Source organism: Pseudomonas sp. UFMG81, assembly GCF_015354575.1.
In the GTDB taxonomy this organism is placed as follows: Bacteria; Pseudomonadota; Gammaproteobacteria; order Pseudomonadales; family Pseudomonadaceae; genus Aquipseudomonas.
Genome location: NZ_JACAFQ010000009.1, coordinates 56,675 through 111,748, shown reverse-complemented (window position 1 = coordinate 111,748; position 55,074 = coordinate 56,675). Strand labels below are relative to the sequence as shown.

Here is a 55,074-nt window from a genome sequence, read left to right as displayed (position 1 = left end):
AACTGTGGGTCGCGCCACAACGCTGCGTCGACGTGGCCACCGGTGCCATCCGCCACCTCAAAGCCGAGCTGCGCATCGATGGCAAGACCCTGCAGGGCTGCGCCTACTACGGCGGTGCCCGCGACCTCTGATCGCCGGGTGTTTTTATCCTGCCAGTCGGGGCGGCGAACAGCTTATACTTGGCGGTTTGTGTAAAGCCGCCGGCCGCCCATGGCCGGGATACTGGACCCTGCCATGCTACGAATCACCGAACTCAAGCTGCCCCTGGACCACTCCGACGAAGAGCTGCGCGCGGCCATCGTCCAGCGCCTGGGCATCGCGGATGAGCAACTGCTCGGTTTCACCCTGTTCAAGCGCAGCTATGACGCGCGCAAAAAGAACAGCGAACTGCTGTTCATCTACACCATCGATCTGGAAGCGAGCAACGAAGACGAACTGCTGCGCGTGTTCGCCGACGATCCGAAGATCAGCGTAGCGCCGGATGTCAGCTACAAGTTCGTCGGCCACGCCAAAACCGCCCCGCAGGCGCGCCCGATCGTGGTCGGTTTCGGCCCTTGTGGCATCTTCGCCGGCCTGCTGCTGGCGCAGATGGGCTTCAAGCCGATCGTGCTCGAGCGCGGCAAGGAAGTGCGCCAGCGCACCAAGGATACCTGGGGCCTGTGGCGCAAGAGTGTGCTCAACCCTGAATCCAACGTGCAGTTCGGCGAAGGCGGCGCCGGGACCTTCTCCGACGGCAAGCTGTACAGCCAGATCAAGGACCCGCAGCACCATGGCCGCAAGGTGCTGGAAGAGTTCGTCAAGGCCGGCGCGCCGGAAGAGATCCTCTACATCAACAAGCCGCACATCGGCACCTTCCGCCTGACCAGCATGGTCGAGAAGATGCGCGAAGAGATCATCTCGCTTGGCGGTGAAGTGCGCTTCGAACAGAAGGTCACCGACCTGCTGGTCGACGGTGAGCAACTGACCGGCGTGGTGCTGCAAAGCGGCGAACAGCTGCTCTCGCGCCATGTGGTGCTCGCCCTTGGCCACAGCGCCCGTGACACCTTCCGCATGCTGCATGCCAAGGGCGTGTTCATGGAAGCCAAGCCGTTCTCGGTCGGTTTCCGTATCGAGCACCCGCAGTCGCTGATCGACAAGGCGCGCCTGGGCAAGTATGCCGGCCACCCGAAACTCGGCGCCGCCGACTACAAACTGGTGCACCACGCCAAGAACGGCCGTTCGGTGTACAGCTTCTGCATGTGCCCAGGCGGTACCGTGGTCGCCGCCACCAGCGAGCCAGGCCGCGTGGTCACCAACGGCATGAGCCAGTATTCGCGTAACGAGCGCAACGCCAACTCGGGTATCGTCGTCGGCATCGACCCGGAACGCGACTACCCGGGCAGCCCGCTGGCCGGCATCGAACTGCAGGAGCGCCTGGAAGCCCACGCCTATGTCATGGGCGGCAGCAACTACCAGGCACCGGCGCAGCTGGTTGGTGACTTCGTGGCCGGGCGCCCGTCCACGGCGCTGGGCAGCGTCGAGCCTTCGTACAAGCCGGGCGTCACTCTCTGCGACCTGGCGCCAAGCCTGCCGGACTTCGCCATCGAGGCAATCCGCGAGGCATTGCCGGCCTTCGACCGCCAGATCAAGGGCTACAACCTGCACGACGCGGTATTGACCGGGATCGAGACGCGCACCTCCTCACCGCTGCGCATCACCCGTGACGCCAGTTACCAGAGCCTGAACCTCAAGGGCCTGTTCCCGGCGGGTGAAGGTGCTGGCTATGCCGGTGGTATCTTGTCCGCCGGTGTCGACGGCATCCGCATCGCCGAAGCTGTAGCGCGGGACATGCTCGGTTTGAACTGAGCGCCCCTCCCCCTGTAGGAGCCAGCCTTGCTGGCGAACAAGGGCCAGCCCGCTATTGGCGGTGGCACCGTTCGCCAACAAGGCTGGCTCCTACGGGCTGGGAGCGACCCGGCAACAACATATAACAAAAAAGAATATAGTTTTTGTTTTAAAGCATATCTTCACGCGCTAGGGTGTACGCCCGTTTCAACCCAGCTACTGGAGAGCCCTCACCCGTGCGTAGCCTCTTCGCTCGTTTCTTCCAATTGGAAGCTGCCAGCGGCCTGCTGCTGATCGCCGCCGCCGTGCTGGCCCTGATCATCAACAATTCGCCGCTTTCCTACCTGTACAACGGCCTGCTCGAAGTGCCGGTCGCCGTGCAGGTCGGTGCCCTGCAAATCGCCAAGCCCCTGCTGCTGTGGATCAACGACGGCCTGATGGCGCTGTTCTTCCTGCTCATCGGCCTGGAGGTCAAGCGCGAGGTGGTCGACGGCCACCTGTCCAAGCCCTCACAGGTGATCCTGCCCGCCACCGCAGCCATCGGCGGCATGGTGGTGCCGGCGCTGATCTACTGGTTCATCAACCGCGACAACCCGGCCGCCGTGGCCGGCTGGGCGATCCCCACCGCCACCGACATCGCCTTCGCCCTGGGCGTGCTGGCGTTGCTGGGCAAGCGTGTACCCGTGTCGCTGAAGCTGTTCCTGATGACCCTGGCGATCATCGACGACCTGGGTGCGATCATCGTCATCGCCCTGTTCTACTCCGGCACGCTTTCCAGTCTGTCACTGATGCTGGCCGGTGCCTGCCTGGTGGCGCTGCTGGCCATGAATCGCCTGGGTGTGGTCAAGCTGGGCCCCTACCTGGTGATCGGCCTGATCCTCTGGGTGTGCGTGCTCAAGAGTGGCGTGCACGCCACGCTGGCCGGCGTGGCCCTGGCGTTGTGCATTCCGCTGCGCACCAAGCACGCCGAAACCTCGCCCTTGCTGAGCCTGGAACACGCGCTGCACCCTTGGGTCGCCTACGCCATCCTGCCGCTGTTCGCCTTCGCCAACGCCGGGGTTTCGTTGGCCGGGGTGACGCTAGAGAGCTTCACTCACCCCGTGCCCATGGGCATTACCCTTGGCCTGCTGGCCGGCAAGACGGTCGGCGTGTTCGGTCTCACCTGGCTCGCCGTCAAGCTGCGCCTGGCGGCACTACCAGCCGGCGCCAACTGGGGCCAGGTGCTCGGGGTGGCGATCCTCTGTGGCATCGGCTTCACCATGAGCCTGTTCGTCGGTTCCCTGGCCTTCGTACCCGGTAGCAGCGACTACGCAGGCATGGACCGCATGGGTATTCTCACCGGCTCGTTCTTCGCCGCAGTGGTCGGTTACCTGATCACGGCCATGGCCAGCCGCAAGCCCGCCCTCAGCTAAAGCGAGCAGGCAAAAAGAAACCCCGACCGGCCATGCCGTGTCGGGGTTCTTTTTGCCTGGCGATCAGTGGGTGACGCGGCTGGTGCCATCGACGGTCATGATGCGCACGCGCTCACCAACGCGGAAGATCTCGTTCTGCTGCACTTGCTGCACATAGGCACGCGTGCTGCCGTCATCTTCACGCACGGTGATCTCGACGCCCTGGGTGCGGGTCAGGCCTTCTTCGGCGGCGGAACCTGCCAGGCCGCCGGCTACTGCGCCGATCACGGCGGCAACGATGCTGCCACGGCCACCGCCGATGGCGCTACCGGCGACGCCGCCGACAATGGCGCCAGCGCCACCGCCGATCGGCGTTTTGGTGCCTTCGATCTTGACCGGACGCAGCGATTCGATGGTACCCATGCGCACGGTCTGCACGCGACGGGCCTCGTCACGGGAGTAGCTGTCGCCGGTCAGCGACGACTGGCAGCCGCCCAGCAGCAGCGACACGGTGGTGAAGCTGGCCAGCAGCAAAGCGGATTTACGCATGGGTATATCTCCAAAAGTTTCAGGTGCTCATTAGACGCCTCGCCTTGACAGGTGTCACGGCGCAAACGTTATAAAATTGTTTTCATTCAGCTCAGGTACAGCCGCCACTGGCTGTGTTGCGGGCGTACAGGTGAGACCAAGAATAGCCATGGATTACTTCATCGTTGTCGTTGCGACAGCCGCAGGCTTGTATTTTCACGGGTGGCTGTATGTACGCATGCGCCGCTGGATGGACCGGGACCTGGCGCTGTCGCTGGCGGGGGACGATCCGGCGAAGCAAGCATTCATGCTCCAGTTGCTGGAGCGGGCGCGGACAGAAAAGGTCAAACGCAAGGCGCTGGCGGCGTGGTTGGAGCGGGAAGCGGCGCAGTATCGATAAGCTGTTTGCCAGCAAGCAAAAGGGCCGCATTGCGGCCCTTCTTCGTTACGGTGCCAGGCGCTCGCGCTGCCACTGGCCGTCGACCAACCGATAATTCAGGCGATCATGCAGACGGCTGGCCCGTCCCTGCCAGAACTCGATTCGCTCGGGCAGCAAACGATAGCCGCCCCAGTGCTCGGGGCAATGGGGTTGGCTATCGGAGAAACGCGCCTCGGTGGCCTTGACCAGCCCCTCCAGCTCTTCGCGTCCAGCAATCACTCGGCTCTGCGGCGATGCCCAGGCCCCCAGTCGGCTACCCAGCGGGCGCACCTGGAAGTAATCGTCCGACTCCTTGGCCGTGACCTTCTCCACCCGCCCTTCGATCCGTACCTGGCGCTCCAGCGCCGGCCAGAAGAAGGTCATGGCGCCGAACGGGTTTGCCGCGATGTGCTGGCCCTTGGCGCTGTCGTAGTTGGTAAAGAAGGTGAAGCCACGCGCATCGAGGGCCTTGAGCAACAGCACCCGGCAATGCGGGCGACCGTCGGCGTCGACCGTCGCCAGGGTCATGGCGTTGGCTTCCACCGGCAACTGCTCGGTCTTCACCGCGTCGGCGAACCATTGGTGGAACAGCGCGAACGGCTCACCCGGGGCCTGGGCTTCGGCCAGGCCATCACGGGTGTAGTCGCGGCGCATATCGGCCAGGGATTGGGTCATGGCTGCGTTTCCTTGACGATCAGTTGGTCTTCGCAGGGCTGTTGGCGGCGACTTTCTTGTCGGTGGCCGGCTTTTTCGCGGCCGGTTTGGCCGGCGCGGTCTTTTTCTTGGCGGCGGTGGTCTTGGCCGGTGCCTTGGCTTTCGCCGCGGGCTTCTTCGCGGCTGGCTTGGCAGTAGCCTTGGCAGCCGGCTTGGCTTCTACAGGCTTGGCGTCCTGGGTAGCGACCATGGCTGCCGGAGCGGGTGCCGGAGCTGCCTGCTGGTACTTGGCCAGCAGCGCGACCATGGTGTTCTGTGGCGTCAGCAGCAGTTCGACACGGCGGTTCAGCGCACGGCCTGGAGCACTGTCGTTGGCGGCGCGTGGCATCAACGAGCCCATGCCCTTGAGCATCAGGCGGTCACGCTGCAGGCCACTGAGGCGGAAGATCGCCGACACCGAGGCGGCACGCTCGAGGCTGAGCTTCTGGGTGGCGGCGGTCGCACCGCTGCTGTCGCCATGGCCGAGGATCAGGATGGCAGTCTTGCTGTCGGCTTCGATGGCCTTGGCGACCTGGGTGATCGGGCTCAGGGTGACCGGCAACAGCATGTTGGGACGGTCCGGGTTGTAGGAGCCGTCGACCGGGATGGTCACCGCCAGCACGTCTTCACGGCGCTCCAGCTCGAACTTGCTGCCCTTGATGGCTTCACGCACCTTCGGCTCGTACTGGTCGAGCCAGGCCTGGGTGGCCTTCTGGTCGATCTTCGGTACCGCTGCGGCCTGGGCTTTCTTGTCGTCGCTACCGAACGGCCACCACCAGCGGCTGTCGCTCTCGGACTTGGCGTCGGCCTTGGCGACGTTCTCGGTGACGGCCGCTTTCACTTCCTTGTCGGCGACTTTATCCGAACCGAACGGCCACCAGTTCAGGCCACCCTCTTTGGCACTGTCCTGGGAGTGGCTGGCGCAGCCAGTCATGGTCAGGCACAGGGCAAGTGCTAAGGTTTTATGTGAAGACATCAGCGATACACCATGAAATTGAAAGAAATTCTACCCACACCTTTCAGCGTTAGGCACTGAGAATAGTCAAAGGCTTCGGGCAATACCCGCGCCAGCCGATCAAAGGCAGCTGGCAAGTACTCGCACCAGGTGCTGCGCGCGCGGATCCATCAGCACGTAGGGGCCAAGGGTGTTGGTGACGAAGCCGAAGGCGACGTCATGTTCGGGGTCGGCGAAACCGACCGATCCGCCGGCGCCCGGGTGACCAAAGGCGTGTTTGCCGAGGCCGAAGGTGGCATTGGCCACATCGGGTTGGTCTAGCATGCAGCCTAGCCCAAAGCGGGTTTGGGTCAGCAAGGTGCGGTCCTGGCCGATACTGTGTTCGCGGGTCAGCTCATCGAGCAGCTCGGATTCGAGCAGGCTGCCGTCGAGCAGGCCAGCATAGAAGCCCGCCAGGCTGCGCGCATTGCCATGGCCATTGGCTGCCGGCTGCTGCATACGCCGCCACTCGGGCTTGTTGGTGCTGGTCAGTATGGCCGGCGGGTTGGTGAAGGCACGGGTCGACAGCGCCTCGGGCTCGCGCATGGTCACCTGCAGCAGGCGCTGGGCCGCGGCATCGCCGGGGTTGCCCTTGCCACGAGCGATGTGCGCCACGCGGTGGAATTCTTCGTCGGCCAGGCCGACATGGAAGTCCAGGCCCAACGGCCTTGCGGTACGCGCGACGATCGAATCACCCGGGCCGCGCCCATCGACGCGGCGGATCAGCTCACCAATCAACCAGCCATAGGTGATGGCGGCATAACCGTGTTCGCTACCGGGCGTCCACCAGGGCGCCTCGGCAGCCAGCGCGTCAACCATCGCCTGCCAGTCGTACAGCGCCTCGGCCGGCAGCAGCTCGCGGATGGCCGGCAAGCCGGCGCGGTGGCTGAGCAACTGGCGCAGGGTGACCTGCTCCTTGCCGGCCTGGGCGAACTCAGGCCAGTAGCGCGCAACCGGTGCATCGAGGTCGAGCTTGCCCTCGCCCACCAGTTGCAGGGCGGTGACGGCAGTGAAGGTCTTGGTGCAGGAGAACAGGTTGGCGATGGTGTCGCTGTGCCAGGCCTCGCGGCCGTCTTTGTCGGCGCTGCCGGCCCACAGGTCGACCACGGTGTCGCCGCCGACCTGGATGCACAGCGCCGCGCCACGCTCCTGGGGATCTTCGAACAACGCGGCGAATGCCTCGCGCACCGCCTCGAACTTCAGCTCATAGTGACCCTGGATCTGCACCCGCCTGCTCTCCGTACGACCTTGCTGGAAAAGGCGTGCATTGTTTCAGTAGTTGGCGCGTTTGCCTACTGAATGTGGCTCGGTGGTCGCTACCAAATATCTCTGTCCCGAGCCAGCAGCCCAGTCATGGCGCAGGTTTGTCCAGCGCCTTGCGCAACTGACCAACGGCTTGCAGGTTGCTGCGCCGCACCGCTTCGACAAAGCCCTGATAGGCGACGTCCGTGATGGCCACCAGCCCGAGGTGGCCGTTCTCGCCATCGAGCAGGCGCCCGCTGGCCGGTTGATCGAGGTACTGGAACCAGTGCGCGCCAACGATCATCGACTGGGCCAGGGCCGCCTTGAGGAAGTTGCCATAGGCCGGCCCGCGGTCTTCTTCGCGCGCCACTTCCAGTGGGCCAGGCCAGAACGGGCCGCGATCGCGGGAACCGAACTGGAATTCGGAGACCAGCACCGGCTTGTCCAGCTCGGCCAGGCGGGCGAAGTCGTAGCCATCCTCGGGCTTGAGGGTATAGAAGTTGAAGCTCAGCACGTCGCAGAACTCGGCGCAGGCTTTCACCGCCTCCGGCGTACTTACGGCATAGCGGCCACCCAGCAGCAGATGGTTGGGCGCATGCCACTTCAGCGCATCGGCGATGGTCTTGAAATAGGTTTCGGCGAACACCTGCTGGAAGTACTGGTAGTCACGCTCGATCTCCGGGTGCTCGGGGTCGGGTAGCGGGGCCTCGAAGCCCGGGTCTTCCATCAGCTCCCAGGCGCTCAGCTCGATGCCCCAGGCCTTCGACAGGCCGTCCTGGTTGCGGTACTTGTCGCGCAGCTGCTTGAGAAACGCGCGCTTGGCCGGCACGTCGGTGGTCAGGCGCAAGGTGCCGTAGGCCAGGCCGTAGCGGGCCTTGGGGTCATCGCCCGGCGCCGCCCAGGCCAGCTCATTGTCGGCGAAATAACCGATCAGCCAAGGGTCGTCGCGGTGATCGCGAGCGGCAATGGCCACGGCGCGCTCGGTGGCCATGGCGAAGCGTGGGTCGAACGGGTCGGGCATGCGCCCCCACCAGTCCATGCCGGTGCTGATGCTGGCATAGTCGCCGACAATCGACAGCGGCAGGGTGTACGGCATGCGTTTGGCCTGGCCGAGTGCGGGCTCGCTCCAGTTACCCAGGGTATTGAAGCCCCAGGCTTGCAGGCGATCGAGAGTGTGGGCTTGCCAGCGCTGGGTATCCAAGGCCGGTGGCGGGCATTCAGCCGCCTCCTGTGCACACGGCTTGCCATAGGTGCGCTGGAGGTTGGCGGCATAAAAGTCGAACCAACGCCCCTGCTTGAAGTTGCGCCCTTGGGACGAGGCATTGCCATCGTCGTTGTTGCCTTCGCCATAGAACGCGGCCAGTGCCTCGCTGCTCGCCGGCAGGCCAGTGAACATGTCCTCGCGGCCTGCGACGTAGGTGCGCCCACCATCGGGCGCTACGGCGTTGACCCCCAGCGAGTAGAACGGATGGCCGTCCGGCGTCACCAGGTACCAGCGCCCATCGCGCTTTTCGGTGCGGAAAAAACCCTTGGCCTCGAAGGCCGGCCCGGCCAGCAGGCCGCCATAGGCATCCAGGCCGAGCTTGTCGCGCTCGGCCAGCCAGGCCTTGAGTTGCCCCTGTTCGCGGCTGTCGCCGGCCTTGAGCTGGTCGTCACTGGCGATCTTTTCCGGCCAGCGTCCACGGGTGGATTGTCCATAGGTATCGATCAAGCCGCTGTAGGCGGCCTTGAACGCCAGGTCGTCATCCTGCAGGCCAACCCTTTCGATCAACAGGCTCTGGGCCACCTTGGGGCTGGGGATGCTCAAGCTGATCGAGGTGACCTGGTCGAGGCCAACCGCCCCAGCGCTACTGGTCAGCAACAGCCGTTGCCCTTCGTGAACCCAGGGCATGGGCGGCCCGGCGCGCATGCCCTGGCTCAGCGGCGAGCTGGCCTTGAGTGGGATCATCACCGTCTGCGCCGGCCCCGCCGGCAAGTCGATGCGACTGGTCAGGGTGCGCCCGTCGCTGCTCTGTATCGTCACGTCGACGGTCAGTGCCCAGTCCATGCCACTCTGCAGGCGTAACGCCAGCGCCTGGCCGGCGGACCAGTCCCAGGCACCGCTTTGCGGGGCAAGGCGCAACGTCGGCTGCGCCACCGGGTTGAACACCACCCGCCGCAATACCTCGCCCTCGGCTGTCTGTTCCGCGTTGTACTGCGGCAACGTGGCGTCCTGGGTGGTCACGTTCACCACCGAGGCTGGGCGCACGAAACTGAACAGCGTCTGTTGCCCGGCCAGCAATGGCGCGCTGAACAACAGGGAGAACATCACAGGCAGGGTACGGCGGATCATAGGGCGGTGGCTCTCCTTCAGAGCCCGTCATGGGCTCACGATCGAGTATGGACAACGGGGAAGGCGTCTTGCTCCGGCGCTCAGCCGATTTCCCGGCGGAATGGCGGCAGCGCATTGAGGATAGCCTTGCCATAGCGCTGGGTGACCAGGCGCCGGTCGAGCAAGGTGATGACGCCACGGTCCTGCTCGGTGCGCAGCAAGCGGCCGCAGGCCTGGATCAGGCGCAACGAAGCGTCGGGGACGGCGATTTCCATGAACGGGTTGCCGCCGCGGGCCTCGATCCATTCGGCCAGCGCGGCCTCGACCGGGTCATCGGGTACGGCGAAGGGGATCTTGGCGATCACCACGTGCTCGCAGTAGGCACCCGGCAGGTCGACACCCTCGGCGAAGCTGGCCAGGCCGAACAGCACGCTGTGCTGGCCGTCGTCGACCCGCGCCTTGTGCTTGTTGAGCGTCTCCTGCTTGGACAGGTTGCCCTGGATCAGCACCAGCTTGCGCCAGTCGCGGTCCAGGCCGTCGAACACGTCCTGCATCTGCTTGCGCGAGGAGAACAACACCAGCGCGCCGCGCGCACCTTCGACGATGTTCGGCAGCTCACGGATGATGGATGCGGTGTGCGCCGTGGCATCCCGCGGGTCTGCCCCCAGGTCGGGTACCCGCAGCAGGCCGGCATCGCCGTGCACGAACGGGCTGGGCACCACGCACTGCACCGCATCGCGCGGCAGCCCCGAGCGCATGCGGAAGCGGTCGAACTTGCCCAGCGCGGTAAGGGTCGCCGAGGTCACCAGGGCGCCGTAGGCGACGTTCCACAGGCTCTTGCGCAGCATCTCCGCGGCGAGGATGGGGCTGGCGTTGACTTCGATATCGAACAACGCGCCGGTCTCGGCCAGGGTCAGCCAGCGAGCCATGGGCGGGTTGTCTTCGGGGTCTTCGGCGGTGAACGCGGTCCACAGCTCCCAGTTGCCCTGGGCACGGGTGACCAGGCTGCCGAACAGCGGGTACCACTCCTCGGCCTGGTGGCTGGCGATACCGATGTTGTTCTCGCCGTCCATGCCTTCCTTGAGCAGGTCGGCCAGGCGGGTGAACAGGTCATTGAGGCGGGCGAAGCCCTTCTTCAGTTCGATGCCGACTTCGCGGATCTGCTCGGGCACCACGCCACCTTCGAAGCGGTAGCGTGGGCGGTCGCGGCCCTCCATGTCTTCACCGGCACGGAAGTCGGCGACCTGCTCACAGAGGGTGAACATGAACTGCTGTTGGGTGCGTACCTCGCGGGCCAGCTCCGGTACCTGCTCGATGTAGCGCCCCAAGTCGCCTGGCAGCGGGTGCTGGGCCAGCAGCTTGGTGAGGTTCTTGGCGGTCTGCTCCAGCCAGTCGGCGGTGGAGCGCAAGCGCGAATAGTGGGCGAAGTGGCCGATGGCCTTGTCCGGCAAGTGGTGGCCTTCGTCGAACACGTACATGGTGTCGCGCGGGTCGGGCAGCACGGCGCCGCCGCCCAGCGCCAGGTCGGCCAGGACCATGTCGTGGTTGGTGACGATCACATCGACCTTGCCCATGCCTTCGCGGGCTTTGTAGAACACGCACTGCTGGAAGTTCGGGCAGTGACGGCCGGTGCACTGGCTGTGGTCGGTGGTCAGGCGCGCCCAGTCCTGGTCTTCGACGGCTTCGGACCAGCTGTCGCGATCGCCGTCCCAGCGGTTGCCGGCAAGCTTCTCGATCATGCTGTTGAACAGCTTCTGGCTGCGCTCATCGACTTCGATATGGAAGCCTTCTTCCTCGAACAACTGGGCGGTGGCCGACTGGGCGTGGCCTTCCTGCAGCAGGATGTCGAGCTTGGACAGGCACAGGTAGCGGCCACGGCCCTTGGCCAGGGCGAAGCTGAAGTTCAGCCCGCTGTTGCGCATCAGGTCGGGCAAGTCCTTGAGCACAATCTGTTCCTGCAGCGCCACGGTAGCGGTGGCGATCACCAGACGCTTGCCGGCGGCCTTGGCGGCCGGAATAGCGGCGAGGGCGTAGGCGACGGTCTTGCCGGTACCGGTACCGGCCTCCACCGCCACCACGGCGGGTTCGCCGCTGCGTCGGCCTTCATCGTCGCAGGCGATGTCACCGAGCACCTTGGCCACTTCGGCAATCATCAGGCGCTGGCCATAGCGTGGCTTGAGGCTTTTGGCTTCGAGGAAACGCGAGTAGGCGCCCTGGATGGTGGCTTTGAGTTCGTTGCTGATCATGGTCTGCGGGCGCCCGGAAGGCTGGATATATTTTCAGTGTTTCGCATGGGCCGGCTATCATACCCCGCTATTGCCCTTTGTGCCGCATGGAGATCCGGATGCTCGCCTTTGCCCTGCCCTACACCCTGCATGTACTTGCCGCCCTGGTCTGGGTAGGCGGCATGTTCTTCGCCTGGCTGGTACTGCGCCCGGCCACGGTTGCCGCCCTCGAAGGGCCGGCGCGGCTGCGGCTGTGGGTGGAGGTTTTCCAGCGGTTCTTCAGATGGGTCTGGCTGGCGGTGGCGGTGTTGGCTGTCAGCGGGATGGGGATGATCCACCTGCGCTTTGCCGGGTTCGAGACGGCGCCTCGCTATGTGCAGGTGATGATCGGCGGCGGGATCGTGATGTTCGCGTTGTTCATGCGGATCCAGGCGTTGCTGCTGCCTGAGTTGCGTGCGGCGGTGCAGGCTGAGGATTGGGCGGCGGGGGCTGGGGTGCTCGGGCGCATTCGGCGGATGGTGGGGGTCAATCTGGCGATTGGGCTGGCGGTGGTGGCGGTGGCGAGCTCGCGGATTTTGATCTGATTTCGGCTTCGGCTTCGGCTGCGGCTGCGGCTGCGGCTGCGGCTGCGGCTGCGGCTGCGGCTGCGGCTGCGGCTGCGGCTGCGGCTGCGGCTGCGGCTTTCATAGTGTTGGTTTTGATAGATATATGCGTATTCGGCGGCGATGGCGACATTTAGTCACCTTTCCGCCCTTACGGCGGGTTACTTTGGTCTTGGCCAAAGTAACCAAAGCCGCCCGCTCCCATCATACGGCCCCTGCGCTGCGCTCCGGGGTCCCCTCGCTCCGGCGCCTTCCGGGCCCGCGCGGCCTCCGACTTGCTGCGCAAGTCTACATCTCGCGCCTTCGGCTAACGCCGAAGGGTGCTGCGCACCAGGGCCCTCCAGTCACCTCCACTCGGCCTCCTGAAGTCGCAATTTGTGTTGCCTGGACTATTGCGCGCTTAGAAGCAAGAGCAAGAGCAAGAGCAAGAGCAAGAGCAAGAGCAAGAGCAAGAGCAGTAATACGGACATCTAAGTTTGGCTGTAACTTGTTTAATGTTTGTTCGGGCCCTATCGCCGGCAAGCCGGCTCCCACAGGTACAGCGCAAGTTTGAAAGCGCGTTAATTACCTGTGGGAGCTGGCTTGCCAGCGATTTCAATCCAGAGTTCCCAACTAATCCAACTAGCGACAGCTTACGCCAGCACAGGCGCCACCCCTAACTTCGCGACTTCAGGAGGCTGAGCGCAGGCGTCTGGAGGGCCCTGGTGCGCAGCACCCTTCGGCATTAGCCGAAGGCGCGAGATGTAGACTTGCGCAGCAAGTCGGAGGCCGCGCGGGCCCGGAGGACGCCGGAGCGAAGGGACCCCGGAGCGCAGCGCAGGGGCCGTATGATGGGAGCGAGCGGCTTTGCTTACTTTGGCCAAGACCAAAGTAAGCCGCCGTAAGGGCGGAAAGGTGAATAAGCGTCACCCAAGAAAATGGATATACCTACATCTTCCAAAGCCAACATCCACAATATCAACAAATCAACAAATCAACAAATCAACAAATCAACAAATCAACAAATCAACAAATCAACAAATCAACACAACATCACAACATCCGGCACAACACCCAATCACCCCTTCAACGCCTTCTTGGGATAAATATCGTACCGACTCGATTTCCCCTCAAGGCTATGACTCGGCTTCGGCCCATCGATAATGGGCGCCTTGCGCGGCCGCTTGACCACCACCCGGTGCGAAGCCAGCGCCAACGCCGCCTCGAGCAACGCCGGCGCATCCAGGTCATCCCCCACCAACGGCCTGAACACCCGCATCTCCTTCTTCACCAGCGCACTCTTGTCCCGATGCGGGAACATCGGGTCAAGGTAGATGACCTGCGGCGCCTCCCCCTCCCAACCCCGCATCCGGTCGATAGCGTTGCCCGTCAGCAGGCGCATGCGCTCGACAATGGCCCCCACCTCAAGGTCCCCGCGCGCCCGCGCCAACCCATCCTCGAGCAGCGCCGCGATCAACGGCTGGCGCTCGATCAAGGTCATCTGGCACCCCAGGCTGGCCAGCACGAACGCATCCTTGCCCAGCCCCGCCGTGGCATCGAGCACCTGCGGTCGCACGCCCTGGGCGATGCCCACGGCCTTGGCGATCATCTGCCCGTTGCCACCACCGAACAACCGCCGATGCGCTGCCTGCCCCTCGACGAAATCCACCCGCACGGGGCCCGGTGCCTGTGGGCCCAGCTGCTGGATCTGCAGGCCATCGCCCCCCACCTGCACGGCAAATCCGGCCGCCTCGTCCAGCAACGGCAACCCAAGTCGCTCAGCCCAGGCCACCGCCTGTGCCTGGAATTCTGGGGCCAGCGCCTCGACCCTGATACCTGTGCCCAGCTCTTGCTCTACCATCGGTCCCGCACTCGAAATAAATTAATGAAACCCCGGCCACGGCCGATACACGCAGTATTCGCTATTCTGCCAGAGCACAACGCGCGCGACTGCCATGTCAGATACTCTTCCCATCGGCTTGACCTACCTGTCGCCCGTCGGCAACTACGGTCGGCAGAATACCCAGGCACTGGGTGGCGTCAGCCACCTGTGGCAGGATTTCTTCGCCCGCGCCATGGCCGAGCAGCAGGAAGGGGAAACCGACAGCGTCAGCCAGGCCTTGGCGCAGTACGACAAGGACAGCGGCGAACCCATCGGCGGCGCCAGGGCGCTGGCCCTGATCGATGCGCAACGCGCCCTGCCGGTCCAGGATACCGAGGTCGCTCCACCCGAGCCGCTGTTCCTGCCCAAGGCGGAGCTTGAGGCCAACCTGCTGGAGCCCGCGCCAGAACCTTTCAGCGCGGCTGAACTGATCGAGCAGCAGCGCCAGCTCGACCTCAACAGCAGCTGGCTGCGCCCGGTGGTCATGAGCCAGGGTCATCCGCTCGCCGAACCCGGCCCAGGCCCCTCCCCTCGCCCACTGTTCCTGCCCATTGCCGAACTCGAAAAGAACCTGCTCGACCCGGCACCCGAGCCTTTCGACGAGGCCACCCTGGCCAAGCAGCAGAACGACCTGGAGTTCGACACCCACTGGGCACGCCCGGTGGTGCTGAACAACGTGCGCGTGCACGCCTGATTTCAGCGACACACCTGCCACAGCCCTGTTTCCAGGTGAAAGTGATCACGGTGTGCGGTGTTGTAATCCGGCCCCAGTACCGTGCTGAAACTGTCGCAGGCCGCATCGCGTACCAGACGTAGAAACTCGGCCTTGCGCCCCGCCCCCTGCCAGTCCCGCGCCAGCGCGATGCGCTGCCCATCCTGCAGGCGAAAACCGCTGATATCCAAGGCATCCGCCGTGGCGTGCTGGCTGAGCCGTCCTTGCTGGCGGTTGTAGATATTGCGGCAGGCATAGCTGCCCAGGTGATCGACCTGCGCCACCGGCTGGCCGAACACCCGTTGCGCCGCAGGTTGCAGGCCGTGTCGTTCGAACAGTGCATAGGCCACCGCCAGCGGGCAACTGGCGAGGAAGCTGCTGCTCAGCCGCGCCTGGCCTCCTTCGATACGCCATACATTGCGCAGCGGGCAATCGGTGCCCGCTGCGCTGTCTGCCTGTGGCTTAAGCCGCAGGGCCGAGGTGCCCAGCACTTCGCGGCACAGTTCGGGATCGTCGCGCAAACGCGCCAGCTTGTAGGGGGTCAGCAGGTTCGGCGGCTGGCGCACATCCAGCGCCGCCCAGGGGTTCCAGGCTTGCGGCAGGCGCCAGCCCAGCTGCCAGGCCAGCCCCGCTACCAGCGACAGGCCGACTAGTAGCAATGCCAGGCGCATAGTGGCTCAGCGGCGGAACAGGTCGTTGAGTTCGGCGAATGGCAAGGCCTGCTCGCCGTAGCTGAAGGTGCCCTGCTCGCGAATTTCCAGGGCTGCGCGCTGGAAGGCTCCCAAGGCGGCGCGGGCCAGCGACGAGCCGACGCTGATCCGTCGTACACCAAGGTCCTGAAGCTGGTTCACGCTCAGCGGCACCCCCGGCATGCCCATCAACACGTTCACCGGCTTTGGCGCCACCGCCTGCACCACCGCGCGGATCTCGTCCACGCTGCGCAGCCCCGGCGCGTACAACACATCGGCGCCCGCCTCGGCGTAGGCTTGCAGGCGCTTGATGGTGTCGTCCAGGTCCATGCGCCCATGCAGCAGGTTTTCAGCGCGGGCGCAGAGCATGAAGGGAAAGGCCAGGCCCCGAGCAGCCTCCACAGCAGCGTGCACACGGGCCACCGACAGCTCGAAGTCGTAGATCGGCGCATCGCTGCGACCGCTGGCATCCTCGATCGAACCGCCCACCAGGCCAGCCTCGGCGGCCTGCAGGATCGTTCGCGCGCAGTCCTCCGGCAGATCGCCGAAGCCATTCTCCAGGTCTGCTGCCACCGGCAATGCCGTTGCATCGACGATCGACCTGGCGTTATCCAGGGTCTCGTCGAGCGTCAGCGCGCCTTCGGCGTCGGGCCGCCCCAGGCTGAATGCCAGCCCCGCACTGGTGGTCGCCAGTGCCTCGAAGCCCAGGCTGGCCAGCATCCTGGCGGAACCTGCATCCCAGGGGTTGGGAATGACGAAGGCCCCATCGCGCTCATGCAGCGCCTTGAAGGCTTCGGCTCGCAGGGTTTGCACATCCATGGTTCAACCTCCGGCAGGTGAAAGGTGTCGTCAGAGTAGCCCCAGTTGTTCGACCTCGGGGGCGCGCGGCAATTCCGGTAACGCGGGCAACCCAGGCAAGCGGGCCATCAGGCGCTGGTGGAAACGCTGGGCCAGCGCCGCCGCCAGGCGGTTGTCGGCGGTGTGCAGGAACACATAGGGGCTGCGCCCCTCCTCGATCCAGGCCGCCACCTTGTCGACCCAGGGGTCGAGAAAAGGTTCGTTGGCCGCAAGCTCGGGATGGCCGATGAAGCGCACCTGCGGGTGCTGGCTGAACGCGCAGGGACGAGGCGGCACCTTGGGCTTCTTGGACTGGGCGTGGAGCACGCCGGGATCGCGCGAGGTGCAACTGAACAACGCGCGCGGGTCGAGGCAGATGCGCTCGACTTCGCGCTCATGCAACAGACGGTTGAGCTGGCGTTCCTGCGCGCCACGGGCGAAGAACGCCTCGTTGCGCACCTCCACCGCCACCGGCACGCCAATCTCGTCGAGAAAGTGCGCCAATTCCCCCAGCCGCGCGGGGCCGAATTGCGCCGGCAGTTGCAGCCAGTAAGGCGCGACCCGCGCCCCCAGAGGCGCCATCAGGCGGGTGAAGTCGAGCGCCGAATCGAGCTGACCGCGCAGGTCCCCACCATGGCTGACATCGCCGGGGAACTTGGCGGTGAAGCGAAAGCCAGGCGGCATGACTTGCGCCCAGCGCTCCACGGTCGCAGGTGCGGGACGGGCATAGAAGGTGGTATTGCCTTCGACGGCGTTGAACACCTGGCTGTACAGGCCAAGCATTTCGGTGGGGCGTGCATCGGCGGGATAGAGGTACTCACGCCAGGCGTTTTCGCTCCAGGAGGGGCAGCCAAGAAAGTACGGGAGGGGGGACGGAATCATCCGTCAAATGTACAGGTCCAGCCCCAGCACTTCCATCTCCCAGTCACTGGTGAAGCCAGCAGTGGCGAGGTAGCTGGCCAGTGCCGTGGCGGTGCGCCGGTCGCGGGCGCGAGGGAAGATCAGGTCCTGCTGGCGGGCCGGCAGGTTGCCGCCACGGCGGCTGGTGCGGCTGGCCTGGACTTCCGGCTCTTCGATGATCTCGGCGTCGTCGATGCTCTCGTCACGCACCGGCGCTTTGCGCGGCGGGCGCTTGATGGGGTAGCTCTGTGAGGAGAAGCCGTCGATACGCATGGAGTGGGCACTCAGGATCAATGATGGCAATTTAGCAGCATCAGAGATCCATCGCTAATGCCCGAACTGATAACTGGACCACAGTTCGCGCAAAAGGTTTTATCTCGAACGGCGATAGCCGACGAAATGCCCCTCAGCGCGCCTTGGGCGTAGCAACATTATCGCGCAGATACACCGGTTGCGCCTGCTCGGCGGCCACCGCCTCGCCACGCGCCCAGGCGAAGGTCGCCAGGGTGAGGATATCCAGGGCGTTGGGCAGCGCGCTGGCATCGCTGGCCGTGGCCTGCACCGCCAGGCGCTCGGCCAGGCCCCAGCCAGTACCGGCACCGAACCAGTCGCTGCCCAGGCCTTCTGGCAGGCTCACGCGCTCTGGCGCAATCACGGCTTCCTGGCCGACCAGACGCATCTCGCCCTGCTCCGCCCGGTAGCAGCCCCAGTACACCTCGTCCATGCGCGCATCGATGGCCGCGGCCACCTGCTGCACACCGCGCTCACGCAGTGCGCCCTGGGCCAGGGCGGCAAGGTTCGAGACCGGCAGCACCGGGCGCTCGAGGGCGAACGCCAGGCCCTGGACCACACCGATGGCGATACGCACGCCGGTGAAAGCGCCCGGGCCACGACCGAAAGCGATGGCATCCACCGCACTCAGCGCCACGCCAGCATCCGCCAGCAACTGCTTGATCATCGGCAGCAGCTTTTGCGCATGCATGCGTGGGATCACCTCGTAGTGGCTGGTCACCTTGCCGTCATGCAGCAGGGCGACGGAACAGGCTTCGGTGGCGGTATCCAGGGCCAGCAAGGTGGTCATCGAACGCGGTATCCAGGCTTGAAGGGAAAAAGAGCGGCAGTATAAACGACAACGGCCCGCAAGCGGGCCGTCGTGACGCACGGTGGCGGATCAGCTCAGGGCTGCCAGCACCTTGGCGGTGATCGACTCGACCGAGCCGACGCCTTCGATGTGGCTGTACTTCGGCTTGCCGGCGTTGGCGGCCGACAGCTTCTGGTAGAAGTCCACCAGCGGCTTGGTCTGGCTGTGGTAGACCGACAGGCGATGACGCACGGTCTCTTCCTTGTCGTCGTCGCGCTGGATCAGCTCTTCACCAGTGACATCATCCTTGCCTTCCACTTTCGGTGGGTTGTACTGGATGTGGTAGGTGCGGCCCGAAGCCAGGTGCACGCGGCGGCCGGCCATGCGGCCAACGATCTCTTCGTCGTCCACGGCGATCTCGACCACGGCGTCGATATCGACACCAGCGGCGACCATGGCTTCAGCCTGCGGGATGGTGCGTGGGAAACCGTCGAACAGGCAGCCGTTGGCGCAGTCCGGCTGAGCGATGCGCTCCTTGACCAGGCTGATGATCAGCTCGTCGGAGACCAGCTGGCCGGCATCCATGACTTTCTTGAGTTCCAGGCCCAGCGGGGTGCCGGCCTTGACGGCGGCACGCAGCATGTCACCGGTGGAGATCTGTGGAATACCGAACTTCTCGGTGATGAACTTTGCCTGAGTACCTTTACCGGCCCCGGGAGCTCCCAGCAGAATTACGCGCATCTTGTGCTCCTCATATTTTTCTATGCAAATCAACGGATTCGGCGCACAAGGCCAACTCCGGAAAATCGGACGAGACCGCAAAATCGGTCAAAAGGCTGCTCAAGATACACAGCGCCCGCCCCCCCGACAAGCATCCCCAAGGGGCGGCAAAGCGTCCGGCGCAGCCTGCAAAGCCCTCGGTTGCGCCCGGCGCAACCAACCCTGGTGTTCCCGGTCGGCGATGGATGGCTCACCGGCCGGGAACGCAAGCCGACAACCTCAACCGGTATTGCGCAGGCCCGCCGCAATACCCGCCACCGTGACCAGCAGGGCCTGCTCCAACGGGCTGTCCAGAGCGGCTTCGCGGCTGCGCGAACGGGCCAGCAGCTCGGCCTGCAGGCGGTGCAACGGGTCCAGGTAGGTGTTGCGCAAGCGGATGAATTCCAGCGTTTCGGGGCTGTGCGCGAGTAGCACCGACTGCCCGGTCAGGCCCAGCACCACCTGGCACGACTGCGACAATAGGTCGCGCAGGTGCGCACCCAATGGCAGCAGCGGCGGTTGCACCAGACGTTGGTCGTAGGCCTCGGCGATTTGCGCGTCGGCCTTGGCCAGCACCATCTCCAGCATGTCGATGCGGGTACGGAAGAACGGCCACTGCGCGCGCATCTGCGCCAGCAACTCGCCCTGCCCTCGGGCCAGGGCGTTGTTCAGCGCTGTCTCCCAGCCCAGCCAGGCCGGAAGCATCAGGCGGGTCTGGGTCCAGCCGAAGATCCACGGGATCGCCCGCAGGCTCTCGATGCCGCCGGCTCGCCGCTTGGCCGGGCGGCTGCCCAGGGGCAGGCGGCCAAGCTCTTGCTCCGGGGTGGACTGGCGGAAGTACTCGACGAAATCGGCGTTATCCCGCACCACACCGCGGTAGGCCTTGACCCCATCGGCGGCCAGCTGGTCCATCACTGCGCGCCAGGCAGGCTCTGGCGGCGGTGGTGGCAACAGGGTCGCCTCGAGCACGGCGGCCAGGTACAGGTTGAGATTCTGCTCGGCAATCCCCGGCAAACCGAACTTGAAGCGGATCATCTCACCCTGCTCGGTAGTGCGGAATCGCCCGCCCACGGAGCCTGGCGGCTGCGACAGGATCGCCGCGTGGGCCGGGCCGCCACCGCGGCCGACCGTACCGCCACGGCCATGGAACAGCAGCAGTTCGACCTGATGCTCGCGGCAGATACGCACCAGGTTTTCCTGGGCCCGGTACTGCGCCCAGGCCGCCGCCGTGGTGCCGGCGTCCTTGGCCGAGTCGGAGTAACCGATCATCACTTCCTGCGGCCCATGCAACCCGGCGCGATAACCCGGCAAACCAAGCAGGCGCTCCATCACCGGCCCCGCGTTGTCCAGGTCGGCGAGGGTTTCGAACAGCGGCACCACGCGCATCGGCCGGGTCAGCCCAGCTTCTTTGAGCAGCAACTGCACCGCCAGCACGTCGGATGCGGCGCCCGCCATCGAGATCACATAAGAGCCCAGCGAAGCCGCCGGTGCGGCGGCGATTTCCCGGCAGGTGGCCAGCACTTCGGCGGTCTCGGCCTGAGGCTTGAAATGCCCAGGCAGCAACGGCCTGCGGTTCTTCAGTTCGGCCTGGAGGAAGTCGATGCGCCGCTCCTCATCCCAGTCGGCATAGCGCCCCAGACCCAGGTAATCGGTGATCTCGCTCAGTGCGTCGCGATGACGGGCAGCGTCCTGGCGCACATCCAGGCGCACCAGGAACAGGCCGAAGGTCACTGCCCGGCGCAGGCAGTCGAGCAGTGGGCCGTCGGCGATCACGCCCATGCCGCATTCATGCAGCGACTGGAAGCACAGCTCCAGCGGCGCGATCAGGTCGCTGTTGTCGAGCAATACTGCAGCGCTGACCGGCTGGGTGGTGGTCAAAGAAGCATGGGCCCAGGCGCGGGTGGCGCGCAGGCGGTCGCGCAGTTGCTTGAGCAAGGCGCGGTAGGGTTCGGCGCTGTCACCGACCTTGTCCCGCAGGGCGGCGCTGGCCTGCTGCATGGACAGCTCGGCGGCCAGGTAGTCGATATCGCGCAGGAACAGGTCGGCGGCCATCCAACGCGCCAGCAGCAGCACTTCGCGGGTCACGGTGGCGGTGACGTTGGGGTTGCCGTCGCGATCGCCGCCCATCCACGAGGCAAAGCGCACAGGGGCGGCCTCCAGCGGCAGGCGCAGGCCGGTGGCCGCATGCAGCGCCGCATCGACCTTGCGCAGGTGGCTGGGGATGGCCTGCCACAGTGAATGCTCGATCACCGCGAAGCCCCACTTGGCTTCATCCACCGGCGTTGGCCGGGTGCGCCGGATCTCCTCGGTGTGCCAGGCCTCGGCGATCAGCCGGCGCAGGCGTTCACGCACCTGCTGGCGCTCGCCTGGGGTCAGGTCACGGTGATCCTGCGCCGCCAGTTGCGCGGCGATGGCGTCATACTTCTGGATCAGGGTACGACGTGCCACTTCAGTGGGGTGGGCGGTGAGCACCAGCTGGATATCCAGCTTGGCCAACTGCCGGGCCAAGGCATCGTCGCTGTGCCCCGCCGCCTTGAGGCGGGTCAGCAGCTCGGGCAATACCTGCGCCTCGAAGGGCGGTGGCTGTTCAGCGTCGCGGCGGCGAATCAGCTGGTATTGCTCGGCGATGTTGGCCAGGTTGAGGAACTGGTTGAAGGCCCGCGCCACCGGCAGCAGGTCCTCCTCGGCCAGGTCGCCCAAGGTCGAGCTCAACTGCTCGCCCGCGCCACGCCGGTCGGCCTTGGCGCTGTGGCGGATGTCCTCGATCTTCTGCAGGAACGCCTCGCCATGCTGCTGGCGGATGGTCTCGCCAAGCAGTTCTCCCAAAAGGTGCACATCCTCGCGCAAACGCAGATCGATATCGCTCATCGGGCCTCTCCACTCCAGGAAACAGCATGGCCTCAAGAGTGCCCATTCCGGGCGGTGGCTGGCAAGCCGGGTGCGGGCAAAGCAACTAAAGTGAAGGAAGGTCATCCGACGCAATGCCACTTTCGAGGCTTTGACAGAGGTCATCATGAAAATCCGCGAACTCGCCCAGCACTGGGAACAGAATGCCACCGGACGCCTGAGCCCCACCGGGCATGTCCTGCACCTTGACCTTGAAGCCGAAGCGCGCCTGGCCGCGCTGATCGAGATGTACCCCAAGCGCAGCGCCGAGGCACTGCTGGGCGAACTGGTCGCCGCCGCCCTGGAAGAGCTGGAAGCCAGCTTCCCGTACATCAAAGGCCGGCAGGTGATCGCCACCGACGAAGAGGGTGATCCGCTCTACGAAGACATTGGCCCTACCCCGCGCTTCCTGGCCCTCTCCCGCCGTCATCTGGCAGCCCTCGGCAGCCCGTCCAAAGACGAACGTCACTAACCTTCGCTGCTTGCGGGCCTTGCCTCACAAGGCCCGCCATACCTCCCTCGTCGTGCAAAGTTCCGCACTTTTTGCACTGACCAATCAGTCATAAAAAAACTTCGTTAGCACACCAATTTTTCTGAACTATCCAAAAAACGCCTCGGTCACAGCCAGTAGCCATCACGGCAAAACCCTGCAAATACGGGCGTTGCAGCGCTCGCCTTGGCTAGGGAACAGCGACGGCCCCTTGCGGCCGTCGTCGTTAACAGGAGTGACCCAATGGAGTTGACCACCATGAAGACCCGCATCGCAAAACCCTCCACCACTCACCTTCGCGGGCTGAAGCTGGCCGCACTGGCCTTGGGCAGCAGCCTGGTGTTGGCCGGCTGCGCCGGCAAGCCGCCCACCGAGCAGTACGCCGTCAGCCAGTCGGCCGTCAACTCGGCGGTCAGTGCCGGCGGTACCGAGTTCGCCGCCGTGGAAATGAAGGCCGCCCAGGACAAGTTCAAGCAGGCCGAAATCGCCATGCACGACAAGCAGTACGACCAGGCCCGCATGCTCGCCGAGCAAGCCGAATGGGACGCCCGTGTCGCCGAGCGCAAGGCCCAGGCGGCCAAGGCCCAGAAGGCTGTGCAGGATGCCCGCCAGGGTGTCCAGGACGTACGTGAAGAAGGCTTGCGCAGCGCCGAATAAGGCCGCCATGCCACCTGAGCCTTCATTAACGATCAAAGGATGAACACCATGCGCAACTACATCATGATTCCCGCCCTGCTGGCCCTGAGCGTTGGCCTTGCCGCCTGCTCCCACGACCCGAACGCCAACCTGGAGTCGGCCCGCACCAACTTCTCCGCACTGCAAAGTGACCCGCAGGCGAGCAAGGTGGCCGCCCTCGAAACCAAGGATGCCCAGGACTGGCTGAACAAGGCCGATAGAGCGTACATGGAGCGTGAGGACAGCAAGAAGGTCGACCAGCTCGCCTACCTCACCAACCAGCGCGTCGAAGTGGCCAAGCAGACCATCGCCCTGCGCACCGCTGAGGGCGAGCTGAAGAACTCCGCCGCACAGCGCGCCCAGGCCAAGCTGGACGCTCGCGACGCGCAGATCAAGAAGCTGCAGGACAGCCTCAATGCCAAGCAGACCGACCGTGGCACCTTGGTGACCTTCGGCGACGTGCTGTTCGACTTCAACAAGGCCGAGCTCAAGAGCAGCGCCTATCCCAACGTCACCAAGCTGGCGCAATTCCTCCAGGAAAACCCGGAGCGCAAGGTGATCGTCGAGGGCTATACCGACAGCGTCGGTTCGGCCAACTACAACCAGAGCCTGTCCGAGCGCCGCGCCGGTGCCGTGCGCATGGCGCTGGTGCGTGCCGGGGTGGACCCAGCACGTATCGTTTCTCAAGGGTACGGCAAGGAGTACCCGGTGGCCGACAACGGCAGCAACTCCGGCCGCGCGCAGAACCGCCGGGTGGAGGTGACCATCTCCAACGACAACCAGCCGGTGATGCCGCGGGCGGTGAGCCAGGTGCAGTAAGGCCTGCCGTCTGTCATGAAAACCCCGCCTTGATGGCGGGGTTTTTCTTGCTTGCCAGTCGTCAAGAACACCTTTAAAAGCACCATTGGAAGCACTAGACTGGCGACATTGTCCTTCACCCCTTAATGGATTGATACAACAATGACCTACCCTGTCCTCGCCGATCTGGCAGCATCGATCACCGACCTGAAGAAAGATCCAATGGGCACCATTCGCGAAGCCCACGGTGAGACCGTGGTGATCCTCAATCGCAACGAACCTGCTTTCTATGCAGTGCCGCCTGAGCGCTACGAAGCAATGATGGACCTGATTGACGATCTGCAATTGGCGGAATTGGTACGCCAGCGTATGGGTGGTCCCACCATCAGAGTGGATATCGATGAACTCATTGCCGAGGCCGAAAGGGACACCAAGCTACAACCTTGAATTCGACGCACGAGCGCAAAGAGAGTATCGCAAGCTCGAGCCGCAATTGCGGCTTCAGTTCGCCAAGAAGCTCAAAGAGCGGTTGATGCACCCCAGGGTGGAGAAGGACAAGCTCACCGCCATGGCGGATTGCTTCAAGATCAAATTGAAATCCGCTGGGTACCGCCTCGTATATCGGGTTATGGACGAACGCGTGGTTGTACTGGTCATCGCTATCGGCAAGCGGGAGAACGGCGACGTCTACGCGACTGCACAATCACGATTGCAGTGAACTGACAATTTTTCATCGCCTGCACCGGCCTCTTCGCGGGCAAGCCCGCTCCCACACCGACCGCATCGACGTCCAGCTCAGCGCTAACCCTGTAGGAGCGGCCTTGTGTCGCGAACAGACCGCAAAGCGGCCTCGGCGATCTTGAGGTGTATTCGAGATCCTGGGGGCGCTGCGCACCCCTTTCCGACCGGTCCGGCGCCCCGGCAAGGCCGCTCCTACAGGAGAAATGCATGCCTTGAGGTGGAAGCCGGCATGCCAGCGATGAGGCCACTAGAAACGACACAAGACAATTGCTCGGATTGGCTGGGAGCGTCCCCAGCGGCCAGCAGGTGTGAAACTCACTGCACCTGTTGCGGCGTCTCCTCACCCATGCAGCGCACCGCGCGCTTGCGGTTGTCCACCAGCACCCCGGTCAACCCCTTCTGCTGCATGTCGAACAGCACCAGCACGCCATCGATGCACTGCGCCGTCTGCGGCGCCGGGTCCAGCGACACCTTGTAGTCCTCGCCCGGGATGGTCTTGAGCATGGTGAAGTCCTGCAGCAACAGGGCGTCCTCAGGCTTGGCGAAATGCAGGTAGCCGTAGTACCAGAGGGCTCCCACCGTCACGATGATGCTGCCGACACCGGTCAGGATCAGCGGGATGGCGTTGCGTTCTTCACTCATTGCTTGTTCTTCTCGTCAGGGTAGTTGGGCACTTCGGCCAGGCGGCGCAGGCCATTGAAGTGCGTAGGGTCGTCCAGGAAGCGCAGCATCACCTGGCGCCAGGTCGGGTCGGCAAACGTCTGCACATGGCCGCCGCGGGTCAGTTGCAGCACCCGCGGCGGTGGCGCGTGCTGGTACAGGCGGATGCCATTGTCCATCGGCACCAGGTTGTCATCGATGCTGTGGAAGAACAGCTTCGGCGGGCTGGCCAGCTGTTCGATGGAACGGATCGCGCTGTCGCCGTCGGGCACCAGCCACGACAGCGGCACCTGCAGCGGCCAGGTCAGCCACGAAGTACTCAGTGCATAGCGGCCCACCGCCCGGTAACTGGCCGGCACGCCATCGAACACCAGCGCGCTGAAACGCTGACGCTGCTGCGGGTGCGCCGCCAGGTAGTGGATGGCCATCGCGCCGCCGAGGCTCTGGCCCAGCAGCACCAGCGGCTTGCCCTGCACTTCGGGGGCGTGCTCCAGCCAGGCCATGGCCGCCGCGATATCTTGGTAGACGTCGGGCAGGGTCGGCTTGCCCTGGGACAGGCCGTAGCCCCGGTAATCGATCATCAGCACCTGGTAACCCTGCTCTGGCAACCAGTAGCTGCCCCCCAGATGGCCCGGCAGGTTGCCGCCGTTGCCATGCAGGTGCAGCACCGTGCCCTTGACCTCGACCCCGGCCTTGGCCGGCAGCCACCAGCCGTGCAGGCGAACGCCGTCGGCGGTGGTGAGGGTGAGATCACGGTAGTCGAGTTTCGCCCGCTCGGGGGTGAAGGGCTGGCCGGGTTCGGGGTAGAACAACAAGCTGCTGCAACCGCTCAACAGCAGCAGCCCGAGGCCGAAGGCGAGGTGACGGCAAGCGTCAGAGAATGTTCGCGTAGTCGGCTTCAATGCGGTCCAGGCTCAGGTGGTTGAGGAAGTTGGAGAAGCACATCCACGCCGACAGCGCGTTGAGGTCGCGGAACTGCTCGGGCAGGTACTTGGGCGGCTCCACCAGCCCCTCTTCGACCAGCTGGCGCAGCGTGCGCATGTCTTCGAGCGTTGTCTTGCCGCAGAACAGCAAGGGGATCTGCTCCAGCTTGCCCTTCTTCACGGCCAACTGAATGTAGTTGTAAACCATGATGAAACCCTTGAGGTAGGACAAGTCCTTGGTAAATGGCAGCCCGTTCGGTACCGAACCCCGGAACACCCGGCTGGCATTGCTGTAGCTCTGCGCCATCTCGAAGCCCTGGCCGCGGAAGAATTCGTAGACCTGCATGAAGTCCGCGCCCTCCTCGACCATGTGGATGGCCCGGGTGCGGTTGGTGAGCTTGCGCAGGCGGCTGGGGTAGGAGGCGAAGGCGATCACCTCCATCAGAATGGCCAGGCCTTCCTGGGTCACCGTGGACGAGGGTGGGCCCTTGGCCAGGAAGGTGCAGATCGGCTGGTTCAGCCCATTGAGGGTGGTGCCGACATGCACCAGCCCTTCATGCACTTCCAGGGCGCGTACGTCGCGGGCGTTGAACATCGCGTCGGCGCGCACCTTGATGTAGTCGGCACCGGCCGCGGCGTCGGCGACGATGCCGTCGGACTCGAACACACGGATGGTCTCCTCGGCCTCGCCGAACACCTTGTTCAGGCGGCGCTGGAGGATCGCCACGGCTTCCTTGGCGGTGAGGTTCTTCGGCTCGTCCTTCAGGTCGCCACGGCCATCGATGTTGTTCAGGTAGTCCGACAGCATCAACCCCAGGTCGGCGAGGGTCGGGTCACCGGCGTGGAAGGCGTCGGAAGCAGCGCCATACAGCTCTTGGGAAATCAGCCCGAAGTCCTCGGTGCCACGTGCTTCGAGCATGCGCACCACCATGCGGTACTCCTTGCACATGCGCCGCATGATCTGCCCGACCGGGTTGAACTGGCCAAGCTGGCGGGTGATGTCGCGCTCGATGCTCTGGAACTCGGCCTTGACCGCGTTGGAGTCGAACGACAAGGGGCGGCTTTGGTAGTAAGCCCGGTCCACCGCCGGTGGCTCCTTGCCCTTGGCCTTGAGGAAGCCTTGGCGGATGTTGTCGTCCCACTTCACCGCGTCGAGTACGCGGATGGGAGTTTGCGCGGCGACGATGCGGTCGGACAACGTACGTATGGTTTGCTGGTACTCGTCCACCGAGGGACTCCTTTCTAGTACAAGACACCTGAACCGGCCCCTTCGCGGCTAAAGCCGCTCCCACAGGGATTTCACAGCCCTCAGGCCTGACGCTGCACCTGCGGGAGCGGCGTTAGCCGCGAAAAGGCCGATACGGTCATTTGCCGGAACGCTGGAAGCGCGCCACCTCTACGAACAGGTCGGAATTGGCCGGGTCATCCAGGTACGCCAATACGCGCGCCGCTGGGCTGTCGATCAGCACGCCCTCGCCGTCTTCCTCCGGTACTTCGATGCTGCGCCCGTTCAGTTCCTTCTTCTCCACGGCCTGCTGCACCTGCTCGACATCGAGGTTGTACACCACCAGCTCCTTGCCATCGACGATATCGAAGCCGCCAATCAGGAAGTTGCCCCCCAGCCGTTTGGGCACACCGGCCGACAGGTACCAGCGGTTGCCATGGCGCGACACGGTGAACACGTATTCCTCGGGCGCCTTGCCCTTGGCGGTGGCCACCGCCTTGTAGGCATCGCCGCCACTGCGGCTGATCGTGAGCTTCAGCGGCTCGCCCCAGGCGTCCTTGCTGCTCCATTTGCCGAGCAGGGCCTTGGGCGCCGCCTGGTTGCTGGGTAGCGGCTCATGGAAGGTCACCAGACACCCGCCGAGCAAGAGGAATGACCAGGTCAACAACACCACACGCCAGGCTTTCATCAGGTTCTCCTTGAAAATTCGTTCGCCGCTCAGGCCGATGCCAGCACCATTTGCAGGTATCGGACAAGAATAGCGAGCATCTGCTCATCGGCCTGCGCATTCGCATCCTCGAGCAGGCCCTGATATTCCATCTGCTCGATAATCGCCGTCAACATCCGGGCGTCCTGCTCGGGCTGGCGCGAACCGACCACCTGGAGCATCTGCCGGGCGCCATGCAGCAGGATCTGCTCATGGGCGCGCACCAGCTCGGCCAGGCGCGGGCACAGCAGCGCCTCCTGGCGGAAGGCCTGCTCGGCCATGAGGAAGTCGCGGCGGTTGTGCAACTGGCGAGTGACGTAGTCGGCGGTCATGCGCGCCACTTCATTCACCAGGCGTACCCGCGCCTCTGGGCTGCCGTCGCCCTGGGCCAGCAACTGGCGCAGCAGCACTTCGGTGTTGGCCCACAGTTTGGCCATGTAGGCGGCGCTGCGTTCGACGTACTGGGCGAAGGTGTCGGCCAGCAGGTCCTGGATATCCTTGAAGTAATACGTGGTAGCCGACAGCGGCACGCCGGCCTCGGCGGCCACGGCACGGTGGCGCACGCCGCGCACGCCATCGCGCACGACGATGCGCATGGCGGCGTCGAGGATCTGCTGGCGGCGCTGCTCGCTGCCCTGGCGGGCGGTCTTGCGGCCCTGGTATTGCACGCTCTCGGCAACGGCGGTGGCGATTCCGGCGGCGCCGGGGTGGGGCATGGCGGGTGTCACGGGGCGGTACCTCATGGTTCGAGTCATCTGCTGCCTGTACCGGCCTATCGCCGGCAAGCCGGCTCCCACAGGGCCCCCACAATGCTCAGGTGTGCAGTACCTGTGGGAGCTGGCTTGCCAGCGATAGGGCCGACACAGACAACATAAAGCTTCAGGCAAGAAAAAGCCGCCTCGAAAGGCGGCTTGTTCAGATCACTCAGGCCTGCGGACGCATGTGCGGGAACAGGATCACGTCGCGGATCGACGGCGAGTTGGTCAGCAGCATCACCAGGCGGTCGATGCCGATGCCCTCACCGGCGGTCGGCGGCATGCCGTACTCCAGGGCGCGCACGAAGTCGGCGTCGTAGTGCATGGCCTCGTCGTCACCGGCGTCTTTCTCGGCCACCTGGGCCAGGAAGCGCTCGGCCTGGTCTTCGGCGTCGTTGAGCTCGGAGTAGGCGTTGGCGATCTCGCGGCCACCAATGAACAGCTCGAAGCGGTCGGTCACGGCCGGGTTGTCGTCGTTGCGACGGGCCAGCGGCGAGACTTCGAACGGGTACTCGGTGATGAAGTGCGGCTGCTCCAGCTTGTGCTCGACCAGCTCTTCGAAAATCATCACCTGCAACTTACCCAGACCTTCATGGCCGAGCACCTTGGCACCGGCCTTCTTGGCGATCTCGCGGGCACGGTCGACGTCCTGCAGGTCGGCGGCGGTGAGCTCCGGGTTGTACTTGAGGATCGAGTCGAACACCGACAGGCGCACGAACGGCTCGCCGAAGTGGAACACCTTGTCGCCGTACGGCACGTCGGTGCTGCCCAGCACCAGCTGCGCCAGCTCGCGGAACAGCTCTTCGGTGAGGTCCATGTTGTCGTTGTAGTCGGCGTAGGCCTGGTAGAACTCGAGCATGGTGAATTCAGGGTTGTGCCGGGTCGAGACGCCTTCGTTACGGAAGTTGCGGTTGATCTCGAAGACCTTCTCGAAACCACCGACCACCAGGCGCTTCAGATAAAGCTCCGGGGCGATACGCAGGAACATGGCCATGTCCAGTGCGTTGTGGTGGGTTTCGAATGGCTTGGCCGCGGCGCCGCCAGGGATGGTCTGCAGCATCGGCGTTTCCACTTCGAGGAAGTCGCGCTCGATGAGGAACTTGCGGATGTGCGAGATCACCTGCGAACGCACACGGAAGGTGTGGCGGGTTTCCTCGTTGACCATCAGGTCGACGTAGCGCTGGCGGTAGCGCTGCTCGGTGTCGGTCAGGCCGTGGTGCTTGTCCGGCAGCGGGCGCAGCGACTTGGTCAGCAGGCGCACGTTGGTCATCTCGACGTACAGGTCGCCCTTGCCGGAACGGGCCAGGGTGCCTTCGGCGCTGATGATGTCGCCCAGGTCCCAGGTCTTGACCGCGGCCAGCGTCTCTTCCGACAGCGTCTTACGGTTGACGTAGACCTGGATGCGACCGGTCATGTCCTGGATGACCATGAACGAGCCACGGTTGAGCATGATGCGGCCCGCCACCTTGACCGGGATCGCGGCTGCTTCCAGCTCTTCCTTGGTCTTGTCCGCGTACTGTTTCTGCAGGTCGTTGCAGTAGCTGTCGCGACGGAAGTCGTTGGGGAAGGCATTGCCCTTGGCGCGCTCTGCGGCAAGCTTTTCCTTGCGCAGGGCGATCAGGGCGTTTTCTTCCTGTTGCAGGTCTTGCGATTCGGTCTGGAGGTCGCTCATGTCGTCATTCTTTCCATCAGGTGTTCGTTGCCCCTGTCGGGCAGGGCACGCGATACGGGCGAAGGCCCGGTATCGCGGCGGTGGTGTGCGGATTACAGCCCCTGCTTGAGGCTCGCTTCCAGGTACTCGTCGAGGTCGCCGTCGAGCACCTTCTGGCAGTCGCTGCGCTCGACGCCGGTACGCAGGTCCTTGATGCGCGAGTCATCCAGCACGTAGGAGCGGATCTGGTGGCCCCAGCCGATGTCCGACTTGCTGTCTTCCAGGGCCTGCGAGGCGGCGTTGCGCTTCTGCATTTCCAGCTCGTACAACTTGGCCCGCAGCATTTTCATGGCGGTGTCCTTGTTGGCGTGCTGGGAACGTTCGTTCTGGCAGGCCACCACGGTGTTGGTCGGCACGTGGGTGATACGCACCGCCGAGTCGGTGGTGTTGACGTGCTGGCCGCCCGCGCCGGAGGAGCGGTAGGTGTCGATGCGCAGGTCGGACGGATTGATCTCGATCTCGACCTTGTCGTCGATCTCGGGCGAGACGAACACCGCCGAGAACGAGGTGTGGCGACGGGCGCCGGAGTCGAACGGGCTCTTGCGCACCAGGCGGTGCACACCGATCTCGGTGCGCAGCCAGCCGAAGGCGTACTCGCCCTTGATGTGCACGGTGGCGCCCTTGATGCCGGCGACTTCGCCTTCGGACAGCTCGATGATGGTGGCGTCGAAGCCACGCTTGTCGGCCCAGCGCAGGTACATGCGCAACAGGATGTTGGCCCAGTCCTGGGCCTCGGTGCCGCCGGAGCCGGCCTGGATGTCCAGGTAGGCGTTGTTCGGGTCCATCTCGCCGCTGAACATGCGACGGAACTCGAGCAGGGCGAGGGATTCCTCCAGCCCTTGCAGCTCGGTCACGACATCGCTGACGGCAGCTTCGTCACCTTCCTCGACGGCCATGTCGAGCAGGTCCTTGCAGTCGCCCAGGCCGTTGGCCAGCTTGTCGAGCGTTTCGACGACCTGCGCCAGCATGGCGCGCTCGCGGCCCAGGGCCTGGGCGTACTCGGGCTTGTTCCAGACGGCGGCGTCTTCCAGCTCGCGGTTTACTTCGACCAGACGATCATGCTTGTGATCGTAGTCAAAGATACCCCCGAATAGACTGGGAACGCTCGGTGAGGTCCTTGATGGTGTTCAGGATCGGTTGGATTTCCATGGGCGGGCAGCTCTCGTGCGAATTCGGTGAAAAGCCCGCGAGTATACCCGAGTCTGTGGCATGGCGGCAGATCCGTCTGTAGGAGCGGCCTTGTGTCGCGATGGGCCGCGCAGCGGCCCTGGCGATAGCTGCTTTAACACTGAGATCCCGGGGCCGCCTTGCGGCCCATCGCGACACAAGGCCGCTCCTACAGGGGACTGCGCAAGCGTTCAAATAACGCGCTCAGGCAATCCCCACCTGGTTACGGCCGTTGTTCTTGGCCTGGTACAGCCCCTTGTCCGCCGCCGAAATCAACTGGCGGCAATGGCTGCCGACAGCCGGCGTCAGGGTCGCCAGGCCGATGCTCACGGTGAGGTAGGAACCCGCCTCGGGCACGGTGTGGGCGATGTTCAGCCCCATGATGGTCTGGCGCAGCTTCTCGGCCACCAGCCGCGCCCCACCCGGCGAGGTGTTGGGCAACACCAGGGCGAACTCCTCGCCACCATAGCGCGCCGGCAGGTCGCTGGGCCGCGAGCAACTGCCGCGGATGGCCTCGGCCACCTGGCGCAATGCCTCGTCTCCGGCCAGGTGGCCGAAGCTGTCGTTGAACGCCTTGAAATAGTCGACATCGATCATCAGCAGCGACAACTGCTGTTGCTCGCGGATCGCCCGGCGCCATTCCAGCTCCAGGTATTCGTCGAAGTGGCGACGGTTGGACAGCCCGGTCAGGCCGTCGGAGTTCATCAGCCGCTGCAGCATCAGGTTGGTGTCGAGCAACTGCTGCTGGCTCACCCGCAAGGCCCGATAAGCCTCGTCGCGCTGCAACAGCGTGAGGTACGAGCGCGAGTGGTAGCGTATGCGCGCCACCAGTTCGATGGTGTCGGGCAGCTTGACCAGGTAATCGTTGGCCCCGGCGGCGAAGGCCGCGCTCTTGACCAACGGGTCTTCCTTGGTCGACAGGACGATGATCGGGATGTCCTGGGTGGCCGGGTTGTTGCGGTACTCGCGCACCAGGGTCAGGCCGTCGAGGCCCGGCATGATCAGGTCCTGGAGGATCACCGTGGGCTTGATGCGCATGGCCTGGGCCACCGCCTGGTGCGGGTCGGCGCAGAAATGGAAGTCGATGTTTTCCTCGTGGGCCAGCCCACGCCGCACCGCTTCGCCGATCATCGCCTGATCGTCGACCAGCAGGACCATCGCCGCGCTTTCGTTGATGGTGGTGAAGCCTTCGATCGGTAGATCAGTCATCCGTAGTCACCCGTTCACTGCCGGCCAGGCGGCGCGACTCAATACATATCGTCATTTCGAAAAGAATTCCATCAGGCGCCCGGCAATGCGTTCCAGCGGGCGAATTTCCACCGCTGCGTCAATCGCCGCGGCGGCCTTTGGCATGCCGTACACCGCGCTGCTCTGCTGGTCCTGGGCAATGGTCAGGAAGCCCTGCTGACGCATCAGCTTGAGCCCTTGGGCACCGTCGCGGCCCATGCCGGTGAGCAGCACGCCCACCGCATCGCCGGTCCAGTGGCGGGCCACGCTGTCGAAGAACACATCGATCGAGGGCCGGTAGATTTCGTTGACCGGCTCCGCAGTGTAGGCCAGCTCGCCGTTCTTCAGCAGGCGGATATGGTGGTTGGTACCGGCCAGCAGCACCTGGCCCGGTTGTGGTGGTTCGCCCTCGCGGGCCAGGCGCACCGGCAGGCCGCTGGCGCTGCTGAGCCATTCAGCCATGCCGGCGGCGAACACTTGGTCGACGTGCTGGACCAGCACGATGGCCGCCGGGAATGCCCTGGGCAGCCCCTTGAGCAGCACCTCCAGCGCCGCCGGCCCGCCGGCCGACGAGCCGATGGCCACCAGGCCACGGCGCTGGGATGATTCACGCAGCGGCGCGGACACCACCCGCAGCGCGCTGGGCCGTTGCTGGCCGATCAGCCAGCCAATGTTGAGGATCTTGCGCAGCAACGGCGCCGCCGCCTCGCGGGCGTCCCCGGCGCCCAGCGCCGGGGTGTCGACCACATCCAGGGCGCCATGGCCCATGGCCTCGAACACGCGGTGCACGTTCTGCTTGCGGTCAACCGTGACGATGACGATGGCGCAGGGCGTTTCGGCCATGATCCGGCGGGTGGCCTCGACGCCATCCATCACCGGCATGATCAGGTCCATGAGGATCAGGTCCGGGGTCTGCTCGGCGCAGCGCTGCACCGCCTCGGCACCGTTGCCGGCGACCCACACCACCTCGTGCGCCGGCTCGAAGGCCAGCGCCCGGCGCAACGCCTCCACGGCCATGGGCATGTCGTTGACGATGGCGATCTTCATCCTTGTGCACCCCCAATCAGCTCCTCGACGGCATCCAGCAACGCATCGTCATGGAAGCTGGCCTTGGCCAGATAATAGTCGGCGCCGGCATCCAGTCCACGGCGCCGGTCTTCTTCACGGTCCTTGTACGACACCACCATCACCGGCAGCGATTGCAGGCGGTGGTCGCGGCGCACCAGGGTCACCAGTTCGATGCCGTCCATGCGCGGCATGTCGATGTCGGTGATCAGCAGGTCGAAATCATCGCTGCGCAAGGCGTTCCAACCGTCCATGCCATCCACCGCCACGGCCACCTCGTAGCCACGGTTGCCCAGCAGCTTGCGTTGCAGCTCGCGCACGGTGAGCGAGTCGTCGACCACCAGCACGCGCTTGCGCGCCAGCTCCCGGCCACCCTTGCCACCGCGTTCGATGCGCTCCAGGCGCCCCGTGCTGAGCAGCTTGTCCACCGAGCGCAGCAGGTCTTCGACATCGACGATCAGCACCACCGAGCCATCGTCGAGCAGGGCTCCGGCAGAGATGTCCTGGACCTTGCCCAGGCGCGGGTCGAGCGGCATCACCACCAGCACCCGCTCGCCGACCAGGCGCTCCACCGCCACGCCGTAGAGCTGGTCGCGCTCGCGAATCACCACTACCCGCAAGCCCTGCCCCTGGTCGGTCGCCGCCGGCCGGTTGAGCAGCTGGCTGGCCGCGACCAGGCCGATGTGCCGGCCCTCGTGCCAGAAGTGCTGGCGCCCCTCGATCTGCACGATGGCTTCGGCCGGCACGTCGAGGGTGCGTTCGATATGTGCCAAGGGGAAGGCGTAGGCCTCACCACCGACCTCGACCACCAGGCTGCGCACCACCGACAGGGTCAGCGGCACTTCCAGGTGGAAGCAACAGCCCTGCCCGGCCACTTGCGTCAGCTCGATCGAGCCGCGCAGCTCGCGCACCATGTGCTGCACCGCATCCAGCCCGACACCGCGCCCAGACACCTCGGTGACGGTGTCGCGCAGGCTGAAGCCAGGCAGGAAGAGGAAGGTCAGCAACTCGGCCTCGCTCATCTGCGCCACGGTCTCGGCCGGCGACAGCGCGCGCTCGACGATGCTCCGGCGCAAGCGTTCAAGGTCGATGCCCGCGCCATCGTCGTTGAGGTCGAGGATCAGCATGCCGGCCTGGTGCGAGGCACGCAGGCGCACGCTGCCTTCGGCGGGTTTGCCCGCCAGCAGGCGCTGCTCGGGCAGTTCGATACCATGGTCGACGGCGTTGCGCAGCAAGTGCGTCAACGGCGCTTCGAGTTTTTCCAGCACATCACGATCGACCTGGGTCTTTTCGCCTTCGACCACCAGCCGCACCGGCTTGTCCAGTGAGCGCCCCAGGTCGCGGACCATGCGGCTCTGCCCGGTCAGCACATCGGCGAACGGGCGCATGCGGCAAGCCAGGGCAGTGTCGTACAGCAGTTGGGCACGCTGGCTGGCCTGCCAGCCAAACTCGTCGAGGTCGGTGGCCTGCTGCAGCAGTATCCGCTGGGTCTCCGCCAGCAGTTGCTGGGTCTGGGCCAGGGCTTCGAGCACTTCCGGGCCCTGGCCGCTGTCCTCCAACTGCGCCTTCAGCCCGTCCAGCGCGCGCATGCCCTGGCCATGCATGCGCTTGAGGCGCTGCAAGGTGGCCAGGTAAGGCTTCAAGCGCTGGGTCTCGACCATCGACTTGCTCGACAGGTCGAGCAGGCTGTTCAGGCGGTCGGCGGTGACCCGCAGCACCCGCTCGGCGCCGCGTTTGCCAGCCTTGGGCACGGCGAGCGGCTCGGCCTCCTGCTCGGCGACAGCTTCGGGCTCGGGCTCAGGTTTGTTCTGCTGCGCCAGCTGCGCGGGCACCGCGGGGGGCGCCACGAAGGGCGCGGCGAGCGGCGCCTGCTCCAACAACCCGGCCATCTGTACCACGAACGCCGGCACCAGGCTTTCGCCGGCCTGATCGCCGGGCGTGGCGATGCGCATCAACAAATCAGTGCCCTGCAACAGCGCGTCGATATGCTCAGGGCGGAGCAGCAGGCGGCCTTCCTGGGCGGCCACCAGGCAATCTTCCATCACGTGGGCGACGCTGACGCCCGCGTCGATACCAACGATTCGCGCCGCGCCCTTGAGCGAATGGGCCGCGCGCATGCAGGCTTCGAGCTGGTCGGGCTGGGCGGGGTTGCGCTCCAGGGCCATGAGCCCTGCGCTGAGCACCTGGGTCTGGGCCTCGGCTTCCAGGCTGAACAGTTCGAGCAACGAAGCGTCGCGCATTTGCTCCGGGGTCATGACAGGCTCCGCTTCACAGCTTGCAGAAGGTGTTGCTCATCCAGCACCCGCACACTGCGGTCGCGCCATTGCAGCACCGCCGCGGTGAAGTGCGCGGCGTCGCGGCCGTCTTGCATCTGCGCAGGGTCCAGGCGATGGATGCCGTCGATCTCGTCCACCGGCACCACCACCGGCCCGCCCTCGGCGGCCAGGATCAGCATGCGCGGCATGACCCGCCCGCCGCGCTCGCTGGTGCTTTCCCCCGGCACGTTGAGCAGTTCGGCCAGCGACAGGCACGGCACCAGCGCGCCGCGCACGTTGGCCACGCCCAGCAGCACGCGCGAGCGCTGATGGGGCAATGAATGCACTGCTTGCAAGGGGGCGATCTCGGCCAGGCAGGCGGTGGCCAGGGCCAGCCACTCCTCGCCCAGACGGAACAGCAGCAGGGAGCGGCCGACCGCGCCCTCCTCCACCGCCGCCAGCGCCAGCGGCTCGTCGAGCACCTGCGCGTAGCGGTCCAGCAGGGTGGTGGCGGCAGCGGCATAGACTTCGCAGTTGCGGCAATGGATATGCCGCTCCAGCACCGGGCACTGCTTGTTGCCGTGGACCCCGATGCGGTTCCAGCAATCGTCGATGACCTGGTCATCGTGGGCGATCAGTTGCATGTCGTATCCCATGCTCATCGTTCAGGCTCCCGGCCAACCCGTGCCGCGCGCGCCTGCAAGCGCTGGGCGCCGGCCTGATCGCCTTGCGAGGCCAGCAGCGCAGCCAGGTGCGCCAGGGCCTCCTCGTGCTGCGGTTGCAGGTACAGCGCCTTGCGGTAATGGGTGATGGCCTGCGCGGCATCGCCCTCGGTGTCGCTGAGCAACCCCAGCCAGTAATAGACCTGCGCCTTGGGCGCGAACTGGCGCAGGTAGCGCTCGCACACGGCCCGTGCCTGCGCACTTTCGCCGGCGTTGGCATGCTGGGCGATGCTGGCCAGCAGTTGTGGTTCGCTCTCGCGCGGCGCTGCCGGCGGCGGGGGCGATACCGCTGGCCGAGTGATGCGCGCGGGCAATGGCACGACCTTTGGCGGCGGTACCAGCGGGCGCATGGCCTGCAACGGTTTTTCCGCGGGCACCGGCGCAACGGCGTCCTGCCGTACATAGGCGAACGACTGGGCGATCCCCAGCGGGCGCATGCCCAGGCGCGCCAACAGGCTGCCCTCGGCCGGCCCGATGAACAGTACGCCCTGGGCATGGGTGAGGCGCTTGAGTACCTCGAACACCCGCTGCTGGGTCGGCACGTCGAAATAGATCAGCAGGTTGCGGCAGAACACGAAGTCGTAAAACCCCTCGCGCTCGCCGAGTGCCGGGTCCAGCACATTCCCCACCTGCAGGCTGACCTGCTGGCGCACGCGCGGGTCGAGGCGATGGCCTTCGCCCTCCACGCTGAAATGCCGCTCGCGGAATGCCAGGTCGCTGCCACGGAACGAGTTGCGCCCATACAGCGCCTGCTCGCCCTTGGCCACGGAGCTGGGGCTGATGTCGATGCCATCGATACGGAAGCTGTCCACCGCGAGCCCGCCATCGAGCAAGGCCATGGCGATCGAGTAAGGCTCTTCGCCGGTCGAGCATGGCAGGCTGAGGACCCGCAGCGGCCGGGCACCGGCCAGCTCGGCGACACGCTTGTGCGCCAGGGTCAGCAATGCCGTGAAGGATTCGGGGTAGCGGAAGAACCAGGTCTCGGGGACGATCACCGCCTCGATCAACGCCTGCTGCTCGGTCACCGACTGCTGCAAGCGCAACCAGTAGTCGTCCAGGTCGGCCGCCTGCACGGCGACACAGCGCTGGCGCAGGGCACGCTCGATCATTGGCGCACCGACCGACTCCACGTCCAGGCCGATGCGCGCCTGCAGGAAGCGGAAGAAGCGTTCCCCGGTCATGCCGGCACCTGCCCGGGCTCGGCCGGATACAACAGCTCACGCACCGCGCTCGGCAGCAGGTCGTCCACCCGGATGCGCTGCAACATCCCCTGCGCGTCCTGGCGCACCGGGCCAAGATAAGGCGCTTCGGCGTTATCCAGGCCATAAGGCTGGAACTCTTCGGGCCGGCAACGCAGGGTATCGGTGGCCTGTTCCAGCAGCAGCCCAAGCTGCAACTGCGGGCGCAGCGGGTCACCCCGGTAGTGCACCAGCACCAGGCGGGTGCTGCCGCGCGAGGCTGCGGCCACGCCGAAACTCAGCGCCGACACATCGATCACCGGCACCAGCGTGCCGCGATGGGCCAGCACCCCGGCGACCCAGGCCGGGGCCTGGGCAATGGGCTTGAGCGGACGGCGCGGCAGCACTTCGATCACTTCGCGCACATCCAGGGCGAAACGCTGCGCAGCGATGCGAAATTGCAGGTACAGCGTGCCCTTGGCGCCGGGCGCGCGGTCCTCTTGGGGGGCCAGGTCGGTCATCGGCGTCAGACTTTGAAACGCGACACACCGCCACGCAGCCCGGCGGCCACCTGGCTCAGTTCGTCGATGGCGAAGCTGGCCTGGCGCAGCGACTCGACGGTCTGGGTGCTGGCATCGCTGAGCTGGGCCAGCGCCTGGTTGATCTGCTCGGCGCCGGTGGCCTGGGCCTGCATGCCCTCGTTGACCATCAGCACGCGCGGCGCCAAGGCCTGCACCTGCTGGATGATCTGGGTCAGTTGCTCGCCCACCTGCTGCACCTCGAACATGCCGCGGCGCACCTCCTCGGAGAACTTGTCCATGCCCATCACCCCAGCCGACACCGCCGACTGGATCTCGCGCACCATCTGCTCGATGTCGTAGGTGGCGACCGCGGTCTGGTCGGCCAGGCGGCGCACCTCGGTGGCCACCACGGCGAAGCCGCGGCCGTACTCGCCGGCCTTTTCCGCCTCGATGGCGGCGTTGAGCGACAGCAGGTTGGTCTGGTCGGCGACCTTGACGATGGTCACCACCACTTGGTTGATGTTGCTGGCCTTCTCGTTGAGGATCGCCAGCTTGGCGTTGACCAGGTCGGCGGCGCCCATCACCTGGTGCATGGTCTCTTCCATGCGCGCCAGGCCTTGTTGGCCGGAGCCCGCCAGGCTCGAGGCCTGGTCGGCGGACGAGGTGACCTCGGTCATGGTGCGCACCAGATCACGCGAGGTGGCGGCGATTTCCCGCGACGTGGCGCCGATCTCGGTGGTGGTAGCGGCGGTCTCGGTGGCCGTGGCCTGCTGCTGCTTGGAAGTGGCGGCGATCTCGGTGACCGACGTGGTCACCTGCACCGAGGAGCGTTGGGCCTGCGACACCAGCCCGGCCAGCGATTCGGCCATTTCATTGAAGCCACCTTCGATGGCACCGAACTCGTCCTTGCGGTCCAGGCTCAGGCGCATGCTCAGGTCGCCCGAGCGCAGGCCGTCGAGCGCCTGCACGATACGCTGCATGGGCGCGGTGATCGCGCGCATCAGCAACAAGCCGCAGACCCCGGCGGCGACGATGGCCAGCAGCAGCGAAACGATCATGCTGCCCTTGGCGGTGGCCACGGCGCTGACGATCTCGTTGGTGGCGGCATCGGCCGACTCGCGGTTGCGCTCGATCACCCCGTTCAAGTGCTTGCGCCCGTCCACCCAGGCCGGGGTGAGCACGTCGGCGATCAGCCGCTGGGCTTCGACGTAGTTCTTCTGCCGATAGGTTTCCAGCACCTGGTCGACGATCTTCACATAGCCCTCTTCGAGCTTGGTGAACTCGTCGAAGGCGAGCTGATCGTCCTTGTCGCGGATGGTCCCCTGGTAGCTGGCCATGTGTTGCTTGAGGCGCTCGTCGAAGCTCTTGAACAGCTCCATGTCGGCCGTGGTGATTTCACGGTGGTTCGACAGCCCCACCAGCTGCTGGCTGGTGACGTAGCTGTCGACCCAGGCGCTGCGGATCATCGAGCTGTAGTAGACGCCGGGAATGCTGTCGGACCCCACCGCTTCTTCGCTGGACTCGATCGCCACCAGCCGCGAATAAGCGGCCACGATCATCAGCAGCATGATGGCGATGATCACGGCGAAACTTGCCAGGATCCGTTGGCGCAAGGTCCAGTTCTTCACATTCAGCCCTCAGGAATTCAATACGAGCGGGAAAAATCGCCGAAGTATAGCCCAGGCTTCCTGCGTATTTGCGGCTGAATGCAGCGCTATTCAGGCGTTCCTGCCGGCTTGAATGGCCAATGGCCGGTTCATTGCCCGGCCGCGAGCCTGACCTGGCTCTCCAGTTCCTGGCGCAGCGCCGGGTCCAGGCGCAGCTGTTTGGCCAGTTCGTCGAGGTAGGCACGCTCCATGAAGTTCTCCTGGTCGACCATCATCACGCTGGCCAGGTACATCTCGGCGGCCATCTCCGGGGTTTGCGCAGCGCGGGCCACTTCGGCCGGGTCCAGCGGCTTGTTCAGCTCGGCGTGCAGCCAGTGCTGCAGTTCGCGGTCGCTGTCCAGGCGGGTGAACTCGCCCTCGATCAGCGCGCGTTCGCGCTCGTCGATATGGCCGTCGGACTTGGCCGCCGCCACCAATGCCCGCAACACCGCCTGGCTGTGCTGCTCGGCCTGGGCCGGGGGCAGACGATCGAGGGTCTGCGGTTGCACGTTGCCTTCGCCCTGGCGTGCCTGCCAGTTGCCATAGGCCTTGTAGGCCAGTACCCCAAGGGCGGCCAGGCCACCGTAGGTGAGCGCCTTGCCGCCGTACTTGCGGGCTTTCTTGTTGCCCAGCAACAGGCCCATGGCACCGGCCGCCAGGGCGCCGCCACCGGCACCGGTCAGCAGGCTGCTCAGGCTGGAGCTGGCACCGGGCTTGCTCCCGGTGCTCTTGCCGGCTTGATTGCCGAGCAGTTCCTGGCCGGACTTGAGCAATTGATCGAGCAGGCCTCGAGTATTCATCTGGCACACCTTCGCATGTACGAAAAAGAGGCCACTAGAGTAGGACCACGGCCCGACTTCGCCACCTGGACAAGTGCTTCCAGATGTTGCATCAGCAATCGATAAAAACGAACTAGACTGCCTTCCATCCATAAAACCAATAAGAAACACAGCCATGATGACCCTGCGCCAGATCCGGCACTTCATCGCCGTCGCCGAGACCGGCTCCATCTCCGCCGCCGCCCAGGCGGTGTTCATTTCCCAGTCCACCCTCACCCTGGCCATCCAGCAGCTGGAGCAGGACATCGGCGTGCAGCTGTTCAGTCGCCACGCCAAGGGCATGACCCTGACCCACCAGGGCCACCAGTTCCTGCGCCAGGCGCACCTGATCCTGGCCACCGTCGACAACGCCAAGCGCAGCCTGCAACAGAGCACCGACCAGGTGTCCGGGCAGTTGACCATCGGCGTCACCAGCCTGGTGGCCGGCTATTACCTGGCCGACCTGCTGACCCGTTTCCAGCGCGCCTACCCCAATGTGCAACTGCGCGTGGTCGAAGACGAACGCCCATACATCGAGCACCTGCTGGTCAGCGGCGAGATCGACGTGGCGGTGCTGATCCTCTCCAACCTCGAAGACCGCATGGCCTTGCAGACCGAAGTGCTCACCCACTCGCCCCACCGCCTGTGGCTGCCGGCCCAGCACCCGCTGCTGGAGCAGGACAGCATCAGCCTGGCGGACGTGGCCGAGCAGCCGCTGATCCAGCTGAACGTCGACGAGATGGAGCACAACGCCCGGCGCATGTGGGCCAGCGCCGGCCTGCAGGCCCAGGTGAGCCTGCGCACCGCGTCCACCGAGGCGGTGCGCAGCCTGGTGGCGGCCGGGCTTGGGGTCTCGATCCAACCAGACATGACTTACCGCCCTTGGTCGCTGGAGGGCGACATCATCGAAGCGCGGCCCCTGGCCGACCTGCACCAGACCCTCGACGTCGGCCTGGCCTGGCGCCGCGGCACCGCGCGCCCGGCGCTGGTCGACCCGTTCCTGACCGTTGCCCGTGAACAGCCGAGCACTGGGCGCCGGCCATCGATTTAATCGAAGGCCACCTTCTGTATTTCGAATTTGTCGGCGGGGTAATGGCGCTCTAGGCTGGTTCAACGGCCCACACACAAGAACAGAGAGCCCGCAGCATGCCAGGCACGACCACCCCGCTGTGTACCGCCCTGCTCATCGATGGCGAACTGGTCGAGGGCAGCGGGCCTGCCGAACCGATCCTCAACCCGGCCACCGGTGAAACTCTGGCGCGCATCGCCGAGGCCGGCCATGAGCAGGTCGAAGCCGCCATCCTCGGCGCCCAGCGCGCCTTCGCCAGCTGGTCGCGGACCACCCCGCAGCAACGCGCCGGTGTGCTGCTGGAGATCGCCGACGCCCTGCAACGCCAACAAGAGCACCTGGCCCGCCTCGAAGCGCTGAACTGCGGCAAGCCCCTGCACCTGGCGCGCCAGGACGACCTGGCCGCCGCCATCGACGTGTTCCGCTTCTTCGCCGGCGCCGTGCGCTGCCAGACCGGCCAGCTGGCCGGCGAGTACCTGCCCGGCTACACCAGCATGGTGCGCCGCGACCCGCTGGGTGTGGTCGCCTCCATCGCACCGTGGAACTACCCGATCATGATGGCGGCGTGGAAGATCGCCCCTGCCCTGGCCGCGGGCAACACCCTGGTGTTCAAGCCGTCCGAACACACCCCGCTGTCGATCCTGGCATTGGCCCCGGCGCTCAATGCACTGTTGCCGCCTGGGGTGCTGAACATCGTCTGCGGCGGCGGCGAAAGTGTCGGCAGCCACCTGGTCGGCCATTCGGCGGTGCGCATGGTCTCGCTGACCGGCGATATCGTCACTGGCCAGAAGATCCTCCAGGCCGCTTCGCGCACGCTCAAGCGCACCCACCTGGAACTGGGCGGCAAGGCCCCGGTGATCGTCTGCGACGATGCCGACCTGCAAGCGGTGGTCGAAGGCATACGCGCCCACGGCTACTACAACGCCGGGCAAGACTGCACCGCCGCCTGCCGTATCTACGCCCAGGCCGGCATCCACGACCGCCTGGTGGCCGAGCTGGGCGCCGCCGTGTCGTCGCTGCGCTTTGCCGGCAAGCGCGACGCGGACAACGAGATCGGCCCGCTGATCACCCCGCGCCAGCGCGACCGGGTGGCCAGCTTCGTCGAGCGGGCGCTGGGCCAGCCGCACATCGAGCGGGTGACCGGCGCCGCCGTCCATTCGGGCCCGGGCTTCTACTACCAACCCACCCTGCTCGCCGGCTGCCGGCAGCACGACGAGATCGTCCAGCGCGAAGTGTTCGGCCCGGTGGTCACGGTGACCCGCTTCGACACCCTGAGCCAGGCGGTGGACTGGGCCAACGACTCCGAATACGGCCTGGCCTCGTCGGTGTGGACGCAGAACCTGGACAAGGCCATGCAGGTGGCCAACCGCCTGCAATACGGCTGCACCTGGATCAACAGCCATTTCATGTTGGTCAGCGAGATGCCCCATGGCGGCCTGAAACGCTCGGGCTACGGCAAGGACCTGTCCAGCGATTCGCTGCAGGACTACAGCGTGGTGCGCCACATCATGGCCCGCCACGGCGAACACCTGGAATAACCCCCAACAACAGGCCAATGGCCACACCGCTTTGCTTGACGACTGCCCCGACCACAATTTCGAACAAGAGGGAACATCATGTCAGTGCACACCACCGTTTTGCTCGGCGCCCTGCTGGCCGGCGCCGCCAGCGTGCAGGCCGCCGAACCGCTCAAGCAGGTCGGCGCCGGCGAAGGGCAGCTGGATATCATCGCCTGGCCCGGCTACATCGAGCGCGGTGAAAGCGACAAGGCCTACGACTGGGTGACCGGCTTCGAGAAAGACACCGGCTGCAAGGTCAACGTGAAGACCGCCGCCACCTCCGACGAGATGGTCAGCCTGATGACCAAGGGCGGCTACGACCTGGTGACCGCCTCGGGCGACGCCTCGCTGCGGCTGATCGTCGGCAAGCGCGTACAGCCGATCAACACGGCGCTGATTCCCAACTGGAAGAACCTCGACCCACGCCTGAAGGACGGTGCCTGGTACGTGGTCAAGGGCCAGGCCTATGGCACCCCGTACCAGTGGGGCCCCAACGTGCTGCTGTATAACACCAATGTGTTCAAGGAGCCGCCGACCAGCTGGGGCGTGGTGTTCGAACCGCAGAACCTGCCTGACGGCAAGCCCAACAAGGGCCGCGTGCAGGCCTATGACGGGCCGATCTACATTGCCGACGCGGCGCTCTACCTCAAGTCCGTGAAGCCCGAACTGGGCATCCAGAACCCCTACGAGCTGACCGAGGCGCAGTACAAGGCCGTGCTCGACCTGCTGCGCCAGCAGCAGCCGCTGATCCACCGCTACTGGCATGACGCCACGGTGCAGATGAGCGACGTGAAGAACGAGGGTGTGGTCGCCACCAGTTCGTGGGGCTACATGGTCAACGGCTTGCAGGCCGACAAACAACCGGTGGCTTCCGTGGTACCGAAGGAAGGCGCCACTGGCTGGGCCGACACCACCATGCTGCACGCCGAGGCCAAGCACCCCAACTGCGCCTACAAGTGGATGGACTGGTCGCTGCAACCGAAGGTGCAGGGGGACGTGGCGGCCTGGTTCGGCTCGTTGCCAGCGGTGCCGGCAGCGTGCACCGGCAGTGATCTGCTGGGGGCCGAGGGCTGCAAGACCAACGGCTTCGACAACTTCGACAAGATCGCCTTCTGGAAGACCCCGCAGGCCGAGGGCGGCAAGTTCGTGCCCTACAGCCGCTGGACCCAGGACTACATCGCAATCATGGGCGGGCGATAGCCAAGCCTGTTTGCGGATGTTCATTGCTTGAACCGGGGCTGCTGCGCAGCCCTTTCGCGACACAAGGCCGCTCCTACAGGGCCCTGTTCTGTAGGAGCGGCCTTGTGTCGCGAAAGGGGCGCAAAGCGCCCCCAGATGTCACCGCCGGAGCCACTCATGCCCCTAGCAGTCCAGTTCACCCAGGTTTCCCGCACCTTCGGCGAGGTCAAGGCCGTCGACCAGGTCAGCATCGACATCCAGGACGGTGAGTTCTTCTCCATGCTCGGCCCCTCAGGCTCGGGCAAGACCACCTGCCTGCGCCTGATCGCCGGTTTCGAGCAACCCAGCAGCGGTTCTATCCGCATTCATGGCAGCGAGGCCGCAGGCCTGCCGCCCTACCAGCGCGACGTCAACACGGTGTTCCAGGACTACGCGCTGTTCCCGCACATGAACGTGCGCGACAACGTCGCCTATGGCCTGAAGGTCAAGGGCGTGGCCAAGGCCGAGCGCCATGCCCGCGCCGACGAGGCGCTGGCCATGGTCGCCCTGGGCGGCTACGGCGCGCGCAAGCCGGCGCAGCTGTCCGGTGGCCAGCGCCAGCGCGTGGCACTGGCCCGGGCGCTGGTCAACCGGCCACGGGTGCTGCTGCTCGACGAGCCGCTCGGGGCGCTGGACCTCAAGCTGCGTGAGCAGATGCAAGGTGAACTGAAAAAGCTGCAGCGCCAGCTGGGTATCACCTTCATCTTCGTCACCCACGACCAGACCGAGGCGCTGTCGATGTCCGACCGGGTCGCAGTGTTCAACCGCGGGCGCATCGAGCAGGTCGACACGCCGCGCAACCTGTACATGAAACCGGCCACCACCTTCGTCGCCGAGTTCGTTGGCACCTCCAACGTGCTGCGCGGGGAGCTGGCGCAACAGCTCAGCGGTAGCCCGCAGCCCTTCTCGATCCGTCCCGAGCACATCCGCCTGGGCGACCAGGCCGCCAGTTACGAGGTACAGGTGGGCGGGGTGTTGCACGATATCCAGTACCAGGGCAGCGCCACACGCTTCGAACTCAGGCTCGATGGCGGCCAGCTGCTCGCGGTAAGCCAGGCCAACGACCAGTGGCAGGCGCAAGCCCATCCCTGGCAGACCGGCCAGCGGGTGCAGGCCAGCTGGCCACGCGAGGCGATGACCGCGCTGCAGGAAACCCAGCCATGAGCCTGGCCCTGCCTGCCGCGAACCCGCAGCCGGGCGCTTCGCCGCTGCGGCGCCTGAGCAACCTGCTGTACCGGCGCCCCAACCTGTACCTGCTGATGCTGCTGATACCGCCGCTGCTGTGGTTCGGCGCGATCTACCTGGGCTCGTTGCTGAACCTGCTGTGGCAAGGGTTCTACACCTTCGACGACTTCACCATGGCGGTGACGCCGGACCTGACCCTGGCCAACTTCGCCGCGCTGTTCAACCCGGCGAACTTCGACATCATCCTGCGCACCCTGGGCATGGCCGTGGCCGTTTCGCTGGCCAGCGCCGTGCTGGCCTTCCCCATCGCCTACTACATGGCGCGCCACACCAGCGGCCGCACCAAGGCGTTCTTCTACATCGCGGTGATGATGCCGATGTGGGCCAGCTACATCGTCAAGACCTACGCCTGGACCCTGCTGCTGGCCAAGGGCGGCGTGGCCCAGTGGTTCATCCAGCAGTTGCACCTGGAAGCGGCATTGCAGTTCGTATTGGGCATCCCTGGGGTCGGCGGCAGCACGCTCTCGACCTCGCACCTGGGGCGCTTCCTGGTGTTCGTGTACATCTGGCTACCGTTCATGATCCTGCCGATCCAGGCCTCGCTGGAGCGCCTGCCGCCGTCGTTGCTGCAAGCCTCGGCCGACCTCGGCGCGCGGCCCCGGCAGACCTTCGCCCAGGTAATCCTGCCGCTGTCGGTGCCGGGCATCGCCGCCGGCTCGATCTTCACCTTCTCACTCACCCTGGGCGACTTCATCGTGCCGCAGCTGGTCGGCCCGCCCGGCTACTTCATCGGCAGCATGGTCTACGCCCAGCAAGGGGCGATCGGCAACATGCCGATGGCGGCGGCCTTCACCCTGGTGCCCATCGTGCTGATCGCGGTGTACCTGTCCATCGTCAAACGCCTGGGGGCCTTCGATGCACTCTGACCATGCCTCGTGGGGCCTGCGCCTGGCGGCGTGGGGCGGGCTGGTGTTCCTGCACTTCCCGATCCTGATCATCCTGCTCTACGCCTTCAACACCGAGGACGCGGCGTTCAGCTTCCCGCCCCAGGGCTTCACCCTGAAGTGGTTCGCGGTGGCCTTCGCCCGCCCCGACGTGCTCGAGGCGATCAAGCTGTCGCTGCAGGTGGCCTGCCTGGCCACGCTGATCGCCCTGGTCCTCGGCACCCTGGCCTCGGCGGCGCTGTACCGGCGCAGCTTCTTCGGCAAGGAGGGCATCTCGCTGCTGCTGATCCTGCCCATCGCCCTGCCCGGCATCATCACCGGTATCGCCCTGCTCTCGGCGTTCAAGACCCTCGGCATCGAGCCCGGGCTGTTCACCATCGTCGTCGGCCATGCAACGTTCTGCGTGGTGATCGTCTACAACAACGTCATCGCCCGCCTGCGGCGCACCTCGCAGAGCCTGATCGAAGCGTCGATGGACCTCGGCGCCGATGGCTGGCAGACGTTCCGCTACATCATCCTGCCCAACCTCGGTTCGGCGTTGCTGGCTGGCGGCATGCTGGCCTTCGCCCTGTCGTTCGACGAAATCATCGTCACCACCTTCACCGCCGGCCACGAGCGCACCCTGCCGATCTGGCTGCTCAACCAGCTCAGCCGCCCGCGCGACGTGCCGGTGACCAACGTGGTCGCCATGCTGGTGATGCTGGTGACCATGCTGCCGATCCTCGGCGCCTACTACCTGACCCGTGGCGGCGAAAGCGTTGCGGGTAGCGGCAAATGACCCTGGAGGAGTCCCCGATGCAAACCCTGATGCTGATCAACGGCCGTCTCGTGAATGGCGAAGGCCCGGCCTGGACCGTACTTGACCCGGCCACAGGCAGTGCCCTGGCGCAGATCAACGAGGCCAGCGAGGCCCAGGTCGATACCGCCGTGCGCGCCGCCGACCTGGCCTTCGACAGCTGGTCGCAGACCACGCCCAAGGAGCGCTCGGCCGTACTGCTGGCCATCGCCGACGCGATCGAAGCCCATGGCGAGGAACTGGCCCGGCTGGAGTCGCGCAACTGCGGCAAGCCTTACGCCGCCGCGCTGGGTGACGAGATTCCGGCGATCGCCGACGTGTTCCGCTACTTCGCCGGCGCGGCCCGCTGCCTGGGTGGCTCGGCGGCCGGTGAATACCTGCCTGGCCACACCTCGATGATCCGCCGCGACCCGCTGGGCGTGGTGGCGTCGATCGCGCCCTGGAATTACCCGCTGATGATGCTGGCGTGGAAGATCGCCCCGGCCCTGGCCGCCGGCAACACCGTGGTGATCAAGCCGTCGGAACTCACCCCGCTGACCGCCCTGCGCCTGGGTGAGCTGGCGCAGCAGCTGTTGCCAGCGGGTGTGCTCAACATCCTGTTCGGCCGCGGCCAGACCGTCGGCAACCCGCTGGTCACCCACCCCAAGGTGCGCATGGTGTCGCTCACCGGGTCCATCCCCACCGGTGCACACATCATCGGCGCCACCGCCGACAGCGTGAAGCGTATGCACATGGAGCTGGGCGGCAAGGCACCGGTGCTGGTGTTCGACGACGCCGACATCGAGGCCGCCATCGACGGCATCCGCACCTTTGGCTTCTACAACGCCGGCCAAGACTGCACCGCAGCCTGCCGCCTGTACGTGCAGGACGGCATCTACGAGCAGTTCGTCGAACGCCTGGGCGCGGCGGTGGCCAGCATCAAGCCCGGCTTGCAGGACGCCAGTGACACCGAGCTGGGCCCACTGATCAGCGCCCAGCACCGTGACAAGGTGGCCGGGCTCGTGGAGCGCGCCATCGCCCAGCCGCATATCCGCCTGGTCACCGGCGGCAAGGCGATCGAAGGCGGCGGCTTCTTCTTCGAGCCGACCGTACTGGCCGATGCCCTGCAGGATGACGAGATCGTCCGCCGTGAGGTGTTCGGCCCGGTGGTGTCGGTCACTCGCTTCAGCGATGAAACCCAGGCGCTTGAATGGGCCAACGACTCCGAGTACGGCCTGGCCTCGTCGGTGTGGACCCGCGACACCGGCCGCGCCCATCGCCTGGCGGCACGCTTGCAGTACGGCTGCACCTGGGTCAACACCCACTTCATGCTGGTCAGCGAGATGCCCCATGGCGGGCAGAAGCAGTCGGGGTACGGCAAGGATATGTCGATGTATGGGCTGGAGGACTACACCTGTGTGCGGCATGTGATGTTCAAGCATTGATTGCATGATCTGGATCGAGGTGGCCACAGCGCCTCGATCCAGGATTATTCGCACGCCAAACTCATCACCGTCCTAGGGTTTGTACGAAAAGTCGCCGAGCGGCGATCAGGCAAGGCGAAAACAGGCGAGGAAGCGGAGTTTACGGGTTGTAAATGAGCATTCCGAGCCTGTTTTCAACGCAGCATGATCGTCGCGCAGGCACTTTTCGTACAAAGCCTAAAGCCGACTCCAATAGAGTAGAGTCCCACGAGACTGAATGGCTGACAGGACAGGCATATAAAATAACGTGGTTTCACCGCGTCAGTCAGGTACAGCAAAGAAGACCGACTATGGGTTGGTCGCGTGCTGACAACCCACGCCATCATTGGCTTCCACGCAAGATCTCGTCGCAGGTTGCCAACACTGTTCAAGGAAGCGGTGGATGATTATCTGGAGTGCGATGGCGCTCCGGCGTCCGGCATCGTGACCTAGCCAAAAGCTGTGGCGAAAACCGTCTGCCCAGTGTCCCCCCTCTGCCTCGGCTGCTTCGCAGCCTTTCGCGGGCAAGCCCGCTCCCACAGGGTTCGCACACGTCCTCTAGGGCGCACTGTACCTGTGGGAGCGGGCTTGCCCGCGAAAGGCTGCACAAAGGCCGAAAGTGGGGCTATCACAGCTCTATTCGGCCCCGGCGGTCGTTTAGTCGCGCAGATCAGACTCGTGGATCGGGTTGGCCCGGCTGGTCGCCCGTTGGTACTGCGCAGGCCAGGTCGCCTTGTTACCGCCCAGGTCATCGTCGGCGTGCAGCGGCCAGTAAGGGTCGCGCAACAGTTCACGGGCCAGGAAGATCACATCGGCCTGGCCGGTGCGCAGGATATGTTCGGCCTGGGCCGGCTCGGTGATCATGCCGACGGTGCCGGTGGCGATCTCCGACTCCTTGCGCACGCGCTCGGCGAAACGGGTCTGGTAACCGGGGCCGGTGGGGATCTCTGCATTGACCGAGGTTCCGCCAGAAGAGACGTCGATCAGGTCGACACCCAGTGCCCGCAGGCGGCGCGCAAGCTCGACGGTTTCATCGGGGTTCCAGCCATCCTCCACCCAGTCGGTGGCCGACACCCGGACGAACAGCGGCAACTCCACGGGCCAGACCTTGCGCACCGCTTCGGTGACCTGCAGGGTCAGGCGAATGCGGTTCTCGAAGCAACTGCCGTATTCATCGCGGCGCTGGTTGCTCAAGGGCGAGAGGAACTGGTGCAGCAGGTAACCATGGGCGGCGTGCAGTTCGACCACCTTGAACCCTGCCTTGAGCGCCCGTTCGGTCGCGGCCACGAAAGCGGCGATCACGTCCTGGATTTCGTCCTTGCTCAGTTCGCGCGGCGGGGTGTGCTGCGGATCGAAGGCGATTTTCGACGGGCCCACCGGCTGCCAGCCGCCATCCTCGAGCTTGACGCTGCCTTGCTTGCCCAGCCACGGCCGGTAGGTGCTGGCCTTGCGCCCGGCATGGGCCAGCTGGATGCCGGGGACCGCGCCCTGGGCGGTGATGAAACGGGTGATGCGTTGCAGCGGAGCGATCTGTTCGTCGTTCCACAGGCCAAGATCCTCGGCGGTGATGCGGCCATCGGCGGTCACCGCCACGGCTTCGCTGATCACCAGGCCCGCGCCACCGACCGCGCGGCTGCCCAGGTGCACCAGGTGCCAGTCGTTGGCCAGGCCGTCGACGGCGGAGTACTGGCACATGGGGGATACGGCGATGCGGTTGGGCAGGGTCAGCTGACGCAGGGTATACGGCTCAAGCAGCAGGCTCATGAGAGCACCTCCCGGGGGACTCCAATGGTGGTCCGGTCCGGGCACTTGTGGTGAGGCTTGGCCGGTACCGGTCTGTTCAGACTAGACCATGGCCATGGGCGGTGTCCGAGAGATGCGGGGGCGAGTCGGCCAAGTGCCTGGCGAAAGCTTTGCAGCGTTCTTGAGATCGAGCGCCGCCCGCGCGGCGCATCGCTGGCAAGCCAGCTCCCACATCTGTTTCGGGCCAATCCATCCTGTGAGGTCTCCACTGTCCGCCTTGGTGCATGCCTCAAGTCTGGTGGTGCGGCATCAGCGCCAATGCTGAAACCGCGTCGTACAAACAAGGCGGACAGTGGAGATGGACCAGGAGTAACTGGCCCGAAACAGATGTGGGAGCTGGCTTGCCAGCGATGCGCCGCGCGGGCGGCGCTCGGTCTCAAGAACGCTGCAAGACTCCCGGCGAGCACCTGGCAGCCTTGACGCGAACACCTTGAAAGCGATGCCCCCTTACAGCCGCTGGATGATCAGCTCACCATTTGCCCCAGCCACACCCGGCTCACCCGGCTGCCCCGGGCGGCCATTGGCGCCAGCAGCGGTGCTGTACACCAGGCAGCCCTTGCTCGCCCCGCCCTTGCCAGCCTTGCCCGCGTCCCCCGGCTTGCCCGGCGCGCCGCCATCGAGGCGGACCGCGATGCGCTCCTGTGGGAAGCCATCGGGCAGCGCCAGGCGAATCCGCCCACCGGCAGCGCCGTCATGGCCATTGCCGCCGTTGTCGCCGTTGGCGCCACGGCTGGCCTGGCCCCAGGTGCAGCCCCCCGGCTTACCATTGGCACCATCGAGCCCGAAGTAACCCGGCGCCCCGGCACCGCCTCGCGCATCGATGGCCAGCCGCTCGGCCTCCAGCCCTTGCAGGCGCAGGTCGAGGTTGCGCCCTGGGCGGGCGGCCCGCTCATAAGTGCCCGGTGCGCCTGGCGCGCTGATCTCGCTGCCTTCGCCGAAGGAGGCGCTGGCCGCACTGATGCGCAGGTCCTGTTCGGCCGGCGCGATGGCGATGCGCGCATCGCGCCCCAGCTCCAGGTGGTCGATCTTCAATTCGGTCAGGCTGGCCGGCAACAACAGGGTCGCCGAATCGGCCACGCGCACCTGTTCCAGGTGCACGCTGGCCGACTTGTTCGGCAGGCGCAGCATGGAATGGGCGGCAACTTCGAGGCTCTCGGCCTGGGCCAGGGGCGCGGCCAGGGCGGCCAGCAACATCAATTTACGCACGGCTGGAAGCCTCTTCAGGTTTGGGGATGGACATGACGTGGAAAATGCCGGTCAACAGGATCTGCAAGCGATCGAACCAGCGGTGGCTGCGCCCGCGCAGGCTGCCATTGAAAAACAGCACCTCGAGCACATGCAGCGTGAGCAAGACGATGCCTGTGGCATTGATGAGCAGATTGAGCGGCAACGGCTGCGGCATGAGCAGGTTGAACAGCACCACCCACCAGAACAGCACCGTCAGGACCTTGCCCAGCCCCAGGATGAACTTCATAGCCCGCCCCCAGTGATTTGTTGTTATGTCGGCGCGGCCCGTTCGAGCGGGCCGCGTCGGCAACAGTAACCTTACCGCCGGGTGCGCGCCAGAGGGGTCAGTTGAGGTGCAGCTCCACCCGTCGATTGCGTGTGCGCCCTTCGTCGGTGTCGTTGTCGGCTACCGGTTCGCCCTCGCCACGCCCCTGGCTGGTCACCTTGGTTGGCGCCAGCCCCTGGCTGATCAGGTACTCGGCCACGCTGCTGGCACGGCGCTCGGACAGGCTCTGGTTATAGCTGTCGGAGCCTACGCTATCGGTGAAGCCGATGACCTTGACACGGGTCACGGCTGGATCGTTCAGCTTGGGCAGCAGCGCATGCAGGCGCTGCTGGGCGCCGGGCATCAACTCGGCGGAGTCGAAGGCGAACAAGACCTGGCCCTGGTCGTCCAAGGTGATCACCTCGGACGTCGCGGCAGGCTCAGCTGGCGCTTGAGAGGGTGGATATTGTGGCAACGGGCAGCCCGTGTGGCTCACCTGGGTGCCGGCTGGAGTGTCCGGGCAACGGTCGCGACGGTCGAACACGCCATCGCCATCTTCGTCGCCATCCTGGGCATAGCAGATCAGGCCACCGGTAATGGCGCCCAAGGCGCCGACACCGGCCGCCCAGCTGGAACTCTCGATGGCGCCCAGGCCACCGCCGACCAGCCCGCCCAGCAGGCTGCAGATGGGCCAAGTCCTTTGGTTGAGGGGCGCGCTGCCATCGCTGTGGGTGGCGCAACCCGCCAACAGGCTCGTGGCCACCACCAGCGGCAGCGCCGCCTTCGACAAATCACGCATGCTGAATGCTCCTGTGTCGCCGGCCGCTACCGGCCCACAGGAGTAAAGACGCGCCCGCGCCACTTCTCAAGGCGCGGGCGCAGGGCCGTCAGCGCTGGATCTTGATCTCGGTGCGACGGTTCATGGCACGCCCGTCGGCCGTGGCGTTGTCAGCCACCGGCTGGGTTTCGCCGGCACCGACCACCGAAACGAAGCTGCTACGCGGCACGCCGCCTTCGATCAGGTACTCGGTCACCGAGTGGGCACGGCGCTCGGAGAGCTTCTGGTTGTAGCTGTCGGAGCCGACGCTGTCGGTGTGGCCAGTGACGCTCAGGCGGGCGCTCGGGGCTTCCTGCTTGAGGCGCGTGGCGATGGTGTTGAGGCGTTCCTTGTCACCGGCGGTCAGGCGCGCCGAGTCGAACTCGAAGCGCACGTCGCGGATGACGATGACTTCTTCCTTCTGCACCACCACTTCCTCGACCACCGGCGCCGGTGGTGGGCAACCGTCGGCATCGACCTGCACGCCGCGCGGGGTGCCTGGGCACTTGTCGCGGCTGTCCGGCACGCCATCGCCGTCCTCGTCGCCATCACCGTGGGCCCAGCAGTAGCCAGCGGCCAGGCCGCCACCGAGCAAGGCCCCCCAGCCAGCCCAGCTGGAACTTTCGATGGCGCCCAGGGCCGCGCCGCCCACGCCGCCGACGGCTGCGCACTTCGGCCAGTCGGTTTTTTGCAAACCTGCACAACCAGTCAACACACTGGTGAGCAGAACCAGGGGTAACGCTGTGCGTACTATGCTCATTTTCGTAGCTTCTCCTAGGGGGATCGGTGCAAAACCGACGCTCTGGGAGTAAAGACCGCCGTTTCCCGCTCTGCCAGCAATAAGCCACGACGCGGCGCCTTGCCTCTATGCCAGGCGGGCTGGGGCCGCTAGTCTTGAGCGATCCGAACGAGGAATGGCAATGACCGACGTTTTCTCCCAACGCACACCGCAACAGGCACTGGCCGCGCTGCTCGAGCGTTTCACGCCCCGCAACCTGCTGCTGGTGGGTGCACGCTTCCCGGCGCTGGACGCCTTCGCCGCCGCCCACCCCGACACCTGCATCGAAGTGGCCGCACCCGGGCCGCTGCCTGCTGAACTGGCTGCCCGACGCTTCGACCTGGCCGTGCTGGTGGACTGCCTGGAGCACCTGCCCAAGCGTGGCGGCCTGGAGCTGCTGGGTGGCATCCGTAACCTCAACGCCAGCCGGGTTGCCGTGCTGGCGGACTTGGCCGCCTGCGGCTGGCAAGACACCGACTTCTTCGCCCTGGCCCTGTCGGCCAGCGAGAAATTCCAGCGCGACGGGCAGGTACTGAGCCTGTTCACCTATGATCTGCATGACTACAAGCAAGTCCCGGACTGGCTCAACGCCAGGTTCTGGGCCAACCCTGAAAACTTCGGCAAGTACTGGTGGTGATCCCATGAGTGTCTCGGTCTGCCCCTGCGGCAGTGGCAACCTGCTCGACGCCTGCTGCGGGCACTATCACGCCGGCACCCCGGCGCCGGATGCACAGA

General features: G+C 65.5%; 53 protein-coding genes and 3 pseudogenes (2 of these 56 only partly in view). 20 read left to right on the top strand and 36 right to left on the bottom strand.

Going from position 1 to position 55,074, the window contains the following annotated elements:
- From IX761_RS09630 to nhaA, 3 genes are all read left to right on the top strand, one after another.
- Positions 1–131: the 3' end of a COG3650 family protein gene (locus IX761_RS09630; protein ID WP_194789363.1), read on the top strand. It extends 544 nt beyond the left edge of the window; only the last 131 of its 675 coding nucleotides appear in the window; the start codon falls outside the window, past its left edge; the stop codon is at positions 129–131.
- A gap of 103 nt (positions 132–234) precedes the next feature.
- On the top strand, positions 235–1,845 hold the full coding sequence (locus IX761_RS09625) for an NAD(P)/FAD-dependent oxidoreductase (protein WP_194789362.1): 1,611 nt from the start codon (positions 235–237) through the stop codon (positions 1,843–1,845).
- Positions 1,846–2,060: 215 nt separating this feature from the next.
- On the top strand, positions 2,061–3,236 hold the full coding sequence (nhaA, locus tag IX761_RS09620) for a Na+/H+ antiporter NhaA (protein WP_194789361.1): 1,176 nt from the start codon (positions 2,061–2,063) through the stop codon (positions 3,234–3,236).
- Positions 3,237–3,299: 63 nt separating this feature from the next.
- On the opposite strand, the gene IX761_RS09615 is transcribed toward nhaA, so the two are convergent.
- The gene (locus tag IX761_RS09615) at positions 3,300–3,764 is read right to left on the bottom strand and encodes a glycine zipper 2TM domain-containing protein (protein ID WP_194789360.1); all 465 of its coding nucleotides are present in this window, start codon (positions 3,762–3,764) and stop codon (positions 3,300–3,302) included.
- A gap of 148 nt (positions 3,765–3,912) precedes the next feature.
- Here IX761_RS09615 and IX761_RS09610 point away from each other — a divergent pair, with 148 nt between their 5' ends.
- Positions 3,913–4,143 carry a hypothetical protein gene (locus tag IX761_RS09610; protein WP_194789359.1) on the top strand — a complete coding sequence of 77 codons (231 nt, stop codon included), beginning with the start codon at positions 3,913–3,915 and terminating at the stop codon, positions 4,141–4,143.
- A gap of 45 nt (positions 4,144–4,188) precedes the next feature.
- On the opposite strand, the gene pdxH is transcribed toward IX761_RS09610, so the two are convergent.
- The 7 genes and pseudogenes from pdxH to dinG form a co-directional block, all read right to left on the bottom strand.
- Complete coding sequence (gene pdxH, locus IX761_RS09605) at positions 4,189–4,836, bottom strand: pyridoxamine 5'-phosphate oxidase (RefSeq protein ID WP_194789358.1); 648 nt, start codon at positions 4,834–4,836, stop codon at positions 4,189–4,191.
- Positions 4,837–4,855: 19 nt separating this feature from the next.
- A complete protein-coding gene (locus IX761_RS09600; protein ID WP_194789357.1) occupies positions 4,856–5,830 on the bottom strand; it encodes an OmpA family protein in 975 nt (324 codons plus the stop codon).
- A 99-nt stretch (positions 5,831–5,929) separates the two neighbouring features.
- Positions 5,930–7,075, bottom strand: a complete 1,146-nt coding sequence (locus tag IX761_RS09595) for a serine hydrolase domain-containing protein (protein ID WP_194789356.1) — start codon at positions 7,073–7,075, stop codon at positions 5,930–5,932.
- Positions 7,076–7,199: 124 nt separating this feature from the next.
- Positions 7,200–7,853: pseudogene (locus IX761_RS27550) on the bottom strand (beta-agarase); the annotation flags it as partial.
- Positions 7,834–7,941, bottom strand: a pseudogene (locus tag IX761_RS27545) (hypothetical protein); the annotation flags it as partial. The pseudogenes IX761_RS27545 and IX761_RS27550, both read right to left, overlap by 20 nt.
- Positions 7,942–8,900: 959 nt before the next feature.
- Positions 8,901–9,398 (bottom strand): annotated as a pseudogene (locus IX761_RS27540) (beta-agarase); the annotation flags it as partial.
- A gap of 104 nt (positions 9,399–9,502) precedes the next feature.
- Positions 9,503–11,647 carry an ATP-dependent DNA helicase DinG gene (dinG, locus tag IX761_RS09585; protein ID WP_194789354.1) on the bottom strand — a complete coding sequence of 715 codons (2,145 nt, stop codon included), beginning with the start codon at positions 11,645–11,647 and terminating at the stop codon, positions 9,503–9,505.
- 98 nt (positions 11,648–11,745) lie between these two features.
- On the opposite strand from dinG, the gene IX761_RS09580 reads away from it, so the two are divergent.
- Positions 11,746–12,210, top strand: a complete 465-nt coding sequence (locus IX761_RS09580; protein WP_194789353.1) for a CopD family protein — start codon at positions 11,746–11,748, stop codon at positions 12,208–12,210.
- 1,075 nt (positions 12,211–13,285) lie between these two features.
- Here IX761_RS09580 and IX761_RS09575 read toward each other — a convergent pair.
- Entirely contained in the window at positions 13,286–14,068 is a 783-nt protein-coding gene (locus tag IX761_RS09575; protein ID WP_194789352.1) for a class I SAM-dependent methyltransferase, read from the bottom strand.
- A gap of 94 nt (positions 14,069–14,162) precedes the next feature.
- Here IX761_RS09575 and IX761_RS09570 point away from each other — a divergent pair, with 94 nt between their 5' ends.
- Positions 14,163–14,783, top strand: coding sequence for an energy transducer TonB (locus IX761_RS09570; protein ID WP_194789351.1), 621 nt, complete (start codon positions 14,163–14,165; stop codon positions 14,781–14,783).
- A 2-nt stretch (positions 14,784–14,785) separates the two neighbouring features.
- On the opposite strand, the gene IX761_RS09565 is transcribed toward IX761_RS09570, so the two are convergent.
- The 7 genes from IX761_RS09565 to ppc all read right to left on the bottom strand — a co-directional run bounded on the left by IX761_RS09565 (position 14,786) and on the right by ppc (position 21,935).
- Positions 14,786–15,472: an extensin family protein gene (locus IX761_RS09565; protein WP_194789350.1), complete on the bottom strand. Its 687-nt coding sequence runs from the start codon at positions 15,470–15,472 to the stop codon at positions 14,786–14,788.
- A 6-nt stretch (positions 15,473–15,478) separates the two neighbouring features.
- The gene (locus IX761_RS09560) at positions 15,479–16,309 is read right to left on the bottom strand and encodes an isocitrate lyase/PEP mutase family protein (RefSeq protein ID WP_194789349.1); all 831 of its coding nucleotides are present in this window, start codon (positions 16,307–16,309) and stop codon (positions 15,479–15,481) included.
- Between the two features lie 30 nt (positions 16,310–16,339).
- Entirely contained in the window at positions 16,340–17,209 is an 870-nt protein-coding gene (locus IX761_RS09555) for a DUF72 domain-containing protein (RefSeq protein WP_194789348.1), read from the bottom strand.
- 3 nt (positions 17,210–17,212) lie between these two features.
- Positions 17,213–17,500 carry a hypothetical protein gene (locus IX761_RS09550; protein ID WP_194789347.1) on the bottom strand — a complete coding sequence of 96 codons (288 nt, stop codon included), beginning with the start codon at positions 17,498–17,500 and terminating at the stop codon, positions 17,213–17,215.
- 133 nt (positions 17,501–17,633) lie between these two features.
- Positions 17,634–18,308, bottom strand: coding sequence for a tRNA (adenosine(37)-N6)-threonylcarbamoyltransferase complex dimerization subunit type 1 TsaB (tsaB, locus tag IX761_RS09545; protein ID WP_194789346.1), 675 nt, complete (start codon positions 18,306–18,308; stop codon positions 17,634–17,636).
- 90 nt (positions 18,309–18,398) lie between these two features.
- Complete coding sequence (gene adk, locus IX761_RS09540; RefSeq protein ID WP_186659995.1) at positions 18,399–19,049, bottom strand: adenylate kinase; 651 nt, start codon at positions 19,047–19,049, stop codon at positions 18,399–18,401.
- Positions 19,050–19,307: 258 nt separating this feature from the next.
- Positions 19,308–21,935, bottom strand: coding sequence for a phosphoenolpyruvate carboxylase (gene ppc / locus IX761_RS09535; protein ID WP_194789345.1), 2,628 nt, complete (start codon positions 21,933–21,935; stop codon positions 19,308–19,310).
- Positions 21,936–22,080: 145 nt separating this feature from the next.
- Between ppc and IX761_RS09530 the strand changes: the two genes are divergently transcribed.
- The 5 genes from IX761_RS09530 (at position 22,081) to IX761_RS09510 (ending at position 24,634) form a co-directional block, all read left to right on the top strand.
- Positions 22,081–22,425, top strand: a complete 345-nt coding sequence (locus tag IX761_RS09530) for a pilin assembly protein (protein ID WP_194789344.1) — start codon at positions 22,081–22,083, stop codon at positions 22,423–22,425.
- A gap of 261 nt (positions 22,426–22,686) precedes the next feature.
- Positions 22,687–23,100 carry a DUF4398 domain-containing protein gene (locus IX761_RS09525; RefSeq protein ID WP_194789343.1) on the top strand — a complete coding sequence of 138 codons (414 nt, stop codon included), beginning with the start codon at positions 22,687–22,689 and terminating at the stop codon, positions 23,098–23,100.
- Positions 23,101–23,148: 48 nt separating this feature from the next.
- Positions 23,149–23,937, top strand: a complete 789-nt coding sequence (locus tag IX761_RS09520; protein WP_194789342.1) for an OmpA family protein — start codon at positions 23,149–23,151, stop codon at positions 23,935–23,937.
- 141 nt (positions 23,938–24,078) lie between these two features.
- Positions 24,079–24,363, top strand: a complete 285-nt coding sequence (locus IX761_RS09515) for a type II toxin-antitoxin system Phd/YefM family antitoxin (protein WP_194789341.1) — start codon at positions 24,079–24,081, stop codon at positions 24,361–24,363.
- Positions 24,317–24,634: a type II toxin-antitoxin system RelE family toxin gene (locus IX761_RS09510; RefSeq protein ID WP_194789340.1), complete on the top strand. Its 318-nt coding sequence runs from the start codon at positions 24,317–24,319 to the stop codon at positions 24,632–24,634. The genes IX761_RS09515 and IX761_RS09510 overlap by 47 nt, the downstream gene beginning before the upstream one ends.
- 338 nt (positions 24,635–24,972) lie before the next feature.
- Here IX761_RS09510 and IX761_RS09505 read toward each other — a convergent pair whose 3' ends face one another.
- The 15 genes from IX761_RS09505 to IX761_RS09435 all read right to left on the bottom strand — a co-directional run bounded on the left by IX761_RS09505 (position 24,973) and on the right by IX761_RS09435 (position 41,218).
- The gene (locus IX761_RS09505) at positions 24,973–25,299 is read right to left on the bottom strand and encodes a hypothetical protein (protein WP_194789339.1); all 327 of its coding nucleotides are present in this window, start codon (positions 25,297–25,299) and stop codon (positions 24,973–24,975) included.
- On the bottom strand, positions 25,296–26,219 hold the full coding sequence (locus IX761_RS09500) for an alpha/beta hydrolase (RefSeq protein ID WP_194789338.1): 924 nt from the start codon (positions 26,217–26,219) through the stop codon (positions 25,296–25,298). The genes IX761_RS09505 and IX761_RS09500 overlap by 4 nt, the downstream gene beginning before the upstream one ends.
- Positions 26,191–27,468 carry a flavohemoglobin expression-modulating QEGLA motif protein gene (locus tag IX761_RS09495; RefSeq protein WP_194789337.1) on the bottom strand — a complete coding sequence of 426 codons (1,278 nt, stop codon included), beginning with the start codon at positions 27,466–27,468 and terminating at the stop codon, positions 26,191–26,193. Before IX761_RS09495 ends, IX761_RS09500 begins: the two co-directional genes overlap by 29 nt.
- Positions 27,469–27,604: 136 nt before the next feature.
- On the bottom strand, positions 27,605–28,153 hold the full coding sequence (locus IX761_RS09490) for a hypothetical protein (RefSeq protein ID WP_194789336.1): 549 nt from the start codon (positions 28,151–28,153) through the stop codon (positions 27,605–27,607).
- A 29-nt stretch (positions 28,154–28,182) separates the two neighbouring features.
- Positions 28,183–28,887, bottom strand: a complete 705-nt coding sequence (locus tag IX761_RS09485) for a TetR/AcrR family transcriptional regulator (protein WP_194789390.1) — start codon at positions 28,885–28,887, stop codon at positions 28,183–28,185.
- Between the two features lie 208 nt (positions 28,888–29,095).
- Positions 29,096–30,598, bottom strand: coding sequence for a lysine--tRNA ligase (gene lysS / locus IX761_RS09480; protein WP_194789335.1), 1,503 nt, complete (start codon positions 30,596–30,598; stop codon positions 29,096–29,098).
- Between the two features lie 92 nt (positions 30,599–30,690).
- A protein-coding gene (prfB, locus tag IX761_RS09475) for a peptide chain release factor 2 (RefSeq protein ID WP_194789334.1) occupies positions 30,691–31,786 on the bottom strand; the annotation gives its coding sequence in 2 pieces (ribosomal slippage) (positions 30,691–31,713 and positions 31,715–31,786; 1,095 coding nt in all).
- Positions 31,787–32,008: 222 nt separating this feature from the next.
- Complete coding sequence (locus IX761_RS09470) at positions 32,009–33,013, bottom strand: response regulator (RefSeq protein ID WP_194789333.1); 1,005 nt, start codon at positions 33,011–33,013, stop codon at positions 32,009–32,011.
- 51 nt (positions 33,014–33,064) lie between these two features.
- On the bottom strand, positions 33,065–34,078 hold the full coding sequence (locus IX761_RS09465; RefSeq protein WP_194789332.1) for a chemotaxis response regulator protein-glutamate methylesterase: 1,014 nt from the start codon (positions 34,076–34,078) through the stop codon (positions 33,065–33,067).
- Positions 34,075–36,351 carry a hybrid sensor histidine kinase/response regulator gene (locus tag IX761_RS09460; protein ID WP_194789331.1) on the bottom strand — a complete coding sequence of 759 codons (2,277 nt, stop codon included), beginning with the start codon at positions 36,349–36,351 and terminating at the stop codon, positions 34,075–34,077. The genes IX761_RS09465 and IX761_RS09460 overlap by 4 nt, the downstream gene beginning before the upstream one ends.
- Positions 36,348–37,013 (bottom strand): chemotaxis protein CheW, encoded by a 666-nt coding sequence (locus IX761_RS09455; RefSeq protein ID WP_228533401.1) that lies wholly within the window; start codon positions 37,011–37,013, stop codon positions 36,348–36,350. The genes IX761_RS09460 and IX761_RS09455 overlap by 4 nt, the downstream gene beginning before the upstream one ends.
- A complete protein-coding gene (locus IX761_RS09450) occupies positions 37,010–38,254 on the bottom strand; it encodes a CheR family methyltransferase (RefSeq protein ID WP_194789330.1) in 1,245 nt (414 codons plus the stop codon). Before IX761_RS09450 ends, IX761_RS09455 begins: the two co-directional genes overlap by 4 nt.
- Complete coding sequence (locus IX761_RS09445; protein WP_194789329.1) at positions 38,251–38,772, bottom strand: chemotaxis protein CheW; 522 nt, start codon at positions 38,770–38,772, stop codon at positions 38,251–38,253. Before IX761_RS09445 ends, IX761_RS09450 begins: the two co-directional genes overlap by 4 nt.
- 5 nt (positions 38,773–38,777) lie before the next feature.
- Positions 38,778–40,400: a methyl-accepting chemotaxis protein gene (locus tag IX761_RS09440; RefSeq protein ID WP_194789328.1), complete on the bottom strand. Its 1,623-nt coding sequence runs from the start codon at positions 40,398–40,400 to the stop codon at positions 38,778–38,780.
- A gap of 128 nt (positions 40,401–40,528) precedes the next feature.
- Positions 40,529–41,218 (bottom strand): tellurite resistance TerB family protein, encoded by a 690-nt coding sequence (locus IX761_RS09435; RefSeq protein ID WP_194789327.1) that lies wholly within the window; start codon positions 41,216–41,218, stop codon positions 40,529–40,531.
- 154 nt (positions 41,219–41,372) lie between these two features.
- On the opposite strand from IX761_RS09435, the gene IX761_RS09430 reads away from it, so the two are divergent.
- From IX761_RS09430 to IX761_RS09400, 7 genes are all read left to right on the top strand, one after another.
- Positions 41,373–42,287, top strand: coding sequence for a LysR family transcriptional regulator (locus IX761_RS09430; protein ID WP_194789326.1), 915 nt, complete (start codon positions 41,373–41,375; stop codon positions 42,285–42,287).
- A 95-nt stretch (positions 42,288–42,382) separates the two neighbouring features.
- Positions 42,383–43,843, top strand: a complete 1,461-nt coding sequence (locus tag IX761_RS09425) for a gamma-aminobutyraldehyde dehydrogenase (protein WP_194789325.1) — start codon at positions 42,383–42,385, stop codon at positions 43,841–43,843.
- A gap of 78 nt (positions 43,844–43,921) precedes the next feature.
- Positions 43,922–45,064 carry a putative ABC transporter substrate-binding protein YdcS gene (gene ydcS / locus IX761_RS09420; RefSeq protein ID WP_194789324.1) on the top strand — a complete coding sequence of 381 codons (1,143 nt, stop codon included), beginning with the start codon at positions 43,922–43,924 and terminating at the stop codon, positions 45,062–45,064.
- Positions 45,065–45,220: 156 nt separating this feature from the next.
- On the top strand, positions 45,221–46,246 hold the full coding sequence (locus IX761_RS09415; RefSeq protein ID WP_194789323.1) for an ABC transporter ATP-binding protein: 1,026 nt from the start codon (positions 45,221–45,223) through the stop codon (positions 46,244–46,246).
- Entirely contained in the window at positions 46,243–47,193 is a 951-nt protein-coding gene (locus IX761_RS09410) for an ABC transporter permease (protein ID WP_194789322.1), read from the top strand. The genes IX761_RS09415 and IX761_RS09410 overlap by 4 nt, the downstream gene beginning before the upstream one ends.
- Complete coding sequence (locus tag IX761_RS09405; protein ID WP_194789321.1) at positions 47,183–47,989, top strand: ABC transporter permease; 807 nt, start codon at positions 47,183–47,185, stop codon at positions 47,987–47,989. The genes IX761_RS09410 and IX761_RS09405 overlap by 11 nt, the downstream gene beginning before the upstream one ends.
- A 17-nt stretch (positions 47,990–48,006) precedes the next feature.
- Positions 48,007–49,431 carry a gamma-aminobutyraldehyde dehydrogenase gene (locus IX761_RS09400; RefSeq protein WP_194789320.1) on the top strand — a complete coding sequence of 475 codons (1,425 nt, stop codon included), beginning with the start codon at positions 48,007–48,009 and terminating at the stop codon, positions 49,429–49,431.
- A gap of 675 nt (positions 49,432–50,106) precedes the next feature.
- Here the strand turns inward: IX761_RS09400 and IX761_RS09395 are convergent.
- The 5 genes from IX761_RS09395 to IX761_RS09375 form a co-directional block, all read right to left on the bottom strand.
- Positions 50,107–51,213 carry an NADH:flavin oxidoreductase/NADH oxidase gene (locus tag IX761_RS09395; RefSeq protein WP_194789319.1) on the bottom strand — a complete coding sequence of 369 codons (1,107 nt, stop codon included), beginning with the start codon at positions 51,211–51,213 and terminating at the stop codon, positions 50,107–50,109.
- A 486-nt stretch (positions 51,214–51,699) separates the two neighbouring features.
- Positions 51,700–52,458, bottom strand: a complete 759-nt coding sequence (locus tag IX761_RS09390; RefSeq protein ID WP_194789318.1) for a collagen-like protein — start codon at positions 52,456–52,458, stop codon at positions 51,700–51,702.
- Complete coding sequence (locus tag IX761_RS09385; RefSeq protein WP_194789317.1) at positions 52,451–52,726, bottom strand: DUF1145 domain-containing protein; 276 nt, start codon at positions 52,724–52,726, stop codon at positions 52,451–52,453. The genes IX761_RS09390 and IX761_RS09385 overlap by 8 nt, the downstream gene beginning before the upstream one ends.
- Before the next feature lie 97 nt (positions 52,727–52,823).
- Complete coding sequence (locus IX761_RS09380) at positions 52,824–53,543, bottom strand: OmpA family protein (RefSeq protein WP_194789316.1); 720 nt, start codon at positions 53,541–53,543, stop codon at positions 52,824–52,826.
- Between the two features lie 88 nt (positions 53,544–53,631).
- Positions 53,632–54,321, bottom strand: a complete 690-nt coding sequence (locus IX761_RS09375; RefSeq protein WP_194789315.1) for an OmpA family protein — start codon at positions 54,319–54,321, stop codon at positions 53,632–53,634.
- Between the two features lie 160 nt (positions 54,322–54,481).
- Between IX761_RS09375 and IX761_RS09370 the strand changes: the two genes are divergently transcribed.
- Both IX761_RS09370 and IX761_RS09365 read left to right on the top strand, forming a co-directional pair.
- Positions 54,482–54,976, top strand: coding sequence for a DUF6231 family protein (locus tag IX761_RS09370; RefSeq protein WP_194789314.1), 495 nt, complete (start codon positions 54,482–54,484; stop codon positions 54,974–54,976).
- Positions 54,977–54,980: 4 nt separating this feature from the next.
- Positions 54,981–55,074: the 5' portion of a YchJ family protein gene (locus IX761_RS09365; RefSeq protein ID WP_194789313.1), read on the top strand. It continues 383 nt past the right edge of the window; the window shows 94 of its 477 coding nt (coding positions 1–94); it begins with the start codon at positions 54,981–54,983; its stop codon lies off the right edge, out of view.

What these genes read in the sequence shown, in the direction of transcription:
- dinG (WP_194789354.1), bottom strand. Translation starts at nt 11,647, where the DNA reads ATGATCAGCAACGAACTCAAAGCCACCATCCAGGGCGCCTACTCGCGT.
- IX761_RS09610 (WP_194789359.1), top strand. Translation starts at nt 3,913, where the DNA reads ATGGATTACTTCATCGTTGTCGTTGCGACAGCCGCAGGCTTGTATTTT.
- IX761_RS09370 (WP_194789314.1), top strand. Translation starts at nt 54,482, where the DNA reads ATGACCGACGTTTTCTCCCAACGCACACCGCAACAGGCACTGGCCGCG.
- IX761_RS09565 (WP_194789350.1), bottom strand. Translation starts at nt 15,472, where the DNA reads ATGCGCCTGGCATTGCTACTAGTCGGCCTGTCGCTGGTAGCGGGGCTG.
- IX761_RS09580 (WP_194789353.1), top strand. Translation starts at nt 11,746, where the DNA reads ATGCTCGCCTTTGCCCTGCCCTACACCCTGCATGTACTTGCCGCCCTG.
- IX761_RS09550 (WP_194789347.1), bottom strand. Translation starts at nt 17,500, where the DNA reads ATGCGTATCGACGGCTTCTCCTCACAGAGCTACCCCATCAAGCGCCCG.
- IX761_RS09415 (WP_194789323.1), top strand. Translation starts at nt 45,221, where the DNA reads ATGCCCCTAGCAGTCCAGTTCACCCAGGTTTCCCGCACCTTCGGCGAG.
- IX761_RS09385 (WP_194789317.1), bottom strand. Translation starts at nt 52,726, where the DNA reads ATGAAGTTCATCCTGGGGCTGGGCAAGGTCCTGACGGTGCTGTTCTGG.
- IX761_RS09625 (WP_194789362.1), top strand. Translation starts at nt 235, where the DNA reads ATGCTACGAATCACCGAACTCAAGCTGCCCCTGGACCACTCCGACGAA.
- ydcS (WP_194789324.1), top strand. Translation starts at nt 43,922, where the DNA reads ATGTCAGTGCACACCACCGTTTTGCTCGGCGCCCTGCTGGCCGGCGCC.
- IX761_RS09470 (WP_194789333.1), bottom strand. Translation starts at nt 33,013, where the DNA reads ATGACTGATCTACCGATCGAAGGCTTCACCACCATCAACGAAAGCGCG.
- IX761_RS09555 (WP_194789348.1), bottom strand. Translation starts at nt 17,209, where the DNA reads ATGATTCCGTCCCCCCTCCCGTACTTTCTTGGCTGCCCCTCCTGGAGC.
- IX761_RS09490 (WP_194789336.1), bottom strand. Translation starts at nt 28,153, where the DNA reads ATGAAAGCCTGGCGTGTGGTGTTGTTGACCTGGTCATTCCTCTTGCTC.
- IX761_RS09380 (WP_194789316.1), bottom strand. Translation starts at nt 53,543, where the DNA reads ATGCGTGATTTGTCGAAGGCGGCGCTGCCGCTGGTGGTGGCCACGAGC.
- IX761_RS09395 (WP_194789319.1), bottom strand. Translation starts at nt 51,213, where the DNA reads ATGAGCCTGCTGCTTGAGCCGTATACCCTGCGTCAGCTGACCCTGCCC.
- IX761_RS09460 (WP_194789331.1), bottom strand. Translation starts at nt 36,351, where the DNA reads ATGACCCCGGAGCAAATGCGCGACGCTTCGTTGCTCGAACTGTTCAGC.
- IX761_RS09430 (WP_194789326.1), top strand. Translation starts at nt 41,373, where the DNA reads ATGATGACCCTGCGCCAGATCCGGCACTTCATCGCCGTCGCCGAGACC.
- IX761_RS09405 (WP_194789321.1), top strand. Translation starts at nt 47,183, where the DNA reads ATGCACTCTGACCATGCCTCGTGGGGCCTGCGCCTGGCGGCGTGGGGC.
- IX761_RS09450 (WP_194789330.1), bottom strand. Translation starts at nt 38,254, where the DNA reads ATGACCGGGGAACGCTTCTTCCGCTTCCTGCAGGCGCGCATCGGCCTG.
- pdxH (WP_194789358.1), bottom strand. Translation starts at nt 4,836, where the DNA reads ATGACCCAATCCCTGGCCGATATGCGCCGCGACTACACCCGTGATGGC.
- IX761_RS09520 (WP_194789342.1), top strand. Translation starts at nt 23,149, where the DNA reads ATGCGCAACTACATCATGATTCCCGCCCTGCTGGCCCTGAGCGTTGGC.
- IX761_RS09485 (WP_194789390.1), bottom strand. Translation starts at nt 28,887, where the DNA reads ATGCCCCACCCCGGCGCCGCCGGAATCGCCACCGCCGTTGCCGAGAGC.
- IX761_RS09515 (WP_194789341.1), top strand. Translation starts at nt 24,079, where the DNA reads ATGACCTACCCTGTCCTCGCCGATCTGGCAGCATCGATCACCGACCTG.
- IX761_RS09425 (WP_194789325.1), top strand. Translation starts at nt 42,383, where the DNA reads ATGCCAGGCACGACCACCCCGCTGTGTACCGCCCTGCTCATCGATGGC.
- IX761_RS09600 (WP_194789357.1), bottom strand. Translation starts at nt 5,830, where the DNA reads ATGTCTTCACATAAAACCTTAGCACTTGCCCTGTGCCTGACCATGACT.
- IX761_RS09375 (WP_194789315.1), bottom strand. Translation starts at nt 54,321, where the DNA reads ATGAGCATAGTACGCACAGCGTTACCCCTGGTTCTGCTCACCAGTGTG.
- IX761_RS09465 (WP_194789332.1), bottom strand. Translation starts at nt 34,078, where the DNA reads ATGAAGATCGCCATCGTCAACGACATGCCCATGGCCGTGGAGGCGTTG.
- IX761_RS09510 (WP_194789340.1), top strand. Translation starts at nt 24,317, where the DNA reads ATGAACTCATTGCCGAGGCCGAAAGGGACACCAAGCTACAACCTTGAA.
- IX761_RS09455 (WP_228533401.1), bottom strand. Translation starts at nt 37,013, where the DNA reads ATGAGCATGGGATACGACATGCAACTGATCGCCCACGATGACCAGGTC.
- lysS (WP_194789335.1), bottom strand. Translation starts at nt 30,598, where the DNA reads ATGAGCGACCTCCAGACCGAATCGCAAGACCTGCAACAGGAAGAAAAC.
- IX761_RS09525 (WP_194789343.1), top strand. Translation starts at nt 22,687, where the DNA reads ATGGAGTTGACCACCATGAAGACCCGCATCGCAAAACCCTCCACCACT.
- IX761_RS09410 (WP_194789322.1), top strand. Translation starts at nt 46,243, where the DNA reads ATGAGCCTGGCCCTGCCTGCCGCGAACCCGCAGCCGGGCGCTTCGCCG.
- IX761_RS09530 (WP_194789344.1), top strand. Translation starts at nt 22,081, where the DNA reads ATGAAAATCCGCGAACTCGCCCAGCACTGGGAACAGAATGCCACCGGA.
- tsaB (WP_194789346.1), bottom strand. Translation starts at nt 18,308, where the DNA reads ATGACCACCTTGCTGGCCCTGGATACCGCCACCGAAGCCTGTTCCGTC.
- IX761_RS09575 (WP_194789352.1), bottom strand. Translation starts at nt 14,068, where the DNA reads ATGGTAGAGCAAGAGCTGGGCACAGGTATCAGGGTCGAGGCGCTGGCC.
- IX761_RS09615 (WP_194789360.1), bottom strand. Translation starts at nt 3,764, where the DNA reads ATGCGTAAATCCGCTTTGCTGCTGGCCAGCTTCACCACCGTGTCGCTG.
- IX761_RS09570 (WP_194789351.1), top strand. Translation starts at nt 14,163, where the DNA reads ATGTCAGATACTCTTCCCATCGGCTTGACCTACCTGTCGCCCGTCGGC.
- IX761_RS09560 (WP_194789349.1), bottom strand. Translation starts at nt 16,309, where the DNA reads ATGGATGTGCAAACCCTGCGAGCCGAAGCCTTCAAGGCGCTGCATGAG.
- adk (WP_186659995.1), bottom strand. Translation starts at nt 19,049, where the DNA reads ATGCGCGTAATTCTGCTGGGAGCTCCCGGGGCCGGTAAAGGTACTCAG.
- ppc (WP_194789345.1), bottom strand. Translation starts at nt 21,935, where the DNA reads ATGAGCGATATCGATCTGCGTTTGCGCGAGGATGTGCACCTTTTGGGA.
- IX761_RS09435 (WP_194789327.1), bottom strand. Translation starts at nt 41,218, where the DNA reads ATGAATACTCGAGGCCTGCTCGATCAATTGCTCAAGTCCGGCCAGGAA.
- IX761_RS09445 (WP_194789329.1), bottom strand. Translation starts at nt 38,772, where the DNA reads ATGACCGACCTGGCCCCCCAAGAGGACCGCGCGCCCGGCGCCAAGGGC.
- IX761_RS09505 (WP_194789339.1), bottom strand. Translation starts at nt 25,299, where the DNA reads ATGAGTGAAGAACGCAACGCCATCCCGCTGATCCTGACCGGTGTCGGC.
- IX761_RS09400 (WP_194789320.1), top strand. Translation starts at nt 48,007, where the DNA reads ATGCAAACCCTGATGCTGATCAACGGCCGTCTCGTGAATGGCGAAGGC.